At 46.4% G+C, this 56417-nt stretch carries 63 protein-coding genes and 1 other annotated feature (2 of these 64 only partly in view); of the genes, 60 read left to right on the top strand and 3 right to left on the bottom strand.

Annotated elements, in window-relative coordinates:
• The 13 genes from NFR62_RS04000 to NFR62_RS03940 all read left to right on the top strand — a co-directional run.
• On the top strand, positions 1 to 1065 hold the 3' portion of the coding sequence (locus NFR62_RS04000) for a recombinase family protein (protein WP_251614620.1). 102 nt of this gene lie to the left of the window's left edge; only the last 1065 of its 1167 coding nucleotides appear in the window; its start codon lies off the left edge, out of view; its stop codon occupies positions 1063 to 1065.
• A 244-nt stretch (positions 1066 to 1309) separates the two neighbouring features.
• On the top strand, positions 1310 to 1822 hold the full coding sequence (locus NFR62_RS03995) for a hypothetical protein (protein ID WP_251614616.1): 513 nt from the start codon (positions 1310 to 1312) through the stop codon (positions 1820 to 1822).
• A gap of 47 nt (positions 1823 to 1869) precedes the next feature.
• Complete coding sequence (locus NFR62_RS03990) at positions 1870 to 2748, top strand: hypothetical protein (RefSeq protein WP_251614613.1); 879 nt, start codon at positions 1870 to 1872, stop codon at positions 2746 to 2748.
• A 70-nt stretch (positions 2749 to 2818) separates the two neighbouring features.
• Positions 2819 to 3856: a radical SAM/SPASM domain-containing protein gene (locus tag NFR62_RS03985; protein WP_251614609.1), complete on the top strand. Its 1038-nt coding sequence runs from the start codon at positions 2819 to 2821 to the stop codon at positions 3854 to 3856.
• A 524-nt stretch (positions 3857 to 4380) separates the two neighbouring features.
• On the top strand, positions 4381 to 4974 hold the full coding sequence (locus NFR62_RS03980) for a hypothetical protein (protein WP_251614607.1): 594 nt from the start codon (positions 4381 to 4383) through the stop codon (positions 4972 to 4974).
• Between the two features lies 1 nt (position 4975).
• Positions 4976 to 5443, top strand: a complete 468-nt coding sequence (locus tag NFR62_RS03975; RefSeq protein ID WP_251614605.1) for a hypothetical protein — start codon at positions 4976 to 4978, stop codon at positions 5441 to 5443.
• A gap of 227 nt (positions 5444 to 5670) precedes the next feature.
• Entirely contained in the window at positions 5671 to 7506 is a 1836-nt protein-coding gene (locus NFR62_RS03970) for a glycerophosphodiester phosphodiesterase (RefSeq protein ID WP_251614603.1), read from the top strand.
• 167 nt (positions 7507 to 7673) lie between these two features.
• Positions 7674 to 9698, top strand: a complete 2025-nt coding sequence (locus NFR62_RS03965; protein WP_251614600.1) for a site-specific DNA-methyltransferase — start codon at positions 7674 to 7676, stop codon at positions 9696 to 9698.
• 79 nt (positions 9699 to 9777) lie between these two features.
• Positions 9778 to 12720 carry a type III restriction-modification system endonuclease gene (locus NFR62_RS03960; RefSeq protein ID WP_251614597.1) on the top strand — a complete coding sequence of 981 codons (2943 nt, stop codon included), beginning with the start codon at positions 9778 to 9780 and terminating at the stop codon, positions 12718 to 12720.
• 29 nt (positions 12721 to 12749) lie between these two features.
• Positions 12750 to 14156, top strand: a complete 1407-nt coding sequence (locus tag NFR62_RS03955; RefSeq protein WP_251614595.1) for an aminopeptidase — start codon at positions 12750 to 12752, stop codon at positions 14154 to 14156.
• Between the two features lie 321 nt (positions 14157 to 14477).
• A complete protein-coding gene (locus tag NFR62_RS03950; protein ID WP_251614593.1) occupies positions 14478 to 14801 on the top strand; it encodes a PadR family transcriptional regulator in 324 nt (107 codons plus the stop codon).
• Positions 14802 to 14816: 15 nt separating this feature from the next.
• A complete protein-coding gene (locus NFR62_RS03945; RefSeq protein WP_251614591.1) occupies positions 14817 to 15728 on the top strand; it encodes a DUF1700 domain-containing protein in 912 nt (303 codons plus the stop codon).
• Positions 15725 to 16633, top strand: coding sequence for a DUF4097 family beta strand repeat-containing protein (locus NFR62_RS03940; RefSeq protein WP_251614589.1), 909 nt, complete (start codon positions 15725 to 15727; stop codon positions 16631 to 16633). Before NFR62_RS03945 ends, NFR62_RS03940 begins: the two co-directional genes overlap by 4 nt.
• 146 nt (positions 16634 to 16779) lie before the next feature.
• Here NFR62_RS03940 and NFR62_RS03935 read toward each other — a convergent pair whose 3' ends face one another.
• Positions 16780 to 17565 carry an alpha/beta hydrolase gene (locus NFR62_RS03935; RefSeq protein ID WP_251614587.1) on the bottom strand — a complete coding sequence of 262 codons (786 nt, stop codon included), beginning with the start codon at positions 17563 to 17565 and terminating at the stop codon, positions 16780 to 16782.
• A 67-nt stretch (positions 17566 to 17632) separates the two neighbouring features.
• Complete coding sequence (locus NFR62_RS03930; RefSeq protein WP_251614585.1) at positions 17633 to 19177, bottom strand: ABC-F family ATP-binding cassette domain-containing protein; 1545 nt, start codon at positions 19175 to 19177, stop codon at positions 17633 to 17635.
• A 282-nt stretch (positions 19178 to 19459) separates the two neighbouring features.
• On the opposite strand from NFR62_RS03930, the gene pheA reads away from it, so the two are divergent.
• Both pheA and secA read left to right on the top strand, forming a co-directional pair.
• Positions 19460 to 20269 carry a prephenate dehydratase gene (gene pheA, locus NFR62_RS03925; RefSeq protein ID WP_251614567.1) on the top strand — a complete coding sequence of 270 codons (810 nt, stop codon included), beginning with the start codon at positions 19460 to 19462 and terminating at the stop codon, positions 20267 to 20269.
• A 62-nt stretch (positions 20270 to 20331) separates the two neighbouring features.
• Positions 20332 to 23040: a preprotein translocase subunit SecA gene (secA, locus tag NFR62_RS03920; RefSeq protein ID WP_251614564.1), complete on the top strand. Its 2709-nt coding sequence runs from the start codon at positions 20332 to 20334 to the stop codon at positions 23038 to 23040.
• A gap of 210 nt (positions 23041 to 23250) precedes the next feature.
• Here the strand turns inward: secA and NFR62_RS03915 are convergent, their stop codons facing one another.
• Positions 23251 to 23448 (bottom strand): helix-turn-helix domain-containing protein, encoded by a 198-nt coding sequence (locus NFR62_RS03915; RefSeq protein WP_251614547.1) that lies wholly within the window; start codon positions 23446 to 23448, stop codon positions 23251 to 23253.
• Positions 23449 to 23542: 94 nt separating this feature from the next.
• Between NFR62_RS03915 and NFR62_RS03910 the strand changes: the two genes are divergently transcribed.
• The 45 genes from NFR62_RS03910 to rpsH form a co-directional block, all read left to right on the top strand.
• Entirely contained in the window at positions 23543 to 23836 is a 294-nt protein-coding gene (locus tag NFR62_RS03910; RefSeq protein WP_251614544.1) for a hypothetical protein, read from the top strand.
• Positions 23837 to 23868: 32 nt separating this feature from the next.
• The gene (gene prfB / locus NFR62_RS03905; RefSeq protein WP_251614541.1) at positions 23869 to 24966 is read left to right on the top strand and encodes a peptide chain release factor 2; all 1098 of its coding nucleotides are present in this window, start codon (positions 23869 to 23871) and stop codon (positions 24964 to 24966) included.
• A gap of 238 nt (positions 24967 to 25204) precedes the next feature.
• Complete coding sequence (gene tsaD, locus NFR62_RS03900; protein ID WP_251614538.1) at positions 25205 to 26275, top strand: tRNA (adenosine(37)-N6)-threonylcarbamoyltransferase complex transferase subunit TsaD; 1071 nt, start codon at positions 25205 to 25207, stop codon at positions 26273 to 26275.
• A gap of 357 nt (positions 26276 to 26632) precedes the next feature.
• Entirely contained in the window at positions 26633 to 27733 is a 1101-nt protein-coding gene (gene mnmA, locus NFR62_RS03895) for a tRNA 2-thiouridine(34) synthase MnmA (protein WP_251614535.1), read from the top strand.
• Between the two features lie 143 nt (positions 27734 to 27876).
• Complete coding sequence (locus NFR62_RS03890; protein WP_251614518.1) at positions 27877 to 28746, top strand: DegV family protein; 870 nt, start codon at positions 27877 to 27879, stop codon at positions 28744 to 28746.
• A 302-nt stretch (positions 28747 to 29048) separates the two neighbouring features.
• A complete protein-coding gene (locus NFR62_RS03885; protein ID WP_251614515.1) occupies positions 29049 to 30734 on the top strand; it encodes a zinc ribbon domain-containing protein in 1686 nt (561 codons plus the stop codon).
• 2 nt (positions 30735 to 30736) lie between these two features.
• Positions 30737 to 32788, top strand: coding sequence for a glucosidase family protein (locus tag NFR62_RS03880; protein WP_251614512.1), 2052 nt, complete (start codon positions 30737 to 30739; stop codon positions 32786 to 32788).
• A gap of 205 nt (positions 32789 to 32993) precedes the next feature.
• On the top strand, positions 32994 to 33164 hold the full coding sequence (locus tag NFR62_RS03875) for a zinc-ribbon domain-containing protein (protein ID WP_251614509.1): 171 nt from the start codon (positions 32994 to 32996) through the stop codon (positions 33162 to 33164).
• Positions 33165 to 33388: 224 nt separating this feature from the next.
• Entirely contained in the window at positions 33389 to 34594 is a 1206-nt protein-coding gene (locus tag NFR62_RS03870; RefSeq protein WP_251614506.1) for a pyridoxal phosphate-dependent aminotransferase, read from the top strand.
• An 84-nt stretch (positions 34595 to 34678) separates the two neighbouring features.
• On the top strand, positions 34679 to 35071 hold the full coding sequence (locus NFR62_RS03865; RefSeq protein WP_251614503.1) for a hypothetical protein: 393 nt from the start codon (positions 34679 to 34681) through the stop codon (positions 35069 to 35071).
• Between the two features lie 377 nt (positions 35072 to 35448).
• The gene (gene thrC / locus NFR62_RS03860; RefSeq protein WP_251614500.1) at positions 35449 to 36930 is read left to right on the top strand and encodes a threonine synthase; all 1482 of its coding nucleotides are present in this window, start codon (positions 35449 to 35451) and stop codon (positions 36928 to 36930) included.
• Between the two features lie 64 nt (positions 36931 to 36994).
• Entirely contained in the window at positions 36995 to 38008 is a 1014-nt protein-coding gene (gene trpS, locus NFR62_RS03855; RefSeq protein ID WP_251614497.1) for a tryptophan--tRNA ligase, read from the top strand.
• A gap of 35 nt (positions 38009 to 38043) precedes the next feature.
• Positions 38044 to 38898, top strand: coding sequence for a DUF5685 family protein (locus NFR62_RS03850; RefSeq protein ID WP_251614494.1), 855 nt, complete (start codon positions 38044 to 38046; stop codon positions 38896 to 38898).
• Between the two features lie 100 nt (positions 38899 to 38998).
• Positions 38999 to 40099, top strand: a complete 1101-nt coding sequence (locus tag NFR62_RS03845) for a prohibitin family protein (protein ID WP_251614479.1) — start codon at positions 38999 to 39001, stop codon at positions 40097 to 40099.
• A gap of 90 nt (positions 40100 to 40189) precedes the next feature.
• Complete coding sequence (locus NFR62_RS03840; protein WP_251614476.1) at positions 40190 to 40810, top strand: J domain-containing protein; 621 nt, start codon at positions 40190 to 40192, stop codon at positions 40808 to 40810.
• A 78-nt stretch (positions 40811 to 40888) separates the two neighbouring features.
• Entirely contained in the window at positions 40889 to 41416 is a 528-nt protein-coding gene (locus NFR62_RS03835; protein ID WP_251614473.1) for a hypothetical protein, read from the top strand.
• 251 nt (positions 41417 to 41667) lie between these two features.
• Positions 41668 to 42300 (top strand): GyrI-like domain-containing protein, encoded by a 633-nt coding sequence (locus tag NFR62_RS03830; protein ID WP_251614470.1) that lies wholly within the window; start codon positions 41668 to 41670, stop codon positions 42298 to 42300.
• A gap of 1 nt (position 42301) precedes the next feature.
• Positions 42302 to 42748: a DUF6194 family protein gene (locus NFR62_RS03825; RefSeq protein WP_251614467.1), complete on the top strand. Its 447-nt coding sequence runs from the start codon at positions 42302 to 42304 to the stop codon at positions 42746 to 42748.
• Between the two features lie 40 nt (positions 42749 to 42788).
• Positions 42789 to 43379: a DJ-1/PfpI family protein gene (locus NFR62_RS03820; RefSeq protein ID WP_251614464.1), complete on the top strand. Its 591-nt coding sequence runs from the start codon at positions 42789 to 42791 to the stop codon at positions 43377 to 43379.
• Between the two features lie 155 nt (positions 43380 to 43534).
• On the top strand, positions 43535 to 43864 hold the full coding sequence (locus NFR62_RS03815) for a GNAT family N-acetyltransferase (protein ID WP_251614461.1): 330 nt from the start codon (positions 43535 to 43537) through the stop codon (positions 43862 to 43864).
• A 454-nt stretch (positions 43865 to 44318) separates the two neighbouring features.
• Positions 44319 to 44564, top strand: coding sequence for a helix-turn-helix domain-containing protein (locus NFR62_RS03810; RefSeq protein WP_251614458.1), 246 nt, complete (start codon positions 44319 to 44321; stop codon positions 44562 to 44564).
• Between the two features lie 149 nt (positions 44565 to 44713).
• On the top strand, positions 44714 to 44875 hold the full coding sequence (rpmG, locus tag NFR62_RS03805; RefSeq protein WP_251614444.1) for a 50S ribosomal protein L33: 162 nt from the start codon (positions 44714 to 44716) through the stop codon (positions 44873 to 44875).
• Positions 44876 to 44877: 2 nt separating this feature from the next.
• Complete coding sequence (secE, locus tag NFR62_RS03800; protein WP_251614442.1) at positions 44878 to 45204, top strand: preprotein translocase subunit SecE; 327 nt, start codon at positions 44878 to 44880, stop codon at positions 45202 to 45204.
• Positions 45205 to 45219: 15 nt separating this feature from the next.
• Positions 45220 to 45744: a transcription termination/antitermination protein NusG gene (gene nusG, locus NFR62_RS03795; protein ID WP_251614439.1), complete on the top strand. Its 525-nt coding sequence runs from the start codon at positions 45220 to 45222 to the stop codon at positions 45742 to 45744.
• A 404-nt stretch (positions 45745 to 46148) separates the two neighbouring features.
• A complete protein-coding gene (gene rplK, locus NFR62_RS03790) occupies positions 46149 to 46574 on the top strand; it encodes a 50S ribosomal protein L11 (protein ID WP_251614434.1) in 426 nt (141 codons plus the stop codon).
• Positions 46575 to 46588: 14 nt separating this feature from the next.
• Positions 46589 to 47272 carry a 50S ribosomal protein L1 gene (gene rplA, locus NFR62_RS03785; RefSeq protein WP_251614431.1) on the top strand — a complete coding sequence of 228 codons (684 nt, stop codon included), beginning with the start codon at positions 46589 to 46591 and terminating at the stop codon, positions 47270 to 47272.
• Positions 47273 to 47547: 275 nt separating this feature from the next.
• Positions 47548 to 47712 (top strand) — a sequence feature (ribosomal protein L10 leader region).
• A gap of 19 nt (positions 47713 to 47731) precedes the next feature.
• Complete coding sequence (gene rplJ / locus NFR62_RS03780) at positions 47732 to 48229, top strand: 50S ribosomal protein L10 (RefSeq protein ID WP_251614427.1); 498 nt, start codon at positions 47732 to 47734, stop codon at positions 48227 to 48229.
• A gap of 275 nt (positions 48230 to 48504) precedes the next feature.
• Positions 48505 to 48879: a 50S ribosomal protein L7/L12 gene (gene rplL / locus NFR62_RS03775; RefSeq protein ID WP_251546247.1), complete on the top strand. Its 375-nt coding sequence runs from the start codon at positions 48505 to 48507 to the stop codon at positions 48877 to 48879.
• 282 nt (positions 48880 to 49161) lie between these two features.
• Positions 49162 to 49377 carry a hypothetical protein gene (locus NFR62_RS03770; protein ID WP_251614424.1) on the top strand — a complete coding sequence of 72 codons (216 nt, stop codon included), beginning with the start codon at positions 49162 to 49164 and terminating at the stop codon, positions 49375 to 49377.
• 35 nt (positions 49378 to 49412) lie between these two features.
• On the top strand, positions 49413 to 49721 hold the full coding sequence (gene rpsJ, locus NFR62_RS03765; RefSeq protein WP_251548538.1) for a 30S ribosomal protein S10: 309 nt from the start codon (positions 49413 to 49415) through the stop codon (positions 49719 to 49721).
• A 23-nt stretch (positions 49722 to 49744) separates the two neighbouring features.
• Complete coding sequence (gene rplC, locus NFR62_RS03760; RefSeq protein WP_251614421.1) at positions 49745 to 50377, top strand: 50S ribosomal protein L3; 633 nt, start codon at positions 49745 to 49747, stop codon at positions 50375 to 50377.
• Positions 50378 to 50392: 15 nt separating this feature from the next.
• Positions 50393 to 51016 (top strand): 50S ribosomal protein L4, encoded by a 624-nt coding sequence (gene rplD / locus NFR62_RS03755; RefSeq protein WP_251614417.1) that lies wholly within the window; start codon positions 50393 to 50395, stop codon positions 51014 to 51016.
• Positions 51013 to 51303, top strand: coding sequence for a 50S ribosomal protein L23 (gene rplW / locus NFR62_RS03750; RefSeq protein ID WP_251614414.1), 291 nt, complete (start codon positions 51013 to 51015; stop codon positions 51301 to 51303). The genes rplD and rplW overlap by 4 nt, the downstream gene beginning before the upstream one ends.
• Before the next feature lie 16 nt (positions 51304 to 51319).
• Positions 51320 to 52147 carry a 50S ribosomal protein L2 gene (gene rplB, locus NFR62_RS03745; RefSeq protein ID WP_251614411.1) on the top strand — a complete coding sequence of 276 codons (828 nt, stop codon included), beginning with the start codon at positions 51320 to 51322 and terminating at the stop codon, positions 52145 to 52147.
• Positions 52148 to 52161: 14 nt separating this feature from the next.
• Positions 52162 to 52440, top strand: a complete 279-nt coding sequence (gene rpsS, locus NFR62_RS03740) for a 30S ribosomal protein S19 (RefSeq protein ID WP_251614407.1) — start codon at positions 52162 to 52164, stop codon at positions 52438 to 52440.
• Between the two features lie 23 nt (positions 52441 to 52463).
• Positions 52464 to 52844, top strand: a complete 381-nt coding sequence (gene rplV / locus NFR62_RS03735) for a 50S ribosomal protein L22 (RefSeq protein WP_338049888.1) — start codon at positions 52464 to 52466, stop codon at positions 52842 to 52844.
• A 5-nt stretch (positions 52845 to 52849) separates the two neighbouring features.
• The gene (gene rpsC, locus NFR62_RS03730; RefSeq protein ID WP_251614400.1) at positions 52850 to 53512 is read left to right on the top strand and encodes a 30S ribosomal protein S3; all 663 of its coding nucleotides are present in this window, start codon (positions 52850 to 52852) and stop codon (positions 53510 to 53512) included.
• Positions 53512 to 53952, top strand: coding sequence for a 50S ribosomal protein L16 (rplP, locus tag NFR62_RS03725; RefSeq protein WP_251614381.1), 441 nt, complete (start codon positions 53512 to 53514; stop codon positions 53950 to 53952). Before rpsC ends, rplP begins: the two co-directional genes overlap by 1 nt.
• Complete coding sequence (rpmC, locus tag NFR62_RS03720) at positions 53952 to 54152, top strand: 50S ribosomal protein L29 (protein WP_251614379.1); 201 nt, start codon at positions 53952 to 53954, stop codon at positions 54150 to 54152. Before rplP ends, rpmC begins: the two co-directional genes overlap by 1 nt.
• Positions 54153 to 54162: 10 nt before the next feature.
• Positions 54163 to 54426, top strand: coding sequence for a 30S ribosomal protein S17 (gene rpsQ, locus NFR62_RS03715; protein ID WP_251614376.1), 264 nt, complete (start codon positions 54163 to 54165; stop codon positions 54424 to 54426).
• A gap of 13 nt (positions 54427 to 54439) precedes the next feature.
• The gene (gene rplN, locus NFR62_RS03710) at positions 54440 to 54808 is read left to right on the top strand and encodes a 50S ribosomal protein L14 (protein WP_251614374.1); all 369 of its coding nucleotides are present in this window, start codon (positions 54440 to 54442) and stop codon (positions 54806 to 54808) included.
• Positions 54809 to 54823: 15 nt separating this feature from the next.
• Positions 54824 to 55348 carry a 50S ribosomal protein L24 gene (rplX, locus tag NFR62_RS10170; protein WP_338049886.1) on the top strand — a complete coding sequence of 175 codons (525 nt, stop codon included), beginning with the start codon at positions 54824 to 54826 and terminating at the stop codon, positions 55346 to 55348.
• Between the two features lie 11 nt (positions 55349 to 55359).
• Positions 55360 to 55965 carry a 50S ribosomal protein L5 gene (gene rplE, locus NFR62_RS03700; RefSeq protein WP_275556879.1) on the top strand — a complete coding sequence of 202 codons (606 nt, stop codon included), beginning with the start codon at positions 55360 to 55362 and terminating at the stop codon, positions 55963 to 55965.
• A 19-nt stretch (positions 55966 to 55984) separates the two neighbouring features.
• Complete coding sequence (locus tag NFR62_RS03695) at positions 55985 to 56170, top strand: type Z 30S ribosomal protein S14 (protein ID WP_251548526.1); 186 nt, start codon at positions 55985 to 55987, stop codon at positions 56168 to 56170.
• A 15-nt stretch (positions 56171 to 56185) separates the two neighbouring features.
• On the top strand, positions 56186 to 56417 hold the 5' portion of the coding sequence (gene rpsH, locus NFR62_RS03690) for a 30S ribosomal protein S8 (protein WP_251614371.1). It continues 167 nt past the right edge of the window; the window shows 232 of its 399 coding nt (coding positions 1-232); its start codon is at positions 56186 to 56188; its stop codon lies beyond the right edge, outside the window.

Below are 56417 nucleotides of genomic sequence, written 5' to 3'. Positions count from 1 at the left end.
AATAAGGATTACATACTTGTAGGAATGTATGTGGATATTGCAAGTGGTTTGAAAAAGAAAGGACGAGTGCAATTCGATAAAATGTTGAAAGAGTGTAAAAGGAAAAGAGTGGATTTAATCGTAACCAAGTCTATTAGTAGGTTTGCACGGAATACGTTAGACTTTTTGAAAACGATACGAAAGTTAAAGAGAATAGGTGTAGATATTTATTTTGAAAACGAAAAAATATGGTTAAGTAAAGAAAGGAGTGAAATGTATATGGCAATTATGGCGGCGATAGCGCAAGAAGAAAGTTTGGCTAAAAGTAACAATATAAAATGGGGGCTGAGCCGTGGATTTGCAAGTGGAAAATCAAAATTGGCAAATAGAGTGTGTTATGGATATAAAACCGATAAAGCTGGTAATTTGGTTGTTGATAATGAGACGGCAGAAAATGTTAGATTGATATTTGCTTTATATTTGCAAGGATACAGTTTAAGTAAGATAGCGAAAGAATTGAAAAGCAAAGGAATAAAATCTCCTACGGGAAAAGAAGAGTGGACAAGCGCAGCAATAGATAAGCTGCTTACCAACGAAAAATATATAGGACATGTGATGTTGCAAAAGACGTATATTCCCGATGTATTAAAACAAGTGCAAAAAAAGAACGATGGCGAATTACCGCGATATCTCTATGAGAACAATCATATAGGGATAATAGAGGCAGAAGTTTTTGAGGCATTACAAGCCGAGAGAAAAAGAAGATGTAATATTACAGTGGATAGCAAAGGTAAAATTACAAGAAAAACCACGCGGTATTCCGGTGGTAACGAATTATCCGGAAAGATAAAATGCGATGAGTGTGGTAGAAACTTTCGGCGGATAACAACGCATAGCGGTGAAATAGTTTGGCGATGCGCAGGACGAGTGGAGAAAGGTGGTAATTGCAATTCCGAAACAGTAAAACAGAGTGAAATAGGCAAGTTGTTGAAAGAAAAATTTGGTGAGGCAATGGAACTAACGGAGATGTATAGAAGAGTGAAAGAAATTATAGTACGAAACAAGCATTTAGATATAGTTGTTTAAGAAAATTTTAACGACCTACGATGTCCAAATCGTCACCAAATCTTCGAAGGGGTAATCGTAGAATCCAAAGAGCAAATTCGAATAGTCTTCGTGGGCGGAATGGAAGTGGTGGAAAGACTTAATTATATAGCAATGTAGCTATAAATCCGAATAGTGGCATATTTGGATTTTTGTTTATAAATACTTGTAAAAAACACCTTATATGTGTTAAGATTAAATAGTAGTAAAAAGTTGGCTGGTAGATATGATAAATATCTTTCGATTACCTATTTATAATTGTCCGCCCACGCAAATAGCAGATAAATATTTGACTGCTCGTGAAAAGCGTGTTCGTGAATTGGAATCTCTGGGATGGGAACGGGAAAGAGCAATTTTGCATTATAGCTCATCATATAGTGATAAAATTGATGTGGATAATTATATCATTGGCTATTTGTATGTAGATTTTAATAATGATTGTTTTCAGTATAGGCTTGCGATATGTAGAACAGCTAATTCAAGAAATATATATAAAATGCCTTTGTACACAACAGTTAAACATTATATGCTTGAATATCATGTTAATGGGATTTACGATTCACCATATGAATATGGTAAACTGAAAAGCAATGAAGAAATTGCTCATATGATAGAAGAGTCTATTAATTCAATATGCGATAATGATATTAATGGGGCATATTGTGAACGAGAACCTTTTAATAGACTGAATCGTCATTTGAATTATATAGCACTATTGAGTGAGCTTAAAGCATATTAGAAAAATCACTTGTTGATTGAAATTTATACGCAGGATGGATGATATAGATGACAGCAAAAGAAATGTACGAAGAGATGGCAGCTCGGTATATCAAGAAAACGGGTAATATTGATCCATTAAGAAAAATATATGAAAAATATGTTACCAATTTTGATGCAATGGTAGAAAAAATTAGTAAAATGGATTTTGCTAATGAGATTCTTGCTCCTCCGTTAATAACCGCAATATCGGCAGACGATAAGAAATTATTGAAAAAGATTTTGATTAAAACACTTCCAATTGATAGTATTAATGCCCATTCAATAAAGGTAAATGATAGTGAATATTTGGTTGTTTTGAATGAACGTCTTTTGTCATTGATTTATACCTATCAAGAAATACAGTTTGTGTCTGCCCAAAAGTATTTAAAAGGTGAGAGAGATTGCAAATTTTCAAAATACTATAGTCCATTAATTGATTGCTATCTAACACCTAACTCGAATAAAACTTTACCTGTGTTTGATTTGAGCTATTTATCTATGCAGCTTAGGTTAATGATAGGGTACAACTCTATTGCGAAAGAGCAATTTGTGTTGGCTCATGAATTGGCGCATATTTTCTTGAATCATTTTGATGAGGCAGATAAGAAGACATTTAAGGAAAAGGAATTTGAGGCTGATATACAGGCACTAAGATGGATGGCGAATATCGTTGAACATAGAGAAATTCCAATTGAATTATCTACGTGCGTAGAAATTTTTATGTTATTTCATCTTATTGAATGTAATTTGGGATTTCCTGATAAAGATGCAACTCATCCAGCCTCAATAGAAAGGTTGACGAATATCTATCAAAATTGCGGTGATGTATTAAGTAATGAAGATAAAGAATTTATTGGATCTATGATTATGAATGCTTGTGATATTGATAGTTTCATTATTGAATAGTATATTTTATATTTCTATAGAAGGGAATGAAAAGACAGACATTTAAATCATAATGAGGTATAATTATATAATGGATATGCAACGGTTAGACAATAAAATATCAACCTGTTGGATTAATGTTAATCGTGCTTGCAATTTGAGATGTAGCTGGTGTTATGCTCAAAGCACTAAGTTTAATAATAAAAAATTACTATGGAAAGATGCTAAAAAAATTGTTGATATTTTTAGTGAATATGGCACCAAGAGTTTCATTATTTTGGGTGGTGAGCCTACATTATATGAAAATTTACCGCAGTTATTAGAATATATATATTTGAAAGGTGGTAGTAGCACAATAGTTACTAATGCAATACGGTTTTCAGATAAACAATATTTGATAAATTTGCAAAAAAGTCATTTAGATGGAATTGGTATTTCGGTTAAAGGATATGATAAAAAGTCATTTATAAATAATACTGGATTTGACGGCTTTCAAAAGTTTGAATTGGCAATCAACAATTTGACAGAAAACGGATTGAAGTATAATCCATCGTTTGTTATCTCCAAAGATAGTATTGATTATATTGAAAACGTACTTGAATACTTAATGCGTCACAATGTGCAACATATTAGTTTATCATTTTACAAGCAACCCTTTGGGATAGAAGGTATTGGCGATAAACCACAAGAGTTAATAAACAAGTTTGCGGAAAAATATGAGATAATTAATAAAATCACAGGAGGCCATTTTTCTCTACATCAATCTTTGCCTTTTTGCTTATGGCCCAAAGATTTGATAGTTTTAATGAATTCGAGGAACCAACTCCGTTCATTATGTCAGTTAATATGTCATAATGGGCTGGTAGTTGATGTGGATATGAATTTATGTGTTTGTAATATGCTTTATGATTATCCAATAGGCACAATAAATGAAAAAATGCGAACTGGTAGAGATTTAAGTGAATTTTGGCATAATAAACATACTTATGACATATATAAAAGCTTGCTAAGATTGCCTTCTAAAGTGTGTGAAACATGTGAAGAATTATCTTATTGTGCGGGTGGATGTGTAATGCAGTATTTCAATTATGCGCTTGATGATATTAGGAGAGCTAAAAATGAAAATTAATGATTTTATAAAAAGAATTTTTTTATATGGACAATATAAAGATTTTCAATTGGTACCAATTCATCACATGAGAAAAAGCTATGCTTTAAATGAGTATGGTGATTGTGACTCAAATGATTGTTATACGAAAAAAGATTGTGATTGCGCATGTGTATGTGAGTGCGATTGTGATTGTCATTGTGTTTGTGAATGTGACGATTGCGATTGTTATTGTAGGGGAACTAAACCAGGGGATTGAACAAAAACAAGCGCGATAGTTCAAGTCACCTTGAAAAATTGCAAAATATCTTTTTCGTAGTCGCCTCACAACGAAAAATGTCGTAATTTGTCGAAAGATAAAGTGCGGCATTTTTTATAAAGTTTTTATCGCAAATCGGCATTGCTGACAGAGATTGTCAACATTATTATGCTACAATATTAAGGAAAATGGCTTTTTAAGTGAGTACGTAAGTCCCGAAGTCGGGCGGTAGTCGCTTTTTTGTTTTTTTGCTGTTTTCCCAAATTTGCATAAGGAGAAAAATACTTTGGAGGAAGATGTATGGAAGAAAGCAAAAAGTAATGCGGCAAATGCAATGCGGAATAGCGACTGGGTGCAGTGGATACACGAGGGAACGGGATTTGCTACTACGCAAGCGGAAAGGGATTTAAGAATCGTGTGGGAAGCGTTGAGCGGGAAAAAACATTGTGCAGTATGTATGAATTTGAGCGGTTGTTGTTTTCCGCGTAATAATATGCCCGAATATCCGTTGCATCCTAATTGCCACTGTAAAACAGAACCGATTGGCGCAATAACGGCAACGGCAAGATGCAGAGAGAGCAAAGTGAAAGGTTGGATATTTAATCCGTCGGTACCGAACGGAAAAAAAGAGTTGTTTTATGAGTGGGGATATAGTATAATTGATAAGGATTGGTTAATATCCGAATATATCAGGCAGGGTAAAGAAAAATACGAAAGAGGAGATTTTACGTTACATAAGTTAAACGAATACGGACAACAAATCAACATAATAATAGAATTGCCGAGAAAAGATAGAATCGGCACGGTAACGTTTACGTCCGGGTGGATGGTGTACCCGAACGGCGTAATAGAATTAGTTACCGGATTTGGGAGGAGATAACATGAAAGAAGATGACAGAGTAAGGCTCGTAGTCGAAAAAGAGAAGTATGTGAGGGAGGGTGTACATAAAGGAGCGAACGGCACGATATGCGACCCTCGTAATATAAACGGACAATGGCTTGTAAGTTTTAGGGAACAGGACGGTTATATGGAGCTTGCATGTATTCCGGTTAAAGAAGAAGATTTGGAAGTGACATGGGAAGCGCCTGTATGTAAAGTAGGCGCTAACGTATTGTTTTTTTCCACCAAAGAAAAGTATTCCGTTCAAGGGATAACGAACGGAATGTTCGGCGTGATTGTGGCGCAAGGCGAAGACGAAGAGCATTGGAAAGTGAAGTTTATTTTGAAAGACGGCACGGAAAAATTTGTTTCCGTTTACGATAACGATATGCAACCGATACGGGACGACGAATTGGACGCATACAAAAAGGAAGTAGAGCGAGAGTTAAAACGAAGGCAAATGCGTTAAACGTTACGTCGGCGGTTCAAGTCACGTGAAAAATCGCAAAATATCTTTCCGAAGGAATGGACGACGCAGTGCAAACGGTTATGACGCAAGGCGAACTGTGGACGGATAATTGTTTGTTTGATTAGTAAAATCTGTGTTTTGTGTAAGTATTAAGCGTTTTTATTTATTGACGGAGGCGGTGCCTCATGCTATAATTAGCGCTATAAAACAAAAGTTTTCGGAGGGCGATGATGAAAAAGAAGCGGTTGGTTGTTCTTTTATTTTGCGTGAGTTTTGCTTTGGGAATTTGTTTCGGCGGTTACGCGTTAAGTTTTGCGGCGTTTTCGGAAAACAACGCAACCGAACGCGTTCCCGTTGAGAAAACAGCTTTTGCGTCGGGGGGATATAACGACGGGCTTGTTGAAACGTATCGCTCTGACGTCGCGGCTAAAAATGCGCCTACGGTGGTGTGTGACGTTACCGACAAAACTACTCTCGATTCGCTTACTGCGGGCGACGAACGTCCGTCGAATGCGATTTTGCGCCTTGACGCCGATTGCAACGTTACAGGCGCGGGCGGCGAAATTCTCGGAAGTTTTAAAGACGTTTACGCAAACATATTGCAAGGGAAAATTATTCCCGTTTTGTATTTGAAAGACGGCGCGGCGGCTTCGGCGGCTATTCGGTTTTTATCCGAAGACACCGACATTCTCGATTTGGCGGTTATGTCTGACACTCCGTCGATTATAAAAACGCTACGGGAATTCAATAATAAAATTCGCGGAATTATATCGTATGCGGCGAACGCCGACTTATACGACGTTGTGAAAACAACTAACGAAAATTACGCCAACGTGGCTGTGCTTCCGCAAAGCGCGGCTTCGGCGAAAAACGTGCGCTACGTTCATGCGCGCTTTAAAACCGTGTGGGTAACGGCGAACTCGTCCGACGAAATGACTTTGCGCGACTGCATAAACAGCGGCGCCTACGGAGTAATTGCGTCCGATTTCGGCGCGGTTTACGGAGTTTTGCGCACCTACGGGGAAAACGATTTGTTCCGCGCGCCGTTTAACGTTGCGCACAGAGGGCTTCCTAAGCAATGCAACGAAAATTCCGTGAGCGGCGCTTTGGCTGCGGCGGCGAGCGGAGCCACGCACGTTGAGCTCGACGGTTGGATTACCACCGACAACGAAATTATGTTGTTGCACGACGGCTTATTAGACAGAACCACAACGGGCACCGGGCATATAGAAAATTATTCCGCCGCAGAGCTGAAACAGTTCACTTTAACTCTCGATGCCGAACCTATTCCGTCGCTTACCGATGCAATTCGCGCGCTAAAAGACACGGGAGTTATAATCGTGTTCGAAATCAAAACAAAAAAACCCGAAATCGTGGCAAGACTGAAACAAGTTTTAAACGAGGAAAATTGTTACGACAGACTTGTGGTTATATCGTTCGAAACGTCTATTCTCGCGCTAATGAAAGAGCTTTTGCCCGAAGTGCCCACAGCGAATTTAAATTCTTGCTCGGCGAGCACTTTTAAAACCGATTTGTTGCAGCTCGGCGAACTGAACACCGGCGTCGATTGCAATTCGGGAACTGTCAGCCCGAAGTTTAACGAATATTACTTGCGCGACAGAGGATTTGTGGGTTGGTACTGGACTTACGACAATCGCTCGCTTATGAACCGCGCGGTGGAATGCGGATACGTTGGAATTACCAACAACGAGGCGGATGCTTACGCAAACAACCTTATGCTTGTTGAGGGCGCGCAAGACTATGCCGAAAAGCTCGAACGGGGAGATAAAATTACGTTGAAAGTTACTACGTTCGCGGGCGCCGTAAAACAAGCGGAAGGCGTGGTTACGCATTGCGTGGATAAAGGCGACGGTTGGGAAGTTACGGCGTTATACAATTCTTCGCGCAACACCTACCACACTCAACGTTTTTGGGTGCGAAAGGGCGCGCAAAAGAAAGGGTGCGGTTCGTTGGTTGAACCAACCGCGAGCGGCGCTGCTACTTTAACGTTTTTGCTCGGCGCGGTTTGTTTGATTATTCGGCGGCGCAAAAAAACGGCGTAACAAAAACAAGTGAAAGAGTTAAGCGTTTTTCGTATTTGTGCGAAAGACGCTTTTAAATTTAACAAACAGTTTTTTTGCTTTCGCGCTCGAATACGCATAGGCTTGACTTTTTTTTTGTGTGCGGCTATAATAATAAGGCGGCGAAATTTGCCGCGAGGAGAAATAGCATGCTGCGAGAAAAAATTCTGAAAAACGCCGAAATGAAAGTGAACACCCGCGACATGGAGGTGCTGAAAGAGTTTTTTCCGTCGTGTTTCGATAAAAACGGAAAATTCGATATAAACGCGTTTAAGGAAAGGATTTTCACCGAAAACGTGGAAATTAAAAAAGAAAACTATTCGCTGAACTTTCTCGGAAAATCTTACGGGAGGTATTTGGCTTCGCTCGATTCCGAAGCCGTTTTGCAACCGTGCGAAGAACAGGACGAGAACTCGGAAAACGTGTATATTGCGGGCGATAATTTGGAAGCTTTGCGGTATCTTAAATATTCGTATTGCCAAAAAATAAAGTGCATATACATAGACCCGCCGTACAATACGGGCGCCGACGGATTTATTTATAACGACAAATTCGATTTCACGGCGGAGGAACTCGCCGAAAAAATCGACATAGACGAAGAAGAGGCGGAACGCATTTTAAACCTAAGGGGACGCAACACCCACTCGGCGTGGCTTACGTTTATGGAGCCGCGTTTGGAGCTTGCGCGCGAACTTTTAACGTTAGACGGCGTAATATTTATTAGCATAGACGAAAACGAATACGCAAACTTAAAGATTTTATGCGACGGCATTTTCGGCGAAGCGAACTATGTTAGCACATTCGTGTGGGAAAAAACACAGCATTTCGGCAGACAAAAGCTTAACTATTACTCAAACTCCGATTATATAGTGTGTTACGCGCGCGAAAAGTCGGCGGCAAAACTGAAAGAATTGCTTGTTGAAAGCGTAACCGACGAGCTTGAGGACGCGCCGCTTTACAACGCGTCTAACAACGTTAACGAGCTTGCTTTCCCTGCGGGCACAGTCCGCTTTAAAATAGCCGACGGCGTGTATACAGAGACGGGAAGCCCCGACTACGAGCTTACGAACGCGGTAACGGTTGAGGGCGGCGTGAACAAAAACGAGTTTTCGCTCAAATTCAGGTCGCGTTGGTCGAACGCCACCGTGCGGGAAGAAATTGCGCAAGGCACCACTTTTTTGGTAAAAACCGAAAACTTCGCCGTTCGCGCGATATACGGCGCGGGAAGGTCGGCAACCGTCGCGCCAAAGCAAATACTTTTCACAAACCAAAGCAATCCGCGTTGCACAAAGAGCAGAACGGGCGAGAGAATAGACACGAGCGAAAACGCCACTAAGGCGCTTTGCGAACTTATGGGCGCCGAAGTGTTTTCGTACCCTAAGCCCGTGTCGCTTATAAAATATTTGCTCACGCTGTTATACGACGAAAAGAGCGGAACCCATTTAAAAGACTATACGGTGCTCGATTTCTTTTCGGGCTCGGGCACAACCGCGCATGCGGTTATGGAGCTTAACGCGCAAGACGGCGGAAAGCGCAAGTTTATTGCCGTGCAAATTCCCGAAAGCCTTGACGATTCGCTTGCGAGCGCCGAAAATCTTGCGGAACGGGCGTTGTTGCAAAACGCGATAAAGCTTTGCGACGCTACGGGGCGAGAACGCAATTTGGCGGAAGTCGGGCGCGAAAGAATAGCGCGCGCGGCGAACAAAATACGCGAGGAAAATCCGCTTTCGTGCAAGGGCGCTGATTTGGGGTGCAAAACTTATTATTTGCGCACTCCGAGCAAACAAACTCTCGATAAATTGCGCGACTTCGAGCCCGACGCGCTTTTCGACGTTGCCGACGTTAAAAGCGAGTTCGGCGCGGGCACGATTCTTGCGAGTTGGAAAGTTTTAGACGGCTACGGTTTTGCCGCCGCAACAAAGCCGCTCGATTTGTGCGGCTACACCGCTTACACGGTGTCTGATTCAAATATCGGAACCGCCGTATATCTGCTTGACGACATGCCGCAAGACGCCGTTAAAGAGCTTGTGCGCAAACTCGAAGCTTTCGAACTTAACGCCGACAGAATCGTGACGTACGGATACGCGTTGTCGTTTACTTCGGATTTGGCGCTTAAAGAAAATCTTTCTATGCTGAAAAACCGTCCGCCTATCAAAAGGCAAATAAGATATTAAGATTTAATAGTGCGCTCGCCTGTTGTGCGCGCGAAATACGCTTTCAAACATTTTTGTTACATAAGGTCGGTGCATATATATGAGACTCGAAAGTAATTTAACTCACCAATTAAACGCCGTAAACGCAGTTGCGGGCGTGTTTTACGGCATAGAGTTCGAGCCGAGCAAAGACCGAAACAAATGCGCGCGCATTGTTTCTTCGACGTCCGACATTGATAAAAGTATTAAAGCGGTGCAAGAGGGGCAGTTCTATGTCAACGGTTATACGCTTCCGGACTGCTACAAAAAAAACTATCAAAAATGCAAGTATCTTAACATAGACGTTAAAATGGAAACGGGCACGGGAAAAACTTACGTTTACACCCGCACTATGCTCGAATTACACAGTCGCTACGGAATAAACAAGTTTATAGTGCTTGTGCCCGGCGTTGCTATTAAAGAGGGCGCCAAACAATTTTTGACCTCCGACTACGTTAAAAGCGATTTGCTCGCGCTGTATAAAACGGAACTCAAACTGCATGTTTTAGACGCTCAAAAATCCGTTAAAGGCAGAAAGATGTTTCCGAGCGCCATTGCGGATTTTGCCAATGGGAACGATTTTAACGGAAATAGAATAGACGTTTTGTTGATGAACAGCGGTATGCTCACGTCGCGCAAAACTATGGACACCGACTACGACCAAACGCTTCTCGGCACTTATACCCGCCCTTACGACACATTGCGCGAAATTGCGCCGTTTGTGATTATAGACGAGCCGCACAGATTCCGCCGCGACCAAAAAACGTTCAAATGTTTGGTGGAAAAGTTAAAACCGCAATGCGTTATTCGTTACGGCGCCACGTTCCCCGAAATATCCGCAAAGTTTGAAGCCCGCGACTACGAAAACGTGGTTTACAATCTCGGTTCTTGCGATTCGTTTAACGGCAATCTTATTAAGGGCGTTGAAGTGGAATATATTGCCGAAGAAGAAAAAATGAAAGACAGGCTCAAACTTAAAGCCGTGTCTATTTCGGCAAACAAGGGCGAAACCAAAACCGTGCGGTTCCGCAACGAACAGGAAGGCAAGACCTACGATTTTACCGAAGGTCAGGCGCTTTCCGAAATCGACGAGAGCTTAGACGGAATAACGGTGTGCGAAATTGCGAAAGGAGTTGTTACTCTTTCCAACGGAATGGAACTGCGCACGGGCGATTCCATTTATCCGCAAGTGTTCGGCGAAACGTATCAAAAAACGATGCTCAACCTTGCGCTCGAACGCCATTTCGAAAAAGAGAAAGAAAATTTTTCGCGGCGCAACAAAATAAAAACGCTGTCGTTGTTTTTTATAGACAGTATAGATTCTTTCCGAAGCGACGGCTATTTGCGCAAAGAGTTCGAAGAAGCTTTAAAGCGCAAGCTTACAAGCGAAATAAAGTCGCTCACTTCGCCCGCTTATAAGGAATACAAAGCCTACCTCGAGTATTCGCTTGCGCACATACCCGAAACGATAGCGGCGTATTTTTCGGAAGACAACGGAACGGACAGCGAGGAAATAAAGCGCGAAGTAGACAAAGTTTTGCGCGCGAAAGACAAAATAATACGCATACGCGACGACGAAGGTAACTTCGAGCCCACGCGGTTTATATTCTCGAAATGGACGCTCAAAGAGGGTTGGGACAATCCGAACGTGTTCGTTATAGCAAAGCTTAGGAGCAGCGGAAGCGAAACGAGCAAACTGCAAGAAGTTGGGCGCGGGCTACGCTTGCCCGTTGACGAATACGGCAACCGCATAAGCGACGAGCAGTTTTATTTGCGCTATATAATAGACTTTTCGGAAAAAGATTTTGCCGACAGGCTAAAAAAGGAAATAAACGGCGACAGCGGCTTCGAGCTGAAAATCACGAGCGCGTTTTTAACGGATTACGCAAAACGCAAGCACATAAACGTTAAAGAATTTATGCGCGACTTAGTGCTTAAAAATTATATCGAGTTGCCGAATTACGACGTTATAGAAGAAAACCGCGAAAGCTTTATCGCGGAATACCCCGACTTATTCAAGGCGCTTAAAAACGGCAAGGTTATAGACGTGAACGGCGGCGGAAGTTCCGAAAAACTTGCGGTTCGCAAATATAACTTCGAAAAGCTCGAAAGTTTGTGGGCGGCGGTAAACGGAAAATATTATTTGCGTTACGGTTGTTTGCCTCACGAACAACTTATTGGCGAAATTAAGGCGGTGCTCGAAAAGGGCATAGACGGAGCTTCTACCGTAACAACCAAAATAGCGGCGAGCAAAAAAGACGAAAAAGACGGGAGCGTGGAGTTCGAGAGCAAAGCTGGCACGTCGCTCGCCGTAAAAAACGAAATGAGTTATTCGAGCTTTTTGAAAGAAGTTCGCAAGCTCGCAAATATACCGCCCGACGTTATGCACCGAGCGCTTTGCGAACATTTTAAGGGGAAAACAGTTCCCGAAAAGTTTTTCGGCAAGCAGACGCTTAAAAACTTTATAGAAGAGTTCAGGCGCAGATTTGTGGCTTATTACGAGCATAGGTTCGATTACGAAAAAATTCCCGTCGAGGTAAAAGATTCTTTCCGCGACGGCGCGGGCAATTTGAAAGAAAGCATTTTGCGGAGCGGCGTGGGCGTGTTGTCGTCTAACGATGCGCCGCCTAAAAATTATCTTTACGACGGCTGCGCCTACGATTCGCAGTTGGAAAAAGTAAATATCGTAAACGAAATATCGTCGAATAAGTTCGATGTGGAAGCTTTCGGGAAAATACCCAAGCGCACTGTGCGTATTCCGACGTATGCCGACGGCACTTACAGTCCCGACTTTATTTATTCTTTGCGCCTCAAAGACGGTTCGCAAGTTGGCGCCGTTAGCGAAACAAAGAACAAAGGAGAGCTTTCTCCGGAAGAAAAACGGAAAATCGCGTGCGCCGAAAAGCTGTTCGCCGTAATCGGCAAAGAAAAAGACGACATAATTTTTGTGACGCAAACCGAAGGGCAAAGCATGTTGCAGGTGCTCGAAAGCGCGGTAAAATAAAAGTATAAAAAAATCGGAGGTTTTGTATTATGGCAAAAGACGAGAAAAAAACAGAAGGGCAAAAGCTTCAAGAAAAGCTTTCTTATAAGAGAAAGAATTATTTCGAAGAGGCTTCAAAAGAGGAGCGCGACGCTATCTTTTCTTACGCGGAAGGATACAAGCGTTTTCTTGACGTTTCTAAAACTGAGCGCGAAGCGTGCGAATACGCTGTGCGCGCGGCGAAAGAAAACGGCTTCACCGAATATTTTTTCGGCGACAAATTGAAAAAAGGCGATAAAAAATATTTTGTGAACAGAGGCAAAAGCGTGGTTCTGTTCCGCGTGGGAAGCAAAAATCCCGAGCAAGACGGTTTTCGCATTATAGCGTCGCACATAGACGCGCCGAGAATAGACATTAAACAAAATCCGCTTTACGAGGATTCTGGCGTTTGCTTTTTGAAAACGCACTACTACGGCGGAATAAAGAAATATCAATGGACGGCTATTCCGCTCGCGCTTCACGGCACCGTTATTTTGAGCGACGGTTCCAAAAAAGAAATTCGCATAGGCGACGAAGAAAACGAACCCGTTTTCTATATAAACGACCTTTTGCCGCATTTGGGCGCCGACCAAATGAGCAAAAACGCGGGAAGATTTATAGACGCCGAACAGCTCAACGTTGTTGTCGGCGGGTTGCCTTATCCCGACAAAGAGACTTCAAACAAAATAAAGCTTACGGCGCTCAAAATATTAAACGAGAAATACGGAATGTGCGAAGAGGACTTTTTATCGAGCGAGCTTAGCGCCGTTCCCGCGTTTTCCGCGCGCGACGTAGGGCTTGACCGCGCGTTCATAGGCGCCTACGGGCACGACGACAGAGTTTGCGCGTATCCCGCGCTAACCGCTTTAATAGAGCAAGACAGCGAACACACGGTGCTTGCCATGCTTGTGGATAAAGAGGAAATAGGCAGCGAGGGCACAACGGGAATTCAGTGCAAGGTGTACGAAGACCTTATGGAAGAAATCGCGCTCGCGCTCGGCGCTAACTACCGCAAAGTTCGCGCGGCGTCTAAGTGTTTGTCGTCCGACGTTACGGCGGCTTACGACTCGAACTTTTCGGAAGTGTTCGAAAAAATGAACGCCGCATATGTGTCGTGCGGAACGTGCATGAGCAAGTTTACCGGCGCTCGCGGTAAGAGCGGCTCGAACGACGCTTCCGCCGAGTTCGTTGGCGAAATAAGAAAAATATTCGCCGACGAGGGCGTTGTGTGGCAAACTGCGGAGCTTGGAAAGGTAGACGTTGGCGGTGGCGGAACTGTGGCGAAATTCGTTGCGAAACTCAATATAGACACAGTGGATTTGGGCGTGCCCGTTTTATCGATGCACGCGCCGTATGAACTTATTTCAAAAGCGGATTTATACAGTAATTATAAGGCGTTTTTGGCTTTCCTCAAATAAAATAGCCCGGCCTTTTAGTCGCAAAATGCTGGTGTTACGATAAGAGGGGCGAGACACTATCGATTGTGTCCCGCCCCTTTTATCATTTTTGCAAAGCTTTTTGTGACCAAAAAGCCGATAGCGACGCAAAAGGGCAACAAAAAAAGAAATTCATTAAAAAAATTAGAAAATAATTAAAAAGCATAAAATAGCTAAAAACGTATTGACAATACTATGCGTTGTGTAGTATTATGTATTCAACAGTATGGAACGCGGCTGCGGCGAATTGCGGCGTTAAAAAAGCGGAAAGTGCTGTTAAGAAAAACCGTAAGGAGGGCGCAAGTGGATGCACAGTTAAAAAAGGGTTTGCTCGAAGTATGCGTGCTTGTTTCGCTCAAAAAAGAGGAAAGCTACGGCTATAAAATCATAAGCGACATATCGCCTTATATAGAGGTATCCGAAAGCACGCTGTATCCCATACTCAAACGCTTAGAGTCTACGGGGTGCCTAACTACGCGCACAAAAGAATACAACGGGCGGCTTAGAAAGTATTACATGATTACCGAAGCGGGTAATCGAAAAATTCGAGAATCGATTGTCGACCTCGACGAATTGAAACGAGTGTATGAATTTATTTACAAAGAGAGCGGAAGCTCGGTTTTGTGAGGGAGGTTAAACTAAATGACTAAATACGAATGGGAGTCGGAATTAAAGAAAAACGTGCACCGATTGCCCGCCGAAGAAATTAGGAAAATTTTAGAGTATTACGACGAGATTTTTGCCGACAAAATCGAGCGAGGCTTGAGCGAGAGCGAAATTGTGCGGCAGTTCGGAAATCCCGTAGACGTGGCGGATAAGATATTGTCGGAATACGACGGCGAACTTAAAGACGAATCGCCTGTGCCTACGCCCGACATGCGCCGCGACGAAGCGAACGGAGAAAAGCCGCGTGAGACGCAAAAAAGAGCGGAGCCCGAAAAGAGCGCGCCGCTTACTTCGCCGCAAAGCAATAATGCGGAGACACCTGGAAACGAAAAACTCGTTCCGCCCGCGCACGGCAACGAAACAGATAAGAGCACAGTTGCGAGCGGAGAAGAAAAACTTGTTCCGCCCGCGCACGGCGGCGTTGCCGCATCGCCCTCGCCTGCGTTCGACGAACCTCTTGTTCCGCCGTATAAACCGGCGCGCGCGGCAACTAAACCGTCGGTTCAAAAACGCGACGAAGGACTTCATGGCGACAGGCTCGCGCTGTTTTTAGTGCTTAATATAGTTACGGGTTTTGTGTTTTTCATTCTTGTAGGCGCGGTGTGGATTGTGTTGGCTACGCTTGTTGCGGCGGGCGGAGCTATGGCTTTGGGCGGAATAGCGGGCACCGTTGTGTCGGTGTTTCACGCGCTTTCCGGCTCGGGCGCCGCAGGAGTGGCACAAATAGGCGGCTGTGTTGCTCTTTGCGGAATCGGTTTGCTCTTTTTGGTGGGTTGCATAATGTTAATCAAACTTATGGCGAAAGGAACCGCGTTTATGTTCTCGTGTATAAGCGGGTGGATATGCCCCAAAAATACCGTTGTTGTGGGCGGAGGTGAAAAAGCATGAGTAAAACTTGGGTAAAATGGCTTATAGCTGCGGCGTCGCTCGTTATAGTCGGCGGAATAATTTTCGCGGTTGCCATGTCGTCGCTTAACTGGGATTTTTACAGACTCGACACAACCGAATACGAAGCGAAAACGTTCGACGCGTCCGAATACGAAGCAAACGAAATTCGTTCGGTTGAACTTAAAGTAAATTCTTTCCCCGTAACGGTTACAACGGGCGACGCGCTTAGCTTAAACTATTATGAGGCGAGCGATTCCGAAGTGTCCGTAACTGTGGAGTCCGGCGTGTTAAAAGTGAACGAAAGCCAAGATTACAATATCTTCACTTCGAGTTGGTTCAGTTTCGGCAAATTAAAGAAAAAATACGAGCTTACGGTGCCCATCGGAATGCCTATCAATTTTTCGGGAACTAACGGCACGATAAATCTTACGGGCGTTACAACCGAAACTTTGAACGTTAAATCCGCAAACGCGGATATAAAGCTAACCGATTGCAATATAGAAAATGTTGTAATAAGTTCCGCCAACTGCGATACGGAGCTTAACGGTTGCACCGTGAAAAACGCGCAAATAAATTCTACGAACCTCGATTTGGAAATAAGAAATTCGAATATCGAAAAGCTTGAATCGAGCGGTACGAATTCCGACGTTGAAATGCGCGACACCGAAAGTTCGGAGATTAACTTGCATGCGACTAACGCCGACTTTACGCTTAGCGGCATAACGGTGAACACGCTTTCGTTGCGCGGAACAAATCTTGACGCGAACGTGCTTATTCGCGGCGTTCGTGAGGAATACACGGTGGAAACGCACGGGCGCGAGTTGCCGTCCGCTCAAACGGGAACAACAGATAAAAAAATAACGTTGCGCGGAACGAACAACAGCGTTAAACTCAGGTGGGCGTAATTTTGTAATATAAAAAAAGTTGAGAAAAACGTTTTGACATTGTAAATATAAAAAAGCGACGTAGCATTTTCATTGCTATGCCGCTTTTATGTTATTTAATTCCGTCGTCGTATTTAAAAAGAAATCAAACAAATTATAAACTGCAATTAAAGCGCGCGCAAAAATTCGTCGGCAAGTTTAACCCACGTTGCAACGTGAAGATTTTCGCCGCCCTCGCAAAGTTGGCATACTCTGTAGTCGGAAAGGCTGAGCCCGTGCGGACCGCTGTGGAAAACGTGCAACTCGTATTTTAATCCGAGCTTGTTGTACGCTAACGCATAACTCAAACTGTTTTCGGCGGGTACGCCCGCGTCGCTCGCGGTTGCCCAAATAAACGCGGGCGGATTGTCGGAGCGCACAGATTCGTTAAGATTTAGCCATGCGCATTCTTGCGGACGCTCGTCTCCCAAAAGGTTGTCGTGGCTTACGGTGTGTCCGAATTTTTCGTTTATAACGGGGTACGAAAGCACAACGCCGTTCGGCTTGAAATTAAATTTTTTAACGGGTTTGAAGTCGGGCGGGCAGTTGGCAATAGTGCCGCAAAGATGCCCGCCTGCCGAAAAGCCGATTGCAAAAACTTTGTCGGGATTTGTATTCGCTTTTTTGGCGCGCTTGCGTATTGTATCCATAGAGGCGGCGGCAACAACGAGCGCGGCGGGGAAGCGGTTGGGCGCGCAAGGGTAACGCAAAACGTAGGCGTTGTAGCCGCGATTGAAAAACTCTATTCCTACGGGTTCGGCTTCGCGGTCGCTGCAACCTCTGTAAGCGCCGCCCGGCAAAACGAGAAGAGCGGGGCGGGGTTTTTCGGGCAATTCGGGCGACTCCGAATGCTCGTAGCAAGTAAGCGTGCCTTCGTAGCCGCTTTCCGAAATTTTCAACGTTTCGTAGTTCATATTTTATTTGCTCCTTTTATAGGGGATTTTTAATAAGGCGAAAAACGCCGTTGTAAGCTAATTAGAATTATGCCTTAACGTCGAGGGTGGAAGTGCAAACGCTTTCGGCAAATTCGCGTTCGTGGCTAACGAGCAAAATCGCTCCTTTATATTCGAGCAACGCTTTTTTAAGCGACTCTTTCGCGCGCACGTCGAGGTGGTTGGTCGGCTCGTCTAAAAGCAATATGTTTGTTGTTTTTTGCATGAGCACGCAAAGCTTTACGCGCACTTGCTCGCCGCCCGAAAGTTCTTTAATCGGCTTTGTGCACAAGTCGTTTTTAATGCCCGCCTTAGCGAGCTTTTCGCGGAGTTGCTTTGGTTGCAGTCGCGGATATAGGTCGGATAAATATCCGAGCGCGTTGGTCGCTTTCGCTCCGAAATCGAAGTCTTGCTCGATATACCCCGCTCGCATAAACGGGTGTAACGAATAGCTTCCGCCTTTGGGCGGCAACAGCCCCATAAGAGTTTTAATAAGGGTTGTTTTTCCTATGCCGTTAGTGCCGCGAATCCACAGCTTTGTTTCGCCGTCGATATGCAAATTTATGGGCGGCAAAAGCGGGGAAGAATAGCCTATTAAAAGTTCGTTTGCAATAAGCATGTCGCGCGTGTGAAGCTGTTCGCACGGAAAAGAAAAATCCGCGTCGTATATCACCGACGGCTTATCGAGTTTTTCCATTCGGTCGAGCATTTTTTTGCGACTGTTCGCCATGCCCGCCGTAGCCGCCCGCGCTTTGTTTCGCGCAATGTAGTCTTCCATGCGCTTTATTTCTTCCTGTTGCCTTCGGTAGCTCTCTTCATACTGTTTCGCGTTTTGTTCCGCCTGACTTATGTAGGTGGAATAATTGCCGCCGTATTTTTTAATCGAGCCGTTTTCTATGCTCACTATAAATTTGGTGACTTTGTCCAAAAATGCGGTGTCGTGCGATATAACCATAAAAGTGCTTTTTACCGAATTCAAATACTCGGTTAGCCAATCTATGTGCTCCACGTCTAAGAAGTTTGTCGGCTCGTCTAAAAGCATAATGTCGGGGCGCTCCAAAAGAAGCCGCGCGAGCATTAGTTTTGCGCGCTGTCCGCCGCTTAAAGTGGCAATAACGGTGTCGTAGCCGAGCGCGGCTATTCCGAGTCCGCCCGCAACTTTTTTTATTGTGGAGTCAAGTTCGAAAAAACCCGCGTCGGTGAGCCTTTCCAAAATTTTATTCGCTTTCGATATTTGTCTGTCGAGTTCGTTCGGGTCGGATAGCTCCGCCATATCGGCGTAAATTTTTTCCATGCGCTCGTTTTCGGCATATAGGTCGGAGAACGCTTCGCGCAAATAATCCATAACGGTATTCGAACGGTCTATGTCGGCATGTTGGTCAAGGTAGCCGCGTTTTATTCCGCCGAGCCATTTAACTTCGCCTTCGTCTTGCGGGAGTTTTCCCGATATAATGTTTATAAACGTGGTTTTGCCCGCGCCGTTTAGCCCTACAATTCCAACGTGTTCGCCGTTGTTTATGCTTAAATTAGCCCCCGAAAACAGAGGCTTTCCGTCGAAAGTGTGACTTAAATTTTTAATTTCGAGTATCGCCATAACGGTATTATATCACTTAGTTAAGGCAAAAAGCAAGTTTTTTTCGCGGCGTGCCGTAGTCGTTTTAATTGCGAGGTTTTCAGCAATTTAAGGCGTCCGTTTAGTGGGCGCTATAACCATATTGAAAAATTCGGTAGTTTGCGCCGCAATTCGACTTCCGACGCATGGGCGAAGCGGGCGACAAACGCTTTACAAGCGGGGCGAAGTTGTGCTATACTTTATTTTGGCAAAAACTGCAAGCAAATTGTTTTACGCCCGAGCAAGGAGAAGACCGCTTTCACCGTGAAAATAGTGTATTTCGGAGATGAATACAGCCATACTTATGCCGCCGCTCTTAAAATAATAGAAGAAACGGGTTTAAAAGGTTGCCAAACCGTAGGTTGCGAAACGGTGTTCGGCGCTCTCGAACGTGTGAAGCGCGGCGATGCGGAATTGTGCGTGGTTCCTATTGAAAACAGTTTCGAGGGCACCGTTGTGGCAACGGTAGACGCGCTTGCCGAATTCGAATTGCAGATAGGTTACGAGCTTACAATGCCCATTCGGCAAAACTTGATTGCAAAGCGCGGAGTGTCGCTCGACGATATTAAACGGGTTTATTCTCACCCGCAAGCGCTTGCTCAATGCGGCGGCAATCTTAAAAGACTGTTGCCCGATGCGGTTGCCGAGTCGGTCGCCTACACTTCGGCGGGGCTCGAACTTTTGAACGACGAGTCGGCGGCAATCGCCCGCGCCCCAAAAAAAGGACAAGTAGTGCTCGCCGAAAGCATCGAGGATTCAAACGAGAACAGCACTCGGTTCGTTGCCGTTAGAGCCGACGCGCAAAAAGAGCGCGGCAATAAGGCGAGCGTGCAGTTTTCCACCGAGAACAAGCCGGGAGCTTTGCTCAAAGTGCTCTCGGAGCTCAACGCGCGGGGGCTTAACATGACGAAAATAGAATCGCGTCCCGCTAAGAAAAAAATGGGGCAATATGTGTTTTTCGTCGATTTTATGTTTTACGGCAGCGGAAGCGAGCTTGATTCGCTTATTAAAACGCTTGCGGCGCAGGCGGAAGATATGCGCTTTTTAGGACGTTATTTTAAATGCGGCGAATAGCCGAACGGCGTTATCGAGCGCTTGCAAATAGAAAGAAACGGGTAGCAAAAGGAGCTAACTAAATGGGACTTATAAGTTTTATCACGGGCAGCGACAACCGCAAACACCTTAAAAGGTTGGAGGCAATCGCGTTAAAAGTAGACGAGCTCGAAGACGAATACCGCAATTTGAGCGAAGATGAATTGCGCGGCAAAACTGCGGAGTTCAAACGCAGATTAAAAGAGAACTACGAAACGCTCGACGATATTTTGCCCGAAGCGTTCGCCACCGTGCGCGAGGCAAGCGCGCGAGTGCTCGGAATGAGGCATTTCCACGTTCAAATTTTGGGCGGCATAACGTTGCATCAAGGGCGTATTTCGGAAATGCGCACCGGCGAAGGAAAAACGCTTGTTTCCACTTTGCCAGCTTATTTGAACGCGCTCACCGGCGAGGGCGTGCATATAGTTACTGTAAACGACTACCTTGCCAAGCGCGATGCCGAGTGGATGGGAAAAGTTCACCGCTATTTGGGGCTTACGGTGGGCGTTGCAATATCGGGCATGACTCCCGAAGCTAAGCGCGCGGCGTATAACTGCGACATAACTTATGCCACAAACAACGAGCTCGGCTTCGACTACCTGCGCGACAACATGGTTATATACAAAGAAGAAATGGTGCAAAGAAAGCTCAGCTACGCCATTATCGACGAGGTTGACTCCATTTTAATCGACGAAGCGCGCACGCCGCTAATCATTTCGGGCAGAGGCGAAAAGTCGAGCGATTTGTATATTCGCGCAAATCAATTCGTTAAACGCGAAATCAAAGAAGACGACTACGAAATCGACGAAAAGAAAAAGGCAATCAACTTAACCGAGTCGGGTTCGATAAAAGCGGAAACTTTCTTCGGAATAGAAAATCTTGCGGATATAGAAAACAGCGACATTGCGCACCATGTAAATAACGCTCTTCGCGCTCACAAAATAATGAAGCGCGACAGCGACTATATCGTGTCGGACGGCGAAGTTGTTATAGTAGACGAATTTACGGGTCGCCTTATGGTGGGGCGGCGTTACAGCGACGGTTTGCATCAAGCAATCGAGGCGAAAGAAAACGTTACAATCCGCAACGAGAACAAGACGCTCGCAACAATCACGTTCCAAAACTATTTCAGGCTTTACGATAAACTTGCGGGCATGACGGGCACCGCCAAAACGGAAGAAACGGAGTTTAAAGGAATTTACGGGCTCGACGTTGTGGAAATTCCCACAAACGTGCCCAGTCAGCGCGTAGACGAGAACGACGTTATATACACTACCGTAAACGGCAAATTAAAAGCCGTTATAGAAGACATTAAAGAGTGCACCGAGCGCGGGCAGCCCGTTTTGGTGGGCACAACAAACGTTGAAAAAAGCGAAGAGCTTTCCCGCCTGTTATCGGGGCAACGTATTAACCACAGCGTTTTAAACGCGAAGAACCACGAAAAAGAAGCCGAAATTATTGCGCAAGCGGGCAGAGTGAGCGCGGTTACAATCGCCACCAACATGGCGGGTCGCGGAACCGATATTTTGCTTGGCGGCAATCCCGAATATTTGGCTAAAAAGCGTATGCGCGATTTGGGCGTTGACGAACGGCTTATTAGCGCGTCTACCGCATATTTCAACACCGACGACGCCGATATTTTGGCGGCGCGCGCGCAGTACAAAAAGTTCTACGAAGAATACAAAGCCGACGCCGATAAAGAAAAGGAAAAGGTTATTGCCGTAGGCGGACTTCGCATTATAGGCACAGAGCGCCACGAGTCGCGCCGAATCGACAACCAGCTTCGCGGCCGCGCGGGTCGTCAGGGCGACATAGGTTCGTCTATATTCTACCTTAGCATGGAAGACGACCTTTTGCGTCTGTTCGGCGGCGACAGAATGAAACGCATAGCCGAAATGTTCAAAGCCGACGAAGACACTCCGTTTTCTATGAAGTTGCTCACGAGGCAAATAGCTAACGCGCAACGTAACGTCGAGGGGCGCAACTATTCCATTCGTAAGCAGGTGCTCGAATACGACAACGTTATGAACACTCAGCGCACCATTATATATAAAGAGCGCAACAAGGTGCTTCAAGGCGAGAGCGTGCACGAGCAAATAGACGAAATGATGCACAACCAAATAGAGAATATCGTGGATACCTACACCGACCCCAAAGTGGACTGGAACGAATGGGACTACGAGAACCTCAACAAGGAAATCGAGCGCAAACTCATTCCCGGCGACACAACTTTTCTCACCGACGAGCGCATGGAAAACTGGGCTTTGGAAGAAATCAAAGAGCAGATTTACACCGCTATGCAAACTTATTACACTCAAAAGATAGACAACGCCAAAGAACTCGGGGTAGACTTCGAGGAAATCGAGCGAGTTATTCTTTTGAAAGTGGTTGATAAGCAGTGGATGGACCACATAGACGCTATGGACGCTCTCAGAAGAGGCATAGGCTTGAAAGCTTACGGTCAGCAAGACCCCGTTATTGCATATAAGCAAGAGGGCTTTGCCATGTTCGACGACATGATAGACCGCATTCACGAAGAAACGGTAGCTCTTCTTATGCGCGTGAACGTTGAACGCGCGCCCAAACGCGAGGGGCAGAACCTCGACCTCGTTGTGAGCAGCGGCGGCAGTAAGCAAGCCAAAGCCCCCAAAGTGAACCAAAGCCCCAACAAAAACGCGGGGCGCAACGACCCTTGCCCTTGCGGAAGTGGAAAGAAGTATAAGAGTTGTTGTTGGGATAAAGACCACAAATAAACGGCGGGCATAAGGGCGCGTCTTTTGGTAGCAAAAAGCGTTGCAAAAACATTTTACCAGCCTTTTGGTCGCAAAAGGCTTAGGCGAAAACGATAAAAGGGGCGGGACACTTTTCGAAAGTGGTCCCGCCCCTTTTAAAACCCCACCCCGCAACGACAAAGGCTGCGCCCTTGACGGCTTTTTAGCGGTTTGTAAAATGGGATTTTAGTATTATTCGCTTACACCTAAAATATAGTCGGCTGAGACATCAAAAAACTTGCATAGACGTATTAGCATTTCTGTGCTTAAATCTAAAAGTTCTAATTCATATTTACTTATGCTTTTTTGCGTTGTACCTAAATTTTCCGCTAATTGTTTTTGAGTTAAATTATGTTCGAGGCGCAACTCTTTTATGATTTTTCCGTACATGCAAATATTATACTCCAAAATTGCGTAAAATGCTTGACTTACTCCATAATGGAGTATATAATATAAGCAACAATGATTTAAAGGGGTTTTATATATGGAATCAAAAGAAAATAAGTGCGAGTTGCGCCGTAATTTGGATGCGTTCTATACGAAAGCGTATTGCAAATTTTTACGAACGGATTACGGCTATTGTTACGAGCACAAAAAAGTTGTTGCAAAAAAAGACGAGTGTTGCGAATTTTGGAAAAGAAAAGCGCCGTTAAAACGAAAATGTTACAGAGTGATTAAAGAACTTGAAGATGCTCTTACTAATATTTCGGTGTTGCATCAAGTTTTTACCGAGAGCGCCGAAAGCGGCGAAAGTTGTTCGCATTGCCGTTATTCTTGACTTTGGCATTGCCGTTGTGATATACTCTTAGCATGTTATTATTAGACGAACAGAAACAGCGGTTAAAGTCGCTGAAAAACAAATTCGACGGGTGTTGCGAGGCATTTAACGAAAAAGAACTTTCCGAAAAGCTTGCGGTTCTCACCGAACAGCAACAAGACCCCGAACTTTACAAAGATTTAAAACGCGCGCAAAGCATAAATTCCGAAGCGAAATATTTGTCGTCGCTTCTCGAAGATTTAAAGAGCAAGCGCTCCAAAATCGCAGACATTGCCGATTTTATCGCTATGGCGGAAAGCGAATCGGACGACGGGCTTATAGGCGAGGTGAACGAAGCTCTTTTATCGGCGGAACAAGAGGTGGAAACTCTGCACCTTAAAACTTTGCTCAAAGGCGAGTACGACCATTACAACGCCATTCTCACGTTGCACGCGGGTGCGGGCGGAACCGAAGCGCAGGACTGGACGCAAATGCTTTATCGCATGTATAAAATGTATTGCGATAAAAACGGCTTTTCATACGAGGAGCTCGATTATCTTGCGGGCGACGAGGCGGGCATAAAGAGCGTGACGTTCAGAGTAGCGGGCGCCAACGCTTACGGCTACTTAAAGGCGGAAAAGGGAGTGCACCGACTTGTGCGCATTTCGCCGTTCGACAGCAACGCGCGCAGGCATACGAGCTTTGCGAGTTTGGAGGTTATGCCCGAAATCGAAGACGACGAGAGCGTTAAAATAATTCCCGAAGATTTGCGCGTGGATACTTATCGCAGCGGCGGCGCGGGCGGTCAGCACATAAACAAAACCGACTCTGCGGTGCGCATAACGCATTTGCCTACGGGAATAGTTGTGCAGTGCCAAAACGAGCGAAGCCAAATTCAGAATCGCGAAACCGCAATGAAAATGCTACTCGGAAAGCTCGTTGAACTGCGCGAGCGCGAACTCGAAGAAAAAGCCAACGCCATTAAAGGCGAAATGAAAAAAATCGAGTGGGGCAGCCAAATCCGTTCTTACGTTTTTCAACCGTACACAATGGTTAAAGACCACCGCACCGGCTACGAAAAGCCGGACGTTCAGGCGGTTATGGACGGAGATATTGCGGAGTTTATTTTTGATTACTTGCGCAAAAGTTGAATTCCAGCCTTTTTGAGCGCCAAAAAGGCTTAGGCGAAAAAGCGTGCAGGGGGAACACTTTCGGCTGTGTTCCCCCTTGCAAAGCCCCCTCGCAACGACAAAGGCTGCGCCCTTGACGGCTTTTTATAAGTTTTGATAGGGATAACAGTAATTTGTGCGTAATTGAGGCGCGCTATATAGCCGCACGTTGTCAGCTAAAACTCTTTCTTTGCGAGCTCCGCAAAATTCAAAAAAAATTATGTACTGTGAAAATACGAAAAAGCAGTTTGAATTACTGCGAAATAAAAAAGACGCGGTTATTCTCGGCATAGAGAGTTCTTGCGACGAAACTGCGGCTGCGGTTGTGCGCGGCGGCAAAGTTGTGCTTAGCAATATTATCGCGTCGCAAATCGAAATTCACCGCAGGTTCGGCGGCGTTGTGCCCGAAGTTGCAAGCCGCAACCATACGCTCGCGCTTCCCGCCGTTATAGACGAGGCGCTTAAAACTGCGAATATAACGGCGCGTGAACTCGACGCTGTTGCGGTTACTTACGGCGCGGGACTTATAGGCGCGCTTTTGGTTGGCGTTTCGGCGGCAAAGGCGTATGCCTACGCAATAAATAAACCTCTTATTGCCGTGAATCATATAGAAGCGCATGTTGCCGCAAATTATATTTCGGAGCCGTCGCTTACTCCGCCGTTTGCGGCTCTTGTGGCGAGCGGCGGGCACACTCTTTTGCTCGATATTTCCGATTATAACGAATACAAAATGTTGGGCGGAACGCTCGACGACGCTCTTGGCGAGGCGTTCGATAAAGTTGCGCGAACTGTGGGATTGCCGTATCCGGGCGGACCGAACGTAGAGAAAATGGCAAAAGAGGGGAATGCGAACATAGCGTTTTTTAAACACGCCAAAGGAGTGCGCGGCGACCTTTCGCTTTCGTATTCGGGATTGAAAACCGCAGTAGTAAACTATGTGAACACTTTAAAACAAAAAGGCGAAGAAATCCCTACGGCGGATATTTGCGCGTCGTTCACAAAAGAGGCTATAGAGTTGCTTTCGAAAACCGCGACTGAGGCGGTTAAACGTTCGGGACGAAACAGACTTGTGCTTGCGGGCGGCGTGGCTTCTAACGGCGATTTGCGTTGCGCGCTTGCAAAAGAGGGGGAAAAGAACGGCTTTTCCGTTTTGTATCCGCCCCCCGTTTTGTGTACCGATAACGCCGCAATGGTAGCTTCGCGCGCGTTTTTTATGGCTCGCGACGGAAAAGGGTTGGCGGGGCTTGATTTGAACGCGAAATCGCATATTCCTTTCGGCGGCGGCAAATAAGGGCTACGTCGGTGCGCCAACTAAATACGCGCACTCGCGTAGCGTTAGAGTGTTGTTGCGAGGAGGGCGAAGCCCGACGCGGCAATCCCTTACATAGCCGTCGCATAAACAGTTTAATGCAGGGGATTGCTTCGCTGACGCTCGCAATGACAGTATGTACAAGATTATAGTCGAACGGTCGTGCAACTTTGGCACTTTTTGAGGCGTGTCAAAAGTGCGACAAAAGCACGTCGGGGACACTTTCGGCTGTGTCCCTCCCCACGCAACGACAAAGGCTGCGCCCCTTGACGGCTTTTAACGGTGAGGAATGTCATTGCGAGGAGGGCGAAGCAATACTCTACATGGAGCAAAAAACCTATGAATAACGTTCATAATTTAAGCAAAAAAAAGGCGCGCGTGGTCGTGGGAGTTTCGGGCGGAGTGGATTCTTCGGTTGCCGCCGAGCTTTTAAAAGAGCAGGGCTACGACGTTATAGGGCTTTTTATGAATAATTGGGAAGAAGAGGACGAGGGGGATTCCGCCTGTTCCGCCGCTTCCGATTGGCAAGACGCTCGCGCCGTGTGCGCAAGTTTGGATATTCCCGTGTATGCGGTTAATTTTGCCGCCGAATACCGCGACAGAGTGTTTTCTTATTTTCTTAAAGAATACAAGCGCGGGCGAACTCCCAACCCCGACGTGCTTTGTAACCGCGAAATCAAATTCGGTCCGTTTGCCGACTACGCGAAAAAACTCGGCGCCGATTTTATTGCTACGGGGCACTATTGCGCACTCAAACATGCCGACGGCGGCGCTCAGTTGTGGGAGTCCGCCGATAAATCCAAAGACCAAACCTACTTTCTCAATCAAGTGCGCACGAGCCAACTTGAAAACGTAATATTTCCGCTTGCAAACTTGCAAAAGGGCGAAGTGCGCGAAATTGCCGAGCGTAAAGGTTTGGTAACGGCGCGCAAAAAAGACTCTACGGGAATTTGCTTTATAGGCGAAAGAAACTTTAAAAAATTTTTGTCGGCGTATTTGCCCGCAAAACCGGGCAAAATCGTGGACGTGCACGGAAAAGAGCTCGGGCGGCACGACGGACTAATGTATTACACTCTCGGGCAACGTAGGGGGCTCGGCATAGGCGGAATTGCGGGCGAGAACGCAAGCCGATGGTTTGTGGTAAGAAAAGACCTTGAAAAAAACGAGCTTATAGTTAAATGCGGCGAGGGGGAAGAGTTGATGTCCGATTCTCTCGACACAGAAGAACTCAATATTATAGGAAAGCCTGTTGCCGAAAATAAATTTAGGTGCAAGGTTAAAACGCGCTATCGCCAACCCGCTCAAAACGCTACCGCTTTTTTGCACGACGGACGCGCCCATATAGAATTCGATTCGCCGCAACGAGCGGTAACGCCGGGTCAGTACGCCGTTATTTACGTTGACGACGGTCGCTGTTTGGGCGGCGGAGTTATTAAGTAATTTTATTTGTTGCGGTGCGCGCAGCGCGCGAAAATTAAAATCAGATTAAAAAATGCGTTTGTGTAAAAATTTTTTTTGCATGGAGCGCATTTTTTCTGTATAATATTATCGCTATAACAACACAGGGAGAACACCGTTTAAAAATGTTTACATTAGCCACAGACACATCTTGCGACGTATTGAGAAACGAGCTTGACGCTGCGGGAATCGCATGGGTACCGCTTACTTACACCATAGACGGCGAAACCAACCCCGACGATTTTACGCGCGACGAGCAGTATAAAGATTTTTATGCCAAAGTGCGCGGCGGGGCTATGCCCTCCACAAGCCAAATAAACACGTTTGTGCAAGAGGAATTTCTTGAAAAACTTGTGTCGAACGGCGCGACCGACATTGTGTATCTTACGCTTTCGAGCGGACTTTCGGCAACGTATTCGTCGGCGTGCCAGGCGGCGGAAGCGGTGTGCGAACGCCACCCCGAATGCAAAATAAACGTTGTGGATACTCTCGGCGCAACGCAAGTTCACCGTATGGTTCTCGACGACGCAACCGCTTTGCGCGACAAAGGGCTTACGGGCGACGAAGCGGCTAAAATATTGCGTGAAGAAACAAACAAAATTCACGTTTGGATTATTGTTGACAATCTTAATCACTTAAAGCGCGGCGGCAGAGTGTCGGGCGCGGCGGCGGCAATAGGCACGCTCTTAAAAATAAAGCCTATGATTGTGTTCGATAAAGAAGGAAAACTTAAAGTTATGCACAAAGCCAAAGGTTTTAGAAAAGCTATGGAATATGTGCTCGACTACATGAAAGAATGGAGCCCTAACGTTAAAGAAGTATATTTGGCTCAAGCCGATGCGCAAGACAGCGCAACGGAGATGACCGAGCTTATTCACGGCGCTTTTAAAGATTGCGCGGTTAAAACGGGTTGGGTAGGACCCGTAATAGGCGCTCACACCGGCGCGGGTATGCTCGGAATTGTTTTCAAGAGCGACAAAGAACGCCCGCAATAACTTTGTCGCCCAAGCGCAAGTCGGCGCTACGGTGCGTGTGTGCAAGCACACACTTCCTTGCTCAATCCGACTTGGGCGAACTTAATTCGGCGTCCTTTCTCGGAAAAACCGAGAAAGTCGGATTTTTTGTTAGCAGTTTGTAAATTAAACTTTAAGAGAATGCATAACAAACACGGCATATATTATTGCTGTGTTTTGTTTATATTTAAAAGTAATTATCGTTGTATTAAATTGACAATTTTATTAAAAGCGTGATATAATTTTATAATGGTAATAAAATACTGCAATAGGAGGAATAGAAAATGTTGAAATGCAATAAGTGCGGCGGCGCTTGCGCCGACGACGCGCTTTACTGCACCGAGTGCGGCAACAGACTAAGCACCGACGCATGCAGAAAATGCGGCGACTATTTGCCGAAAGAGGTGAAGTTCTGCGCTCACTGCGGTTACCCCACGAAAGGCACGGTTTGCGGTAGGTGCGGCAAAACCAATCCCGACGAAGCAAATTTTTGTCTTTCGTGCGGAAATAAGCTTGCGGGTTCGGTTGCGTCGGCGCCTAAGTTAGTGCCGTCGGTTTCGGGCGGTGTTGTGCACGAGGTTAAGAGCGCGCCCGTAGCTGCGGGGAGTGGAACGAGCGACGCTGCTTTTATGCATAACGTAATTCGGGCGTTCGTATTGCCGTTGCTGTTGTTGGTTTTGTTCATTTCGTCGTTTTTCGGAATGTTTAAAGTTCTCGGACCGAGTAATATAAAAATTCCCGTAACGGGTTTTGACGCGGTTCGCGGCATGTTTCTTTTAATCAATCCGCCGACCGAAGCCGAAACCGAAGCCGCATATGAAGAATTTGTGGCGAACGGCAATTATGACAACTCGATTGCGGGAGTTAAAAAATCCATAAGAGATTTCGGCGTTCTGCGTTCTATGATTTACGAGGAAAATATGAACGTAACTCTTGTTATGCAAACGCTATTATTCGGGCTCATTTCGCTGTCGCTTATGGCGCTTACTCTCACGTTCTTTATACTGTCGCTGTATCATGCTATAAGGGTTGCATGCGGAAAAGCTACCGGCTTTTATAAGTATGAAACTTTGCCTCTTGCGCTTGTTTTCGCGTTAACGTTTTCTTTTATTATTGCGGGCGGTCCGCTTGCGAATGCGGCGATTATAATGTTGTTTGCTGCGGCTGCGGGGCTTGCGGCTGTTACCACGCTTAAATATGTTGTGGAAAAGCAACCGCGTCCAAGCGTTGTTACCAACGTGCGCAGAGGCGTCTGCGCGGCTTTCGTCGTTCTTGTGGCAATCTTTGCTTCTTCGGGGTTGGTAACGGTTAAATATAAAGGCAGTAGTGTAAGCGCCTCAATTCCCGCCGACGAGTTATATGAGGGAATGTATAATGTTGTCGAGGACGGCGAAGGAATTGTAAACGAAATTTTGGGCTCCGAAGTTGAAATCACCGCCAAGTCGCTTGACGAGGTCATGATGCAAATTCTTTATAGTAAAGATATTTCTTTAAACGATAAGCGTTTATTATTGCGAACGGGATTATCGCCTGTGGTATTATGTTATTCAGCCGAAGCCGTCAAATCGCTTGCCGCGCCTGCAAAAGCTATGTCGTGGATAATGTTTTTTTGCAACATAGTATTCGGAGCAATGTTTGTAATGTTATTGTTTAGAATGTTGCAGGAAGAAGCTAACCCGCAAAAACTGTATTCGAAAAAGACTTCTATTCTTTGGAACGTGCTTTTCGTTGTGGGCGCCGCTTTGATTTTGGGCTTTACCATTCCGTATATAGTTATGGGAAACAGCATCTCAAAAAGTTTGGAATTGCATTCAAGCTATGGAATGAGCGGATTGATTATTGCCGCCGTAGCTTTGGGAATTGCTCTAATCGTTACCGAAGTTGTCATGCGCTCGGTTGACAAGGGCGGTGCAAAAATCGAAAATAATATTTCGCAAAATATTGCGAACGAAAAGGAACAAACGGTTTAATTATGGATTTTTCGTCAAGCAAGTGGATTTGGGTTTCGAACGAGACGGGAGACAACACAAAAAAATGCGACCGAGTAATCTTTCGGCGCGCGTTTTCGCTTGAAAAGGTGCCTAAAAGCGCAACGGTGTTCGCTTGCGCGCGCGACACTTTTTCGATATATGTAAACGGCAAGCCCGTTGCTCTCGGAATAAGAGGTTGCGCGGGCTACGACGTTGCGAAATACCTCGTTAAAGGCGACAACGTTTTGGGTTTCGAATGTTTGTATTACGGAATCGAGGCTAACAACTATTGCCCGCCCGAAACGAGCGGATTTATTGCGGCGTGTCCCGAACTTCAAATTTATTCCGACGCGAGCTTTTCGGCGTGCCGCCCGTATTCTCAAGACGCGGGCGAGCCGCGCCCGAGCGGACGGTTTTTCGGCTTCGATTCATATACCGACGGCAGCAGAGGCGAGCTCGGCGGAGTTTTTTCGTCGGAATACGGTTCTACGCTTTTCGCTCCCGCAACCGAATTTGAGCAAGGCGGCGAAATAGAGGGCTCCGCGCCTATAAATTGCGAATACGACGGCGTAATAAAAGTTAAAAAAATGAGCAAAACCACCGAAGGCGTAACCAACACTTACGTTTGCGACGCGGGCGGCGAAAAAATCTTTGTTCCCGTGCTCGAACTTTCGGCTATGGGAACGGAAAAAGTGGAAATCCGCAGTAATCGCTATTGCACTCCCGACGCGTGGGGCAAAAGCGGCTCTTGCAACGGCGTGCGCGGAATATACGTTTGCCGCAACGGCGTGCAAAAGTATACGAGTCCGTTCCCGCTTTCGGGAAGCGAATTGATAATAATCGCGCCCGCTACGGTGAACGTTAAAACTGTGGATTTGCATGTTTCGAGCTATCCCGCTCGCCGTGTTTTGGAACTGTCGGGAAATGCGTCGGTTAAAAAGTTGATTGACAAGTGCGACAACACTATGCGCGCGTGTATGGACGGCGGAATACTGAACAACTCCGACCGCGACAGAGGTTGCGACCTGTTTGCGCTAAGCAATTTTGTGCGTTCGGCAATCTTTATGTACGACGATTCCGTTTTGCCGCTTATTAAACACGCAATTCAAGTTGCGACGGAAAACGACGGCGATATGCTTGTTAACAACGCGTTAAGTCCGCTTGCGTGCGAAAATCCCGTATCGTCTTTAATGTTCTGCTCTCGGTTGGGCGCGCTCGCGTCGTATTATTATAGAACTGCGGATATTGAGCTTGTAAAAAATCTGCACGGAAAAATAGGCGGTTATTTGCAGCTTTGGGAATTTGAGGAGACGAGGCTTGTTCCTCGCGGAAAAGAGTTCGGAGCGGACGCGGGATATAATACCGACTGCGAACTTATAGAAACCTGCCTATATTATTCGGCGGCTAAATTTTTGTTGGAAACGGCTGCCGACGCGGGCGCGGACGATTACGTTGAGACGCTCGAAAGCAGAATAAAGCTAATCGAAGAGAATTTTTGCGAACAATATTATAAAGGCGGCTATTTTTCGTCGGGAGAAGTGTGCGACGAACGCGCAAACGCTCTCGCGGTTTTGTGCGGGCTTGCAGGCGAAAACGCCAAGAATGCGAAAGACGCTTTGCGCTCGTGCGAAAACGCTTCGCCCGCGTTCGAGGGGTTTGTTATAGAGGCGCTCGGCGCAATAGGAGAGAGCGAGGAAGCCGAAAAGCGAATGCTTTCGCGCTTCGGCGAATTTACGGAGTCGGAGTCGCCCGCTTTGCCCGAATACTTTTTCTATGCGGGTTCCGCGTGTTCTTCGCTTTCCGTTTCGCCCGTTTCGGCTTATGTGTCGGGCGTTATGGGGCTTAGGTATACGGGCGCGCGAAAAATGGAGCTTATAGCGTCTAAACGCGAAGACGAATGGCGTTTCGAAGTTCCCGCAGGAAGCGGCGTTGTTAGAGCCTCATATAAAAAAGATTCTTTAACCGTTGAAAATTCCGCAGGTTTCGATATTGCGGCGTCGTGCGGCAACGCTTCCGCAACTGCGGGAAAAGGCAAAACAAAGCTTCAAGTTTAAAAACGGCGGTTGAGTTAAACGCTTTTTAAAACTGTCGGTCCGCTGTAAAAACAGTTAAAAATTTCCGCTGTGAACAAAATGTGATTTGTGCTTGACAAACATGTTTAAATAGTGTATGCTTGTTACAAGGAAATTAGCAGGTCAATTTCTCATCCCGATTAAAGTTGCCTTATAATTTTCAATCTTAGAGGAGGTTAAATCGAGGATGGCTGATAAAATCTTGACTTGCAAAGACTGTGGCAAAGAATTTACGTTTACCGAAGGCGAACAAGCGTTCTATGCGGAAAAAGGCTTCACAAACGAACCCGCCCGTTGCCCCGACTGCCGCAAGGCACGCAAAGCGGCGCGCAGAAACAACGAACAGCATAACGGCTAAACGTTTTGCCTAAAAACCGCGCCGTAACTTTCTTTGCAACTGAGAACGTTTCGGCGCAAAGTATCCGTTTAAAATCGGAGTTCCTCCGCGTTTGCGCGCGGGGGAACTTTTTACGTTTAATCGCAGGCGCGCAAATCCGACATTAAAAGAATTGATTTTCGCCAAACAATATGATATAATTAAACAAACTATACTTTTTTTACTGCGGAGGCATGACGTACAAAATGACCGGAATAGCACAGCGGGCGCAAAGGGTTTCGCCGTCGCTCACACTCGAAATTACTGCAAAGGCGAAAAAAATGCGGGCTGAGGGTAAGCCTGTTGTGTCGTTCGGCGCGGGAGAACCCGACTTTAACACGCCGCAATACATAGTTAAGGCGGCGGAACGCGCTCTGAAAGAGGGCATGACCAAATACACCCCCGCGTCTGGCACCGACGCCGTTAAAAAGGCGATTGCCGCAAAGCTCGAAAAAGACAATCACCTTAAATACGAACTTAATCAAATAGTTGTGTCTAACGGAGCTAAACACTCGCTATACAACGCGTTTTTAGCGCTTGTTAATCCCGGCGACGAAGTTATTGTGCCCGCCCCGTATTGGCTTACTTATCCCGAGCTTATCAAACTATGCGAGGGGATTCCCGTGTTCGTAAACACGAAAGCGGAAAACGATTTTAAACTTACGCCGAGCGAGTTGAAAAACGCCATAACTTCGAAAACGAAAGCGGTGCTGATAAACAATCCCTGCAATCCTACGGGAGCCGTGTATTCGAAAGAGGAGCTTTGCGCGCTTGCCGAAGTGCTCGAAAAAACCGACGTATACGTTGTGTCGGACGAAATTTACGAAAAGCTCGTTTACGAGGGCGGCGAATATTATTCCATTGCTCAGCATTCGCCGGCGCTCAAAGAACGCACTGTGGTTATAGGCGGCGTTTCCAAAACATATTCTATGACGGGTTGGCGAATAGGCTACACCGCGAGCAGCGAGGCGGTTGCAAAAGCTATGGGCGGAATTCAAAGCCACACTACGTCTAACCCCAACTCGATTGCGCAGTACGCCGCGAGCGAAGCTTATTCCCATAGCGAGGGAGACGCGTTTTTATCGGATATGAAAAAAACGTTCGACACCCGCCGCAAGTTTATGATAGAGAGGCTGAAAAAGATTCCCGAACTTGAATTCGTTTATCCCAAAGGGGCGTTTTACGTTATGTTGAACGTAGCGCATCTTTTTGGAAAGAGCACCGAGAGCGGTAAAAAGCTTTCGTCGGCTTACGACGTTGCAACCGAGTTGCTCGCCGAAAAAATGGTTGCGGCAATTCCCTGCGAATCGTTCGGCGCTCCCGAATATTTGCGCCTTAGCTACGCTATATCGTTAGACGATATTAAAACGGGGCTCGAACGCATAGCGGACTTTATTAGTTCGCTCGCATAATTAAAGGCGGTTTTGTGCCTGATAAAGGCATTGCTGCATAAAAAATATAAAAAAGCCGCAATTCGCGGCAAAAGGAGTTTAACAATGATAGAACTTATTTTCGGAGCTAAGGGCACGGGCAAAACTACGAGAATTATCGACAAAGCCAACGCAAGCGTGGAAAACGCGAAAGGCAACGTAGTGTTCATTACTCCCGTTGATAAATACAGCCTCGATATATCAAATAAAATACGCTTTGTGGTTACCGCCGAATACGCCGTGAAAACCGCAGAGGAGCTCGAAGCGTTTATTAAAGGCATGATTGCGGGGAACACCGACATTTGCGAAATTTACATAGACGGTATTGCGAGAATAGGCTCGGTAGACCCTGTGGAATTTGTTCCCAAGCTTGACGAAATCGCAACCCGTTACAACGTGAAATTCACACTCACGTTGAGCATGGCGGAAATTCCCGCGCCTTTAAAGAGATATATATAGACGGCGGCAAATAAGTGCACCTCTTTGCGCTACGCGAAGCAATCCCGTGCATGGAGCGAATACAACGGCAGAGATTGCCGCGTCACTCACTGCGTTCGTTCTTCGCAATGACAATCGGTTACTGTGTCCTTAGCCGAGCACACGCAGTGTGCGAACGCCACGAGCGTTAGCGAGTATTGCGAGCGATAGCGACGCAATCCCCCGCATGGAACGAATACAACGGCAGAGATTGCCGCGTCGCCTAACGGCTCCTCGCAATGACAAGGGGAGAACGTCATTGCGAGCGTAGCGAAGCAATCCCAAGCATAGAATGAATCATGAAACAAAGCAGTCTTAACGTACAGAGAAATAAGTTTCTTTAAAAAAAGTCGGAAAAAATGAAGTTTTACAGCACAAGAAATAAAAAAGCCGAAGTAAGCGGAGCGGAAGCGGTTTGTCGCGGAATAAGCGACGAGGGCGGACTTTTTGTTCCGCAGTCGTTTCCTGAGTTTTCGAGCGAGCAAATAAAGGCATTTTGCGGCGAACCTTACGAAAACGTAGCCGCGCAAGTGATAGGCGAGTTTTTGCCCGAACTGAAAAACGAATTGCCCGAATACACCCGCGCGGCGTATTCGCGGTTCGACGGCGACCCCGCGCCGCTTGTTAAAGTGTTCGACAAAACGTATGTGCTCGAACTGTGGCACGGACCTACGCATGCGTTTAAGGACATAGCGCTTACGCTTTTGCCCTATTTGCTTCAAGGTTCTAAAAAACTTTTAGGCAATTTAAGCACAACGCTTATTCCCGTAGCCACGAGCGGCGACACGGGGAAAGCGGCTCTCGAAGGTTTTTCTGGGGTGGGCGGCACTGCGGTTGCGGTTTTTTATCCCGACGGAGGGGTATCCGACCTGCAACGTTTGCAAATGATTACCACCGAAGGCGACAACGTTTTCGTGTCGGCTGTGAAAGGCAATTTCGACGACGCGCAAACCGCCGTTAAAAAAGCGTTTACCGACACAGAGCTTAAAAGCGCGCTTGCGAAACTTAAAATAGAACTGTCGAGCGCAAACTCTATAAACTTCGGGCGGCTCGCTCCGCAAATAACTTACTATTTTACCGCTTATGCCGACCTTGCGGAGGGTAAGCAAATCCGTTTCGGCGACAAAGTGGATTTCTGCGTCCCGAGCGGAAACTTCGGCGATATTCTCGCTGGGTACTACGCGCTCAAAATGGGGCTTCCCGTAGGCAGACTTATTTGCGCGTCGAACATAAACAACGTGCTTGCCGATTTTATTAGCACGGGAACATACGACGCGCGTCGGGAGTTTCGCAAAACGAGCAGCCCCAGCATGGATATTTTGGTGTCGTCAAACCTCGAACGTCTTGTGTTTGATTTAAGCGGAGAAAACGACGAACTCACCGCGTCGCGCATGGCGAAGTTGAAAGAAGAGGGAGTGTATTCGCTTACGCCGCACGAAGCCGAAGCCATGCTTCGGGTTTTCGCCGCAGGCTACGCGAGCGAAGAAGAAGTGGCGGATACTGTGGCGGAATATTTCGACGAGTACGGATATATAATCGACCCGCACACGGCGGTTGCGGCGGCGGTTGCGGCAAAAACGCGCGACGATAATACGCCGGTAGTAATACTTTCGACGGCGTCGCCTCATAAGTTTGCGGCAAGCGTTTTAAAAGCAATAGAAGAACGTCCTACGGGAAACGAACTTAAAGATTTGCAAAAGCTGGAAGAGGTTACCGCGCTCGAAGTGCCCGAATCGCTTATAAATTTGCCGACTAAGGAGAAAATATTTACCGACTGCATAGAGCTCGGCGATGTGAACGGAACGATTATTGCGTTCGCCGAAAGGTTAGGTAAAAAATAAAAGAGTCGCGCGCGATAATATTTTTAAAAACATTTTGCGTAAAGGATGGCAAGCTTGTAAAAAAATGACAGTTGAAAACGAGAAGAAAAAAGTTATATTCAGCGCGGTAAAACCTACGGGCGCTCCAACGCTCGGAAGCTATGCGGGCGCGCTCAAAAATTGGCTCGCTATGCAAGAAGATTACGACTGCTTTTATTGCGTTGCGGATATGCACAGCATCACCGTAACCCTTTCGGCGGCAGACTTTCGGAAGAACACGCTCGATATGCTTGCCATGTATCTTGCGCTCGGTTTAAATCCCGAAAAATGCACGCTGTTCATTCAGTCGCACGTTTCGGCGCACGCCGAACTTGCTTGGGTGCTTAATTGCAACACTCTTTTCGGAGAGGCGCGCCGCATGACGCAGTTTAAGGAAAAGAGCAAGAAAAACCCCGAAAACGTAAACGTGGGTCTGTTCGATTATCCCGTGCTCATGGCGGCGGATATACTGTTGTATCAGGCAGAGCTCGTGCCTGTGGGGCAAGACCAAAAGCAACACGTCGAGCTTGCGCGCAACATTGCGCAACGTTTTAACGGCAGATATTCGCCGACGTTCGTTTTGCCCGAGCCGATAATTCCCAAGAACGGCGCGAAGATTTGCGGGCTTCAGAATCCGAAGTCGAAAATGAGCAAGTCGGACGACAATCACAACGATTGCGTTTATTTGGCGGACGAGCCCGACGTGATAATGCGTAAGTTCAAGGCGGCGGTTACCGACAGCGACGCTTGCATAAAATTCGAGCGCGAGAGTAAGCCGGGCATAAGCAATCTTTTAACGGTGTATTCAACCTTTTCGGGCACGAGCGTGCCCGCCGCCGAAAAGGAGTTCGCGGGGCTCGGTTATGCCGACTTTAAAAAGAGAGTGGGCGAGTCGGTTATAGAGTTTTTAAAACCCGTTCAAGCCGAGTATAAACGTATTCTTGCCGACAAAACCTATTTGAACGAGGTTATGAAAACGGGCGCCGAAAAAGCGGCGCGAACGGCTGCGAGAACTCTTTCGAAAGTGTATCGCAAAGTTGGCTTTGTGCAGCCTTTTTAACGCAAACAATTTGAGGTAAAGAATTGTACGGTTATGTGGTTCCTGTAAAAGCCGAGTTAGGGCAAGCGGACTTTTGCCTATACAGAGCGTTTTACTGCGGAATATGCAAATCCACAGGAAAAATGTTCGGGCAATGGCCGCGTTTCACCACCAACTACGATATGGTGTTTTTAAGCGTGCTGTTGCACGACTATTCCAAGCAGCAAGTAACGTTTTCAAACGAAAGGTGCGTGTGCAATCCTAAGAAAAAAACGATTGTTTGCCGCAACGAACTTTTCGATAAAATTGTGGCAACAAATATCTTGCTTAGCTACAATAAGGCGCAAGACGACGTAAACGACGGCGGCGGAATAAAAAAGCGTGCTGTGCGCAAAATGCTTAAAAAGCATTATCGCAAAGCCGCCGAGCTATTCCCCGAAGCCGACAAAATAATAACGGAGCAATACGGAAAGCTACTCGAACTTGAAAAGCAAAACACGAAAGGGATAGACCGAGTGGCGGACTGTTTCGCCGTTATGATGGAAAAGTTGGGGCTTTTGCTCACAGGCTCGTCCGACGCGCAGCTTGGCAAACTCCTTTATAACGTCGGCAAGTTCGTGTACGTTGCCGACGCAATCGACGACATAGACGAGGACTTCAAAAAAAAGCGGTACAATCCCGTTCTTATCGAATACTCGGGATATAAAAACAGAAAACAGTTTATTGACGCGCACAGGCGGGAGCTTACGTTTCTGCTTGCAAGCACTGTAAACCGCGCAATCGAATGTTTTAATAAAATGACGTTTACGGGCGCGAGCGACCTAATGCGGAACATTGTGCACAAGGGGCTCAGGAGCAAATGCGAGGAATTGCTCGGAAGCGAAAAAAAGCTCCCGCCCCCTAAAATATAGTTTAACCGTATAAACGCTTGCGTTTACGTTATACAATATATATTAAAGACAGAAAATTTTTTAAGTTCGCGGTTAAGCGAACTGAGGAGGTATAAAAATTATGGGTGTGGCAGTTGTTCTCGGAATCTTGTTTTTCGTCTTGTTTGCGGGCGGATTAGTTCTCGGCGTGTATAACGGAGTAATTAAAAAGAAAAACCGCAACGGCGGAGAAAAGAAAAAAGGTATTTTGTTCGGTGGCGTGGGCGCCGTGTTCTTTTTGCTGTTCTTGCTTATTCCGTTCAGTTTCCACACAGTGGATGCGGGCGAAGTGGCGGTTGTAAAGCACATGGGCGACGCGCGTCAGGTTCGCACATCGGGCACATATTTTGATTTTTGGATTACCGAAAAGTATCAAATATACGATGCAAAAGTGCAAAATTTGAACATAAGCACAATGGCTTATAGCAAAGACGCTCAAACTATGGCCGTGAGCATGACCGTTCAATATCAAATAGATTCTTCTAAGGCAATAGAAATTGCCAATCACTACGGGAATTTGGACGTGCTCGGCAACCGTATAGAAAGCATTTCGGTGGAAAAAGCTAAATCGGTGCTTTCCGCATATTCGGCTATGACGATTATCGAAACGCGCGCCACTATTTCGCCCGAAGTTGAAACGGTGATTAAAGAGAGCGTAAACGAAAACTACTATGTTAATATAGTTGCGGTAGTGCTTACGAATATCGAATTCAGCGACGCCTTCGAAAAGACGGTTGAAGATAAGATGATAGCGGAGCAAGAAAAGCTCAAAGCGGAATACGAAAAGCAAACCGCGCTTATAAACGCCGAAAAAGAACTCGAAGTTGCCAAAAAGAAAGCGGAAGCTAATTTGGAAATTGCGAAAGCCGAAGCTCAGGCTCAAATAGAGGTTGCAAAGGCGGAAGCCCACGCAATTCAACTTAAATCTATAGAGGTTGCGCGCGCTCTCGGATTTACGATAAAAGAAACCAACGTTACAGACGACAAAGGAAACGTTACCGACGTGCTTTACGAAATCGATTTCACCGGGAAATCGGAAGCGGAAGTAAAATTGATTTCCGACTATCTTAAATATGTTGAATATTTGTCTAAGTGGGACGGCAAACTTCCGAGCGTTATGATTACCGACGGCAACGCGCAGGTAATTATTCCGACCGACCCTACGAACCCTTCGAATCCGTAAAAGAAATTTGCGGCGACGGTTTTTTAAAGCGAACAATACTTTAAAACGTTTTGCGTGCTTTTCAGAATGAAAAGCCGAAAAGAGGTAAAAATGAAAGACCCTTACAACGAGTTGGGGCTGAGCCCCGAAGCAAGCGAAGAAGAACTTCGCGCCCGCTACGAAGAGCTGAAAGCGCAATACGGCGAGCAGCGTTTTAAGTCGGGCGCCGAAGGGAACGAAGGCGCGCGTAAGTTGAGCGAGCTTGAATCGGCTTGGGCTATGATTTGCGCCGATTTCGAAAAGAAAAAGGCGCAGGAAACATTCGGCGACGGCGATTACGGTTTAATAGACGACCTTATTAAAAAGGGAAGCTACGACGAAGCGCAGTCGCGGCTCGACGCGATAAGCAACCGCACGGCGCAGTGGCATTATTTGCAGTCTATAATTTTTTATAAACGCGAGTGGCTCACCGACAGCCGCAAGCAACTTTCGCTTGCGGTTGAAATGGAGCCGAGCAACGATAAATACAAATCGGCGCTCGAAAAGCTCGATTTGGTTATGGGCAATCCGCAAGCCGACGCTCGCACAATAGGAGTTGAACCCATGCAGGGACCGCCTCCCGTTCAGCAACAGCAAGACGGGCAAATGTGCGGCGGCAACATGCTTAGCAACTGTTGTCTTGCCTACTGTTTAACCGACTGTTGTTGCAGCATGACGCGTTGTTGCGGGTAGGCGCGAGGTTGTTTCTCGGGCGAACCCGTGCTTAGGAATAGTTTTTTCCGACGCGGTGCGAATAAAAAAGGATTTTGCATGAACAAAACGCGTAAAATCACATATAGCGCGGTAGGGGCGGCGATTGCCGCTCTTTGCGTATTTTTAACAAACTTCGGTTGGCTCAAAGTGTCGCTTTTAATGTTCGCGGCGTTGTGCTATTATATTGTTGCGTGCAAATGCGGAATATGGTACGGAATCGCAGGCATTGCGGTTAGTTTGTTAATCGCGTTTTTCACAGGCGGCGTAACCGTGTTGAGTTCGGCTTTTTTGCTCGACGCTTTAATTTTTGCGCCGTTTGCGATTTTGAGTTATTTTATACGCAAGCTATACTACACCAAATGGCAAACGGCTTTAATAAGGCTTGCGGTTATGGCGACTTTTTCAAACCTCGCGCTTGTTGCCGTGTGGTTTTGCGCAAAGTGGATTACAACAATCGACATTATTGCGATTTCCTCAAAGCTCGGCGGCTATCCGCTACTCGCTCTTGTGTTCACGCTTTTGGCTCTTGTGTTCGACTTGCTCTTTAATCAACTGAGCATAAGACTGACAAAACTTATTAAATAAACAAAATAGGGAACGGCGCTTTATCGCAGTTTCCATAGGGATATTCGGTAAGCCGCAGGTTGTAGAGATTAAAGCGTGGCGTGAAGCCACGCCTTTTTTGATATTTATATTGCGTGGACAAACGAGGCTACTTGTAGCCAAGTGAGATATAGATATGTTTTATATTTCCCGCAAAATTCAATCGGTTGTGTTCTTCCATTTTTCGTGATATAATGACTGTACGCTAAACAGTAATTTAATGGAGTACGATTATGGCATTCGATTATAAAAAAGAATACAAAGAATTTTATATGCCGGCAAACAAGCCGTCTATCGTTACTGTGCCGAAAATGAATTATATAGCGGTACGCGGTAAAGGTAATCCCAACGACGAAAGTGGCGAGTATAAAGATTCAATAGGGCTTTTGTACGCAATAGCCTTTACTATTAAAATGAGTTATAAAGGTTCTCACAAGATTGACGGGTATTTTGAATACGTTGTCCCGCCGCTTGAAGGCTTTTGGTGGCAAGAAGGCTCAGATACAATTGATTATGCGAACAAGAACGGGTTTAACTTTATATCACTTATTCGTTTGCCCGATTTTGTAACGGAAGCCGATTTTGATTGGGCGGTGCAGGAAGCGACGAAAAAGAAAAAAGCCGACTTTTCAAAGGTCGAGTTTTTGACCTACGATGAGGGCGTTTGCGTTCAATGTATGCACGTTGGCTCTTACGATGACGAGCCGAAAACGGTAGCACTTATGCACGAGTATATGGCGGCAAACGGCTATGTGTTGGATATAAGTGAAAGCCGTTATCATCACGAGATATATTTAAGCGATCCGCGCAAGTGTGCCGGAGAAAAACTCAAAACCGTTGTAAGACACCCGATAAAGAAGGTATAGGATGCAACCTAACGATATACTTAAATACTGTTTTGAAAATCTACCCGATACGGTTTTAGTAAGCAGTTGGGGCGAAAGTGGAATTTTTTATAACCCTAATAACACGCTTAAACGCGGAATTTATGTTTTGACTGTCAAAGAGAAAGACGGCGACAACGATAAAAGTTCGAATTTGAATAGAGAGAATATTTATCGTGTGAATATCGGAGTTCGCAAAAATACTTTTATAGATATGTTTGGTACAGTTCCTGCACGTCCGTCAAAAGGCGGAATTGTGGATATGCCGTATGATTTTACGCAAACAGATAAAATACTGCCACACCCCGTTTACGCTTGGATGAGTTGGGTGTGTGCACTCAATCCGTCCGATACTACCTTTGAAAGATTAAAGCCGTTAATTAAAGAGGCTTATGAGTACGCAAAGGAAAAATATTCTAAAAGAAAGTAAGAGAAATTTCAATTTAGCGACGTAAAAGGAAATGAAGATAATGAAAAAAATACTATATGTAATCTTGGAACAATGGGCTGATTGGGAGCTTGCTTATATTTCGTCGGCGGTCAATATGCTCGGTGGCGGCAAGTTTGAAAATAAAACTGTATCGCTTACAAAGAACGCCGTTACCTCTATTGGCGGTGTTAAGTGTTTGCCTGATTATGATTTACTTACATTACCGTCCGATTATGGTGCCGTAATACTTATCGGTGGTATGTCGTGGCATAACGAGAACGCTATGCAAGTTAAGCCGCTTATTGATGCTTGCATTAAGAGCGGCAAAGTGGTAGGTGCGATTTGCGATGCTTGTAGATTTTTAGGCTCTATTGGGGCGTTGAATGGCGCAAAACATACGGCTAATGATTTGAACGAATTAAAACAATATTCGTCTTATACAAACGAACAAGGCTTTATGCATAGGCAAGCGGTATTGGACAATAATGTTATCACGGCAAATGGAACGGCAGCTCTTGAATTTGCGCAAGAAGTATTACGAGCTTTATTGGTATCAACCGAAGAACAAATAAAAGGCTGGTATGATTTTCATAAGCTCGGCTTTTACAATGCGCCTATGCCGGAAATGTAACTACGATAAACAGTAATTTAACGGAGAATTATAAACGACCTATAATGAATATCTATGAATTAGTTCCATATACCGACGCAGACCACGACAGTTATATAAAGTGCCAAATGGACGCTTTTGAAAAGTATATATTAGAGTTCTTTGGGATTTGCGATATGGCTATTATGGAAAGTCATTTGAAACAATTAAAACCTAATCTTCTTAAAATTGCAGTCAAAAATCAAACCGCCGGGTATGTTTACTATAAAGAAGAAGATACGAAAATTATAGTAGATGTTTTTACCTTGTTGCCCGAATATCGTAACAACGGATTAGGCTCTTTAATCTTACAAGGCTTTATTAAAAAGGCAGATGAATTAAATAAACCGATATTTTTGGATACTTTTAAGAGTAATCCTGCAAAGAAATTTTATGAAAGAAATGGCTTTGTCGTTGTGGACGAAAATTCCTCTCACTACATATTGAGATATGGAAAAGCTATTTGATACGATAAATTTCAATTTATCTTTCTAATAAAGTTTAGCTAAAAGCACTCGAATAAAATGTTCGAGTGCTTTTTTCATAATCTGAAAGCGTATCAATAAAATATTTTGGGGGGGCAATTCCCTATGAGAAATGCGCATTTTCGGCGTCGTTTTTTTACAGAAAATTATGAAAACAGGTATAAGCATTTTGCATATACCTGTTTTTTATTTCAAACCAACGCTAAAACAAACGAGCCGAGCTGAAACTATATATGTTTAACCTATTCTAATATTAGTTGGTTTAATATACGGTTGCTTCGGGAAAGAAAAATTGCGGCGTTGTAGAAATAACTATTGTATGTTGAGTACGCCACAAGAACATTGCATAATCAAGCGTTCCCATGTGGAAACTAATTGTTTGTTAAATGCGTATATAATTTTTTATGGCGTTTACTGTTGGAAACGGGAGAAGATTATGAAATTGATTGAAGCAATAGCTCTTAGAGTTAGCGGGTTAATAAATGATAAAGATAATTTGACGGCATACGAGCTTGCGAAACAAGCGGGTATGCCGCGTTCTACGGTATGGAAAATAATCAATCCCGACTTAACTCGGGTTAAGACCGCCAAAATAGATACGGTTTACCAAATTGCGGCTACGCTCGGAATGAATTTAAAAGAATTTTTCGACGATGCTGTGTTCGATGATATTAGCGACTGATTTTTAGCGGTAGTTATCAATCTGTTTTTGTTAGTTGTGAAAAAAGTTTAAAAACGCTTGACACCGTTGCTTGCGGTGTGCTATCATAGGTAAGCACCGCAATCGGGGTGTTATTTTTCTATGTAAGCAATTAAAGGAGTTGAACATATATGGCGGCTACAACGAGAACGCGTATTACGCTTGCATGCACCGAGTGCAAACAGCGCAATTACGACAATATGAAAAACAAAAAGAACAATCCCGACAGAATCGAGCTTAAAAAATATTGCAAGTTCTGCCAAAAGCACACCGTTCATAAGGAGACGAAATAATCATGGCGAAAGACAAGAGCGCGCAGGCTGAAAAGCCCAAAAAGCGCAGTCGCGTCAAGGAAACGTTTGCCGAACTCAAAAAAGTTACATGGCCTACTTTCGGCAAAACCATGAAGCAAACGGGCGCGGTTTTGGTTGTTACCGTATTCTTTTTGGTAATACTTCTTGTTATGGACCAACTTTTGGGACTTGCCCACCGTCAGCTTATTAAGGGCTTAACGCCTCCCGCCGAAGAAACGGCGCGGCTTTTGCAAGCTGTGGCGGTCGGATTCAAAAACGCGGCAAACGCCCTCTTTTCGGGCGCGCCCTCGTTGCCTTTAATTATATAACGCGAGGAGAAAGTCGTGGAAGAAGAAGCGAAGTGGTATGTGTTGCACACCTATTCGGGTTACGAGAACATGGTGCGCGACAACCTTAGAATGGTATTCGAAAAGAACAATATGCTCGACCGCCTGTTGGAAATTACCATTCCTATGGAAGACGTGGTCGAGGAGAAGAACGGCAAACGCAAAATAGTGCAGCGCCGCAAATTCCCGTGCTATGTTCTTATAAAGATGTTATACAATAATAATATGTGGCATATGATTACCAACACGCGCGGCGTGACAGGTTTCGTAGGTCCGCAAGGACGCCCTTTGCCTCTCACGGAAGACGAAATAAAGCGGCTCGGAATAGACAAAGGCGTTGCCGTTGAAACGGATTACCGCGTTGGCGACCGCGTTAAGGTTGTGCAAGGTCCTTTGGAAGGATTTGTTGGCGAAATCGAAACGCTTGACGCCGCCGCATCGAAGTGCCGCGTTATAGTGAGCATGTTCGGCAGAGAAACTCCTGTGGATTTGGAGTTGTATCAAATCGACAAAGCAGAATAATTTACCAGCCTTTTTGAGCGCCAAAAAGGCTTAGGCGAAAAAGCGTGCAGGGGGGGGAACACTTTCGGCTGTGTTCCCCCTTGCAGAGCCCCCTCGCAACGATAAAGGGCTCCGCCCCTTAACCCCTCTTAACGGTTACGGGAATAAAAACCGAAACAAAATAAGAAAACGATTGCGTTCCGAATACTCCAACCTATAAAAGCCATAAAAGGCGCAGCCTTTTTCGTTGCGGGGTGGGGTGTTAAGAGGGGAGGGACACAATCGAAAAGTGTCCCTCCCTCTTATCGTTTTTGCAAGGCTTTTTGCGACCAAAAAGCCGTAAATAATAGTTACAATTCGGGAGAGCGAAAGCTCGATAGTACCGCGATTGCATAAAAAATATTTTAAGCAAGGAGAAAAGAAAAATGGCAAAGAAACTACAAGCAGTAGTAAAGCTCCAACTGCCCGCCGGCAAAGCGACTCCGGGCCCGCCCGTAGGTAGCAGTCTCGGTCCGCACGGCATAAACATTCCGGGCTTTACCAAAGAGTTCAACGAAAAAACGAGAGGGCAGGAAGGCTTGATTATTCCCGTAGTAATCAGCATATACGCCGACCGTAGCTTTACTTTCGTGCTCAAAACCCCTCCCGCAGCAGTGCTTATTAAAAAAGCGTGCGGCATAGAGAGCGGTTCTGCAAAACCGAATAAAGACAAGGTTGCTAAAATCACCAAAGCTCAGCTTACCGAAATTGCAACAACCAAAATGCCCGACCTTAACGCGGCAAGTTTGGAAGCCGCAATAAGCATGATAGCCGGAACCGCTCGCAGTATGGGCGTTACGGTGGTAGACTAAGGAGGGCAAGCATAATGAGCGGAAAGAATTACAGAGACAGCGTTAAAGTTATCGACTTGACTAAGGCTTACGAACCCGCCGACGCGATAGAAGCGGTTTTAGCGTCCGCGAAAGCGAAATTCGACGAAACGGTGGAACTTCACGTTCGTTTGGGCGTAGACCCTCGCCAAGCCGACCAACAGGTTCGCGGCACGGTGGTGCTTCCAAACGGCACGGGTAAAACGGTTAAAGTTCTTGTTATAGCGAAAGGCGACAAGGCGGACATAGCCGTTAAAGCGGGCGCCGACATAGTGGGCGCCGAAGAAATTATAGCTAAAATTCTTAACGAAAATTATCTTGATTTCGACGTTGTTATTACTTCGCCCGACATGATGGGGCAAATGGGTCGCGTTGCGAGAATACTCGGTCCCAAAGGCTTGATGCCGTCGCCCAAGTCGGGAACGGTTACTCCCGACATTGAAAAGGCGATTAAAGAGACCAAAGCGGGCAAAGTTGAATACCGTGTCGATAAAACCGCTATTGTTCACTGCCCCATAGGTAAAAAGTCGTTCGGGGCCGAAAAGCTTCTCGAAAACTTCAACACTCTTATGGAAGCTATCGTTAAAGCCAAACCCGCAGCCGCAAAAGGAACGTATCTTAAAAGCGTTTACGCGGCGTCCACAATGGGTCCCGGCGTAAAGGTAAATTACAGAATATAAAACACTATCGCCCAAGCGCAACACGGCGCTACGCATGCGTGCCATACGGCACTTGCTTGCTTAATCCGTGTTGAGCGAACTCAATAAGGCGTCCTTTCGCGGTACACGCCTGCGAAAGTCGGATTTTTGTCCGCCCAACACGTAAGTCGGCACTTTCGGTGTCGCTGCGAGGATGGCGAAGCCCGACGCGGTAGTCTCATTCATAGAGCGACTTTGCGGCAAAGATTGCCACGCTACGCTCGCAATGACAAACAGCGTTCAACGTTAAAAACAAGACGCAACCAATTAAATAACCTAAGACAACAAGCGGCGCTACGCGCTTTAAATGACTGCGGTCGGCTTGTCGAGGTGTGAAATCTTTAATTTGAACGGCGAAATTGCCGAACGAATAATAAGACCTTAAACGCCTCGTTTAATCGGGGCGTTTGTTTTATAAAAATAAAACAGGAGGTAAAAGAAATGTCTAAAGAAGCAATCGAACAAAAAGCGCAACAGGTTGAAGAAATCGTGGAAAAAGTAAAAAAATCCAAAAGCATAGTGCTTGTGGACTATCGCGGACTCACCGTTGCGCAAGACACCGAAATGCGCGTGAATATGCGCAAAGCGGGCGTTGACTACAAGGTTCTTAAAAACCGTCTTGTGCTCCGCGCGCTAAACAACTGCGGTTTCGACGGGTTCGAAAAAGTTCTCGAAGGACCCACCGCCGTAGCGTTCGGCTACGAAGACGCGGTTGCTCCCGCGAAAATCGTTGCGGAAACCGTTACGAAAACCAACAATAAGATTGCGATTAAAGGCGGCATTATAGAGGGCAAACAAGCTTCGGTAGAAGAAGTGAACGCGCTCTCCAAAATTCCCGCAAAACCTGTTCTTGTCGGACAGTTGCTCGGAATGCTCACCAGCCCTATGCGCAGTCTTGCAGTCGCTCTCAGCGAAATTGCAAAAAAACAGTCGGCGTAAAGCTTTGTCGCCCAAACGTAACACGGCGCTACGCTGCGTGCCTTGCGGCACTTGCTTGCTTAACCCGTGTTAGGCGAACTTAATTAGGCGTCTTTTCTCGGTAAACCCGAGAAAGTCGATTGAAAAAATTCGCCCAAGCGCAAGTCGCTTAATGCCTATTGCGTAGCAAAGTAATCCCGTGCGTGGAGTTATGCTGAACGCAACGGCATCAAAACAAAAAAAAGAAAAACAAAACCGCGTGAAAACGCAAATAAAATAAGGAGAATTTAAAAATCATGGCAGATTTGAATAAAATGTTGGAAGAAGTAAAGAGCATGTCGGTTATGGAACTCAACGAGTTCGTTAAAATGCTCGAAGAAGAGTTCGGTGTGTCGGCTGCGGCTATGGCTGTTGCCGCTCCCGCAGCAGGCGGAGCTGCCGCTCCCGCCGAAGAGGAGAAAACCGAGTTCAACCTTATGCTTAAAGAAATCGGCGGAAACAAGATTGCCGTTATAAAGGTTGTGCGCGAAATCACCGGTCTCGGACTCTCCGAAGCGAAAGCTCTCGTAGACGGAGCTCCTTCCACCGTGAAAGAAGCTATGCCCAAAGACGCCGCCGAAGAAGCAATGAAGAAATTGCAAGAAGCGGGCGCCACTGCGGAACTCAAATAAAGAGTTTTGCGGCTTAGCCGAAAAACGAAATAAACGAGAACAAAAAGACGACTGCGTTTTTGAGCGCGGTCGTTTTTTGTTCAACGGCATTATATCAAGCTTGACAAAAACTCTCGTATGCTTTTAAAAAAATTTTTGTAAAATATTATAATTTCGTTTGACTTTTGCGCTTTACTTATAGTATAATAACAAGGCTGTGCATTCTGTACAGCCCTTTTTTGCGGAGAAAATAGGTAAGAAACCGAAGGTTACTCGCGGAAATTTAGCGGACTGCGGGAGAACTTGGGCGGACCGAGTGCGGCGGTAGGCATGCCGTGCGGCGAAGTGAGCGGCAAAAGAGGAAAGCGCGCGAGCGTGGAAAACCGAATTAGGAGAGGCGTTCCGATAAGCGAACCGACGGAAAAATTCCGTAAGGCGCAACTGTTAGTCGGAAACGAGGCGGTGAGAATAGCCGCCTATATAAAACTCCTTGTGTGGACCCACCCGACGGCGTTGTAGCTTCGCAAATGCTAAACGGAGGTAAATTTATTAAGATGGCAAGCCAAAAAATCAGAATCAAGTTAAAAGCTTACGACCACGACCTGATTGACCAATCGGCGGCGAGAATCGTTGAAACGGCGAAGAAAACGGGCACCAAAGTTTCGGGTCCCATTCCTCTTCCCACCGATAAGGAAGTGGTAACTATACTTCGTGCGGTGCACAAGTATAAAGATAGCCGCGAACAGTTCGAGCTTCGCACGCACAAGCGGCTTATAGACATATATAGCCCTTCGGCAAAAACGGTCGATTCGCTCATGAAGCTCGACCTCCCTGCGGGCGTAGACATCCAGATAAAGCTGTAAGACGGGTGAGGAGGTAACGACAAATGGATAAAGCTATATTAGGAAGAAAGGTTGGCATGACCTCGATTTTCGACGAAACGGGTTTGAGTATTGCCGTAACCGTCGTTGAGGCGGGACCTATGACGGTAGTACGCAAAAAAACTCCCGAGCGCGACGGATACAGCGCCGTTCTCGTTTCGTTCGAAGACGCGCCCAAGCATCAAAACAAAGCGGAAGCGGGCGTGTATAAAAAAGCGAACGTTGCGTCGGGAAAAATCCTGCGCGAATTCAAATTCTCTCAGCCCGACAAATTCGAAGTGGGCAGCAAAATCAACTGCGACATCTTTGCGGGCGGCGACATGGTAGACGTGTCGGCGGTAAGCAAAGGGCACGGCTTCTCGGGCGTTATCAAACGTTGGAATCAGCGCCGTCTTAAAATGACGCACGGCACGGGACCCGTTCACCGCAGCGTGGGCTCCACAGGCGCGAACAGCACTCCCAGCAAAGTTATAAAGGGATTGCACATGCCCGGTCATTACGGTCACGACAACGTAACCATTCAGAATCTTAAAATCGTAAAAGTGGACGCGGCTCGCAACGTGCTTTTGATACGCGGAGCGATTCCCGGACCCAAAGGCGCTCTCGTAACGGTGAAACAGTCCGTGAAATCGAAGTAAGGCGGAGGAAGAAAAATGCCAAGCGTAAAAGTATTTAATCAAAAAGGCGCGGAGGCGGGCAGCATAGAGCTTGCCGACAGCGTTTTCGCCGCCGAATATAACGAAGCACTTATTCATCAAGCGGTTGTAGCTCAGCGCAACAACGCGCGTCAGGGAACAAAATGCACCCTTACCCGCACCGAAGTTCGCGGCGGCGGCATAAAGCCGTGGCGCCAAAAGGGCACGGGCAGGGCGCGTCAGGGCTCTATTCGTTCGCCTCAGTGGGCGGGCGGCGGCGTTGTGTTCGCACCCAAGCCCCGCGATTTCTCGCAAAAGCTCAATAAGCAAGCTCGCAGAAACGCGATTTGCTCCGCGCTCAGCGAAAAACTTCGCGGCGACGAACTTAAAATCGTTGACGAAATCAAAATCGAACCCAAAACAAAACAAATGGCGCAGGTGCTTTCCGACCTCAAGCTCGACAAGCGCGTGCTCATAGTTGTAACCGACGCCGACGAAGCGGTTGTGCGCGCGGCGAAAAACATTCCCGGCGTAAGCACGCTTAACAGCAGCCTTATAAACGTTTACGACGTTGTGGCTAACGCAAAATGCGTCATGACGAAAGAGGCCGCCAAAAAAATCGAGGAGGCCTATAAAGAATGAACGCCTACGACGTAATTATTAAGCCAATCCGCAGCGAAAAGAGCTACGAGGGCATAGCGGATAAGAAGTATGTCTTCGTCGTAGACCGCAGAGCGAACAAAACGCAGATTAAAGCGGCGGTTGAAGAAATCTTCAAGGTTAAAGTAGAAAAAGTAAACACAGTAAACGTACGCGGAAAGTACAAACGTCAAGGAAGAACCGAAGGATACACTTCGCAATATAAAAAGGCGTATGTGCAGCTCACCGCATCGAGCAAGTCTATCGAGTTTTTCGATAGCTTAACCTAATGGAGGCGGCAACAATATGGCTATAAAAAGATTTAAACCCATGACGCCGGGCACCAGATTCAAAACGGTTTCGAGTTTTGACGAAATCACCACGACGAAACCCGAAAAATCGTTGCTCGACACGTCGTACCGCACCGGCGGACGCAACAATACCGGCAGAATAACCGTTCGTCATATTGGCGGCGGCAACAGAATAAAGTACCGCATTATCGACTTCAAGCGCAACAAAGACAATATCCCCGCGCGCGTTGCCGAAATCGAATACGACCCCAACCGCACGGCATATATTGCTCTGTTGCATTACGCCGACGGCGAAAAGAGATACATTCTCGCGCCTTTGGGACTCAGTAAGGGCGACACCGTTATAAGCGGCGAAACTGCCGACATAAAGGCGGGCAACGCTCTTCCTCTTCAAAACATTCCCGTAGGCACAATGGTTCACAACATAGAGCTTCAGCCGGGAAGAGGCGGCCAGATGGCGAAAGCTGCGGGTAGCGCGGCTCAGCTTATGGCGAAAGAGGGCAAGTATGCCACGCTTAGGCTTCCGAGCGGCGAAATGCGTATGATTCCGCTTTCGTGCAAAGCTACGGTAGGTCAGGTCGGTAACCTCGATCATGAGCTTGTTTCGCTCGGCAAAGCGGGGCGCAAGCGCCACATGGGCGTGAAACCCACCGTTCGCGGCGTTGTAATGAACCCGTGCGACCACCCTCACGGCGGTGGCGAAGGCAAGTCTCCGATAGGCCGTCCCGGTCCCGTTTCTCCTTGGGGTCAGCCGGCGCTCGGATACAAGACGCGTAAAAAACACAAGAACAGCGACCGCTTTATTGTGAAGCGTATTAACTGAGAGGTGTAGAACACATGAGCAGAAGTGTAAAAAAAGGCCCTTACGTTGAAGAAAGGCTGTATGAAAGAGTGAAAGCGCAGTCGGAAACTTCCGATAAAAAGGTTATTAAAACCTGGTCGCGCTCTTCCACGATATTCCCCGAATTCGTTGGCAGCACCATTGCCGTGCACGACGGACGCAAGCACGTTCCCGTTTACTGCACCGAAGAAATGGTTGGGCATAAGCTTGGCGAATTCGCGCCCACCCGCACGTTTCGCGGCCATGCCGGCGAAAAAACCACAAAGGGTAAATAAGGAGCGACACTATGGCAAAGAGAATGAAAGAAAAGACGCAGGCGCGCAAAGACAACAAAGACACGCGCCCTTGCGCTCAGGCAAAGTATATTCGCATATCGCCCACTAAGGTGCGCGTGGTGCTCGACACCGTGCGCGGCAAATCGGTGAACGAAGCGCTCGCCATATTGCTCGCCACGCCTAAAGCCGCAAGCGACCCTATTCGCAAGGTGATCGAATCGGCTGTGGCTAACGCCGAGCACAATCAGGGGCTCAGCCGCGCCGACTTGTATGTGGACGAAATATTCGCCGACGGCGGTCCGATTTTGAAGCGTATGAATCCCGTGTCTAAGGGCAGAGCGTATCGCATCAATAAAAGAACGAGTCATATCACGGTTATCTTGGGCACCGTGAAGGAGGGCTGACAAGTATGGGACAGAAAGTAAATCCTCACGGTCTCAGAGTGGGTGTTATAGGCGGTTGGAACGCCAACTGGTATGCGGGTAAAAAAGATTTTTCCGCAAACCTTTACGAAGACCACAAAATCCGCGAATTTATCAAAAAGAAATATTACGCTTACGGCGTGAGCAAAGTTATTATAGAGCGCGCTCAGGGTAACGTGAGCATAAACATTCACACCTCTAAGCCCGGCATGATAATAGGGCTTAAAGGCGCGGGAATAGAGGAGCTTAAAAAACAGCTCAAAAAAGTCGTTCCCGACAAACAGTTCCATATAAACATTATGGAAGTGAAACGCCCCGATATGGACGCCGTTTTGGTGGCGGAGAGCATTGCGGCTCAGCTTGAAAAGCGCAGTTCGTTCAGAAGAACTATGAAACAGGCTATGGGCAGAGTTATGCGCAGCGGAGCGAAAGGTGTTAAGATTAAAGTTTCGGGCCGACTTGACGGAGCCGAAATCGCGCGCAGCGAGGCTTATCACGACGGAAGCATTCCTCTTCAAACGTTGAGAGCCGACATAGATTACGGCGTTGCCACCGCCCGCACGACCTTCGGCGCAATCGGCGTTAAGGTTTGGGTGTATAAGGGCGAAATATTGCCTAAGGCGAAAGAGCCGCAAGGAGGACAGGAATAATGTTACTTCCCAAGAGAGTAAAACACCGCAAACAACAGCGCGGCAGAATGAAGGGTAAGGCTAACAAGGGTAACGAAATCGCATACGGCGAGTTCGGGCTTGTGTCGCTCGACCCCGCATGGATTACTTCCAATCAAATAGAAGCCGCCCGTATCGCCATGACGCGTTATATCAAGCGCGGCGGTCAGGTTTGGATAGACATTTTCCCGCATAAGCCCATAACGAAGAAACCCGCCGAAACCCGCATGGGTAGCGGAAAGGGTTCTCCCGAATACTGGGCGGCAGTTGTTAAGCCGGGCAGAGTTATGTTCGAAATGGCGGGAGTAAGCGAAGAAGTGGCGCGCGAAGCGCTTCGTCTCGCTTCCCACAAATTGCCGGTGCGTTGCAAAATTTGCAAACGCGGCGAGCTTATATCCGCCGACAAGGAGGAAAAAGCGTAATGAAAGCTAAGCAAATTCACGAAATGAAAGACGACGAGCTTATCGCTAAGCTCGGAGAGCTCAAACAAGAGCTGTTCAATCTTAGATTCAGCAACGCTACGGGGCAGCTCAACAACCCCATGCAGATGGTCGTTTGCAAAAAAGACATCGCGCGCATTAAAACGGTTCTCCGTGAGCGCGAACTTTCGAAGAAGGCGTAGAGAGGGCATTATGGAAACATTACAAAGAAATAACCGTAAGGTTCGTGAAGGAATCGTCGTTTCGGATAAAATGGACAAAACTATAGTTGTTGCCATTAAAGACAAAACGAAACACCCTCTGTACAAAAAGACCATCAACACTACCAAAAAACTGAAAGCTCACGACGAAAACAACGAAGCGGGCATCGGCGACAAAGTGGAAATTATGGAAACCCGCCCCTTGTCGCGCGATAAACGTTGGCGCCTTGTTAAAGTAGTCGAGAAGGCGAAGTAAGGAGAGGTGAATTATGATACAACCCCAAACTTATCTTAAAGTTGCCGACAACAGCGGCGCGAAAGAAATTATGTGCATTCGCGTGCTTGGCGGTTCGTTCCGCAGAAGCGGCAACATAGGCGACGTGATTATCGCGTCGGTTAAAAGCGCTTCAACGGGCGGCGCCGTTAAAAAGGGCGACGTGGTTAAAGCGGTTATCGTTCGCACCAACAAGGGCGTGGGTCGCCCCGACGGTTCGTTCATTCGTTTTGACGACAACGCCGCCGTGATTATAGACAACCAAAAGCAACCGCGCGGAACCCGTATCTTCGGACCGATTGCCCGCGAACTCCGCGATAAAGATTACATGAAAATCATATCGCTTGCGCCCGAAGTGCTTTAAGGAGGAATTGCCGAAATGAAAATGAACGTTAAAAAAGGCGATACCGTACTTATGATTGCCGGCAAAGACAAAGGCAAGAAAGGTAAAATCACGTCGTGCGACCCCAAAAGCGGCAGAGTTGTTGTTGAAGGTTGCAACATTATAACAAAGCACACCAAGCCGAGAGGCGCCAACCAACCGGGCGGCATAAACAAAATGGCGGGTCCCGTAGACGTTAGCAACGTGCAAATTCTTTGCCCCTCGTGCAATCACGCAACCCGCGTGGCTCACAGCTTGGAGGGCGATAAGAAAATCCGCGTTTGCAAAAAATGCGGCGCGTCGTTAGAACCCAAAAAGGTTGAGAAAAAGGCTAAAAAGAGCAAAGCCGAAAAGGTTGAAGCTCCCGCCGAAGAAGTAAAAGAAAAGAAAACGACTAAGAAAACCGCTAAAAAGTCGGACGACAGCGCCGAGAAAAAGACGGTTAAAAAAGTCGTGAAGAAAGAAGCCGACACTGCGGTTGAGGCTACCGAGAACACTGCCGACAACGGCGGCGAGAACTAATCGGAGGAAATATGGCAGAAAAGAAGAATCAGGTTGCGGCAAAAGCGGCAACCGATACGAAAAAAGACGACAGTCCCCGTTACCGCCTCAGAAAGCGTTACGTTAGCGAAATTGTTCCCGCGCTTATGAGCGAAAGAGGATACAAGAACGTTAACGAGGTGCCCAAGCTCGAAAAAATCACGCTCAATATGCGTCTCGGCGACATTAAAGACAACAACAAGAGCATTCAGCTTGCTCAAGCCGAGCTCGAATCGATTTGCGGACAAAAGAGCATTGTGACGAAAGCGAAAAAGAGCGTTGCAAACTTCAAGCTCCGCGAAAATCAGCCCATAGGCGTAAAAGTTACGCTTCGCGGCGACAAAATGTACGAATTCCTCGATAAGCTTGTGTCTATCGCGCTTCCGCGCGTGCGCGACTTTCGCGGAATTTCGGGTAAGTCGTTCGACGGCAGAGGAAACTACTCGATGGGCGTTAAAGAGCAGATTATTTTCCCCGAAATCTCTTACGAACAGGTGGAGAAAGTACGCGGATTCGATATTTGCATAGTAACTACCGCTAAGTCGGACGACGAAGCGAAGGCATTGCTCACCAAGATGGGTATGCCGTTTCGGAATTAGCGGAGGATAGGAGAAAATTATGGCTAAGAAAGCAATGATAAACAAGCAGCAGAAGCCTGCGAAGTTTTCCACTCGCGCATACACGCGTTGCAATATTTGCGGACGTCCGCACGCTGTGCTGAAAAAGTTCGGAATTTGCAGAATATGTTTCCGCGAGCTTGCCTATAAGGGCGAAATTCCCGGCGTTAAGAAGTCGAGTTGGTAAGGAGGACAGCGAAATATGGTTACAACAGACCCCATTGCAGATTTGTTGACGAGAATTCGTAACGCGCTCACCGCGCGCCACGACACCGTGTCGGTTCCTTCTTCCAAAATGAAGAAAGCCATTGCCGACATACTCGTGAGCGAAGGCTTTATTAAAAGCGCCGAAATAGGCGACGACAACGGACACCCCGTTATAAACATTGTTCTTAAATACGGCAACAAATACGAGAGAGTTATAACAAACCTCA

The sequence above is a fragment of the Pumilibacter muris genome, assembly GCF_943193045.1.
GTDB lineage: Bacteria > Bacillota > Clostridia > Christensenellales > Pumilibacteraceae > Pumilibacter > Pumilibacter muris.
The sequence above is the reverse complement of the archived record's forward strand: the minus strand, read 5'-3'. Positions and strand labels throughout refer to the sequence as shown.

What these genes read in the sequence shown, in the direction of transcription:
- NFR62_RS03990 (WP_251614613.1), top strand. Translation starts at nt 1,870, where the DNA reads ATGACAGCAAAAGAAATGTACGAAGAGATGGCAGCTCGGTATATCAAG.
- NFR62_RS03955 (WP_251614595.1), top strand. Translation starts at nt 12,750, where the DNA reads ATGGCAAAAGACGAGAAAAAAACAGAAGGGCAAAAGCTTCAAGAAAAG.
- rplW (WP_251614414.1), top strand. Translation starts at nt 51,013, where the DNA reads ATGAACGCCTACGACGTAATTATTAAGCCAATCCGCAGCGAAAAGAGC.
- NFR62_RS03910 (WP_251614544.1), top strand. Translation starts at nt 23,543, where the DNA reads ATGGAATCAAAAGAAAATAAGTGCGAGTTGCGCCGTAATTTGGATGCG.
- NFR62_RS03695 (WP_251548526.1), top strand. Translation starts at nt 55,985, where the DNA reads ATGGCTAAGAAAGCAATGATAAACAAGCAGCAGAAGCCTGCGAAGTTT.
- rplK (WP_251614434.1), top strand. Translation starts at nt 46,149, where the DNA reads ATGGCAAAGAAACTACAAGCAGTAGTAAAGCTCCAACTGCCCGCCGGC.
- NFR62_RS03845 (WP_251614479.1), top strand. Translation starts at nt 38,999, where the DNA reads ATGGGTGTGGCAGTTGTTCTCGGAATCTTGTTTTTCGTCTTGTTTGCG.
- rplD (WP_251614417.1), top strand. Translation starts at nt 50,393, where the DNA reads ATGCCAAGCGTAAAAGTATTTAATCAAAAAGGCGCGGAGGCGGGCAGC.
- NFR62_RS03935 (WP_251614587.1), bottom strand. Translation starts at nt 17,565, where the DNA reads ATGAACTACGAAACGTTGAAAATTTCGGAAAGCGGCTACGAAGGCACG.
- mnmA (WP_251614535.1), top strand. Translation starts at nt 26,633, where the DNA reads ATGAATAACGTTCATAATTTAAGCAAAAAAAAGGCGCGCGTGGTCGTG.
- rpsC (WP_251614400.1), top strand. Translation starts at nt 52,850, where the DNA reads ATGGGACAGAAAGTAAATCCTCACGGTCTCAGAGTGGGTGTTATAGGC.
- rplL (WP_251546247.1), top strand. Translation starts at nt 48,505, where the DNA reads ATGGCAGATTTGAATAAAATGTTGGAAGAAGTAAAGAGCATGTCGGTT.
- NFR62_RS03970 (WP_251614603.1), top strand. Translation starts at nt 5,671, where the DNA reads ATGATGAAAAAGAAGCGGTTGGTTGTTCTTTTATTTTGCGTGAGTTTT.
- NFR62_RS03820 (WP_251614464.1), top strand. Translation starts at nt 42,789, where the DNA reads ATGAAAAAAATACTATATGTAATCTTGGAACAATGGGCTGATTGGGAG.
- NFR62_RS03880 (WP_251614512.1), top strand. Translation starts at nt 30,737, where the DNA reads ATGGATTTTTCGTCAAGCAAGTGGATTTGGGTTTCGAACGAGACGGGA.
- NFR62_RS03875 (WP_251614509.1), top strand. Translation starts at nt 32,994, where the DNA reads ATGGCTGATAAAATCTTGACTTGCAAAGACTGTGGCAAAGAATTTACG.
- prfB (WP_251614541.1), top strand. Translation starts at nt 23,869, where the DNA reads ATGTTATTATTAGACGAACAGAAACAGCGGTTAAAGTCGCTGAAAAAC.
- NFR62_RS03870 (WP_251614506.1), top strand. Translation starts at nt 33,389, where the DNA reads ATGACCGGAATAGCACAGCGGGCGCAAAGGGTTTCGCCGTCGCTCACA.
- NFR62_RS03985 (WP_251614609.1), top strand. Translation starts at nt 2,819, where the DNA reads ATGGATATGCAACGGTTAGACAATAAAATATCAACCTGTTGGATTAAT.
- NFR62_RS03915 (WP_251614547.1), bottom strand. Translation starts at nt 23,448, where the DNA reads ATGTACGGAAAAATCATAAAAGAGTTGCGCCTCGAACATAATTTAACT.
- rplC (WP_251614421.1), top strand. Translation starts at nt 49,745, where the DNA reads ATGGATAAAGCTATATTAGGAAGAAAGGTTGGCATGACCTCGATTTTC.
- tsaD (WP_251614538.1), top strand. Translation starts at nt 25,205, where the DNA reads ATGTACTGTGAAAATACGAAAAAGCAGTTTGAATTACTGCGAAATAAA.
- rplP (WP_251614381.1), top strand. Translation starts at nt 53,512, where the DNA reads ATGTTACTTCCCAAGAGAGTAAAACACCGCAAACAACAGCGCGGCAGA.
- NFR62_RS03840 (WP_251614476.1), top strand. Translation starts at nt 40,190, where the DNA reads ATGAAAGACCCTTACAACGAGTTGGGGCTGAGCCCCGAAGCAAGCGAA.
- secA (WP_251614564.1), top strand. Translation starts at nt 20,332, where the DNA reads ATGGGACTTATAAGTTTTATCACGGGCAGCGACAACCGCAAACACCTT.
- NFR62_RS03865 (WP_251614503.1), top strand. Translation starts at nt 34,679, where the DNA reads ATGATAGAACTTATTTTCGGAGCTAAGGGCACGGGCAAAACTACGAGA.
- NFR62_RS03995 (WP_251614616.1), top strand. Translation starts at nt 1,310, where the DNA reads ATGATAAATATCTTTCGATTACCTATTTATAATTGTCCGCCCACGCAA.
- rplN (WP_251614374.1), top strand. Translation starts at nt 54,440, where the DNA reads ATGATACAACCCCAAACTTATCTTAAAGTTGCCGACAACAGCGGCGCG.
- NFR62_RS03815 (WP_251614461.1), top strand. Translation starts at nt 43,535, where the DNA reads ATGGCTATTATGGAAAGTCATTTGAAACAATTAAAACCTAATCTTCTT.
- NFR62_RS03830 (WP_251614470.1), top strand. Translation starts at nt 41,668, where the DNA reads ATGGCATTCGATTATAAAAAAGAATACAAAGAATTTTATATGCCGGCA.
- NFR62_RS03965 (WP_251614600.1), top strand. Translation starts at nt 7,674, where the DNA reads ATGCTGCGAGAAAAAATTCTGAAAAACGCCGAAATGAAAGTGAACACC.
- thrC (WP_251614500.1), top strand. Translation starts at nt 35,449, where the DNA reads ATGAAGTTTTACAGCACAAGAAATAAAAAAGCCGAAGTAAGCGGAGCG.
- trpS (WP_251614497.1), top strand. Translation starts at nt 36,995, where the DNA reads ATGACAGTTGAAAACGAGAAGAAAAAAGTTATATTCAGCGCGGTAAAA.
- rplV (WP_338049888.1), top strand. Translation starts at nt 52,464, where the DNA reads ATGAAAGAAAAGACGCAGGCGCGCAAAGACAACAAAGACACGCGCCCT.
- rplB (WP_251614411.1), top strand. Translation starts at nt 51,320, where the DNA reads ATGGCTATAAAAAGATTTAAACCCATGACGCCGGGCACCAGATTCAAA.
- rplJ (WP_251614427.1), top strand. Translation starts at nt 47,732, where the DNA reads ATGTCTAAAGAAGCAATCGAACAAAAAGCGCAACAGGTTGAAGAAATC.
- NFR62_RS03885 (WP_251614515.1), top strand. Translation starts at nt 29,049, where the DNA reads ATGTTGAAATGCAATAAGTGCGGCGGCGCTTGCGCCGACGACGCGCTT.
- rpmG (WP_251614444.1), top strand. Translation starts at nt 44,714, where the DNA reads ATGGCGGCTACAACGAGAACGCGTATTACGCTTGCATGCACCGAGTGC.
- secE (WP_251614442.1), top strand. Translation starts at nt 44,878, where the DNA reads ATGGCGAAAGACAAGAGCGCGCAGGCTGAAAAGCCCAAAAAGCGCAGT.
- NFR62_RS03835 (WP_251614473.1), top strand. Translation starts at nt 40,889, where the DNA reads ATGAACAAAACGCGTAAAATCACATATAGCGCGGTAGGGGCGGCGATT.
- rpsS (WP_251614407.1), top strand. Translation starts at nt 52,162, where the DNA reads ATGAGCAGAAGTGTAAAAAAAGGCCCTTACGTTGAAGAAAGGCTGTAT.
- NFR62_RS03825 (WP_251614467.1), top strand. Translation starts at nt 42,302, where the DNA reads ATGCAACCTAACGATATACTTAAATACTGTTTTGAAAATCTACCCGAT.
- NFR62_RS03930 (WP_251614585.1), bottom strand. Translation starts at nt 19,177, where the DNA reads ATGGCGATACTCGAAATTAAAAATTTAAGTCACACTTTCGACGGAAAG.
- NFR62_RS03810 (WP_251614458.1), top strand. Translation starts at nt 44,319, where the DNA reads ATGAAATTGATTGAAGCAATAGCTCTTAGAGTTAGCGGGTTAATAAAT.
- rpmC (WP_251614379.1), top strand. Translation starts at nt 53,952, where the DNA reads ATGAAAGCTAAGCAAATTCACGAAATGAAAGACGACGAGCTTATCGCT.
- NFR62_RS03890 (WP_251614518.1), top strand. Translation starts at nt 27,877, where the DNA reads ATGTTTACATTAGCCACAGACACATCTTGCGACGTATTGAGAAACGAG.
- rplA (WP_251614431.1), top strand. Translation starts at nt 46,589, where the DNA reads ATGAGCGGAAAGAATTACAGAGACAGCGTTAAAGTTATCGACTTGACT.
- rplE (WP_275556879.1), top strand. Translation starts at nt 55,360, where the DNA reads ATGGCAGAAAAGAAGAATCAGGTTGCGGCAAAAGCGGCAACCGATACG.
- rplX (WP_338049886.1), top strand. Translation starts at nt 54,824, where the DNA reads ATGAAAATGAACGTTAAAAAAGGCGATACCGTACTTATGATTGCCGGC.
- NFR62_RS03940 (WP_251614589.1), top strand. Translation starts at nt 15,725, where the DNA reads ATGAGTAAAACTTGGGTAAAATGGCTTATAGCTGCGGCGTCGCTCGTT.
- rpsJ (WP_251548538.1), top strand. Translation starts at nt 49,413, where the DNA reads ATGGCAAGCCAAAAAATCAGAATCAAGTTAAAAGCTTACGACCACGAC.
- NFR62_RS03945 (WP_251614591.1), top strand. Translation starts at nt 14,817, where the DNA reads ATGACTAAATACGAATGGGAGTCGGAATTAAAGAAAAACGTGCACCGA.
- NFR62_RS03975 (WP_251614605.1), top strand. Translation starts at nt 4,976, where the DNA reads ATGAAAGAAGATGACAGAGTAAGGCTCGTAGTCGAAAAAGAGAAGTAT.
- rpsQ (WP_251614376.1), top strand. Translation starts at nt 54,163, where the DNA reads ATGGAAACATTACAAAGAAATAACCGTAAGGTTCGTGAAGGAATCGTC.
- NFR62_RS03960 (WP_251614597.1), top strand. Translation starts at nt 9,778, where the DNA reads ATGAGACTCGAAAGTAATTTAACTCACCAATTAAACGCCGTAAACGCA.